Origin of the sequence: Serratia sp. AKBS12, assembly GCF_024793895.1 — a bacterium.
Taxonomy (GTDB): domain Bacteria; phylum Pseudomonadota; class Gammaproteobacteria; order Enterobacterales; family Enterobacteriaceae; genus Serratia_F.
Map to the genome: position 1 here is coordinate 1 of NZ_JANUSB010000006.1, position 57,671 is coordinate 57,671.

52 protein-coding genes, 1 rRNA gene, 1 pseudogene and 1 riboswitch (1 of these 55 running past the window's edge) are annotated in these 57,671 nt (G+C 56.7%); of the genes and pseudogenes, 27 read left to right on the top strand and 27 right to left on the bottom strand.

The window, feature by feature from the left end; genetic code table 11:
- The 3 genes from NYE85_RS04010 to btuB form a co-directional block, all read right to left on the bottom strand.
- Positions 1–169: ribosomal RNA gene (locus tag NYE85_RS04010) — 16S ribosomal RNA — on the bottom strand; the annotation flags it as partial.
- 387 nt (positions 170–556) lie between these two features.
- On the bottom strand, positions 557–1,420 hold the full coding sequence (murI, locus tag NYE85_RS04015; protein ID WP_259003096.1) for a glutamate racemase: 864 nt from the start codon (positions 1,418–1,420) through the stop codon (positions 557–559).
- Positions 1,365–3,230, bottom strand: a complete 1,866-nt coding sequence (btuB, locus tag NYE85_RS04020) for a TonB-dependent vitamin B12 receptor BtuB (RefSeq protein WP_259003097.1) — start codon at positions 3,228–3,230, stop codon at positions 1,365–1,367. Before btuB ends, murI begins: the two co-directional genes overlap by 56 nt.
- A gap of 68 nt (positions 3,231–3,298) precedes the next feature.
- Positions 3,299–3,514: riboswitch (cobalamin riboswitch) on the bottom strand.
- Positions 3,515–3,633: 119 nt separating this feature from the next.
- Between btuB and trmA the strand changes: the two genes are divergently transcribed.
- Positions 3,634–4,737 (top strand): tRNA (uridine(54)-C5)-methyltransferase TrmA, encoded by a 1,104-nt coding sequence (gene trmA / locus NYE85_RS04025; RefSeq protein ID WP_259003099.1) that lies wholly within the window; start codon positions 3,634–3,636, stop codon positions 4,735–4,737.
- 58 nt (positions 4,738–4,795) lie between these two features.
- On the opposite strand, the gene NYE85_RS04030 is transcribed toward trmA, so the two are convergent.
- On the bottom strand, positions 4,796–5,164 hold the full coding sequence (locus tag NYE85_RS04030) for a YijD family membrane protein (RefSeq protein WP_259003100.1): 369 nt from the start codon (positions 5,162–5,164) through the stop codon (positions 4,796–4,798).
- A gap of 14 nt (positions 5,165–5,178) precedes the next feature.
- The gene (gene fabR, locus NYE85_RS04035; protein WP_259003270.1) at positions 5,179–5,811 is read right to left on the bottom strand and encodes an HTH-type transcriptional repressor FabR; all 633 of its coding nucleotides are present in this window, start codon (positions 5,809–5,811) and stop codon (positions 5,179–5,181) included.
- A gap of 217 nt (positions 5,812–6,028) precedes the next feature.
- Between fabR and sthA the strand changes: the two genes are divergently transcribed.
- Positions 6,029–7,426: a Si-specific NAD(P)(+) transhydrogenase gene (sthA, locus tag NYE85_RS04040; protein WP_259003101.1), complete on the top strand. Its 1,398-nt coding sequence runs from the start codon at positions 6,029–6,031 to the stop codon at positions 7,424–7,426.
- Here sthA and oxyR read toward each other — a convergent pair.
- Positions 7,409–8,326, bottom strand: coding sequence for a DNA-binding transcriptional regulator OxyR (oxyR, locus tag NYE85_RS04045; protein WP_259003102.1), 918 nt, complete (start codon positions 8,324–8,326; stop codon positions 7,409–7,411). The genes sthA and oxyR overlap by 18 nt on opposite strands.
- A 151-nt stretch (positions 8,327–8,477) precedes the next feature.
- On the opposite strand from oxyR, the gene NYE85_RS04050 reads away from it, so the two are divergent.
- Positions 8,478–9,209 carry a glutathione peroxidase gene (locus NYE85_RS04050; RefSeq protein WP_259003104.1) on the top strand — a complete coding sequence of 244 codons (732 nt, stop codon included), beginning with the start codon at positions 8,478–8,480 and terminating at the stop codon, positions 9,207–9,209.
- Between the two features lie 85 nt (positions 9,210–9,294).
- Positions 9,295–10,743, top strand: a complete 1,449-nt coding sequence (locus tag NYE85_RS04055; RefSeq protein WP_259003105.1) for a dihydrolipoyl dehydrogenase — start codon at positions 9,295–9,297, stop codon at positions 10,741–10,743.
- A 198-nt stretch (positions 10,744–10,941) separates the two neighbouring features.
- On the opposite strand, the gene argH is transcribed toward NYE85_RS04055, so the two are convergent.
- The 4 genes from argH to argC all read right to left on the bottom strand — a co-directional run bounded on the left by argH (position 10,942) and on the right by argC (position 15,447).
- On the bottom strand, positions 10,942–12,315 hold the full coding sequence (gene argH / locus NYE85_RS04060) for an argininosuccinate lyase (protein ID WP_259003106.1): 1,374 nt from the start codon (positions 12,313–12,315) through the stop codon (positions 10,942–10,944).
- Between the two features lie 88 nt (positions 12,316–12,403).
- Entirely contained in the window at positions 12,404–13,621 is a 1,218-nt protein-coding gene (locus NYE85_RS04065; RefSeq protein ID WP_259003107.1) for an argininosuccinate synthase, read from the bottom strand.
- A 27-nt stretch (positions 13,622–13,648) separates the two neighbouring features.
- Positions 13,649–14,422, bottom strand: a complete 774-nt coding sequence (gene argB, locus NYE85_RS04070) for an acetylglutamate kinase (RefSeq protein ID WP_259003109.1) — start codon at positions 14,420–14,422, stop codon at positions 13,649–13,651.
- 20 nt (positions 14,423–14,442) lie between these two features.
- Positions 14,443–15,447, bottom strand: coding sequence for an N-acetyl-gamma-glutamyl-phosphate reductase (argC, locus tag NYE85_RS04075; protein WP_259003111.1), 1,005 nt, complete (start codon positions 15,445–15,447; stop codon positions 14,443–14,445).
- Between the two features lie 217 nt (positions 15,448–15,664).
- Here argC and argE point away from each other — a divergent pair, with 217 nt between their 5' ends.
- Both argE and ppc read left to right on the top strand, forming a co-directional pair.
- Positions 15,665–16,810, top strand: a complete 1,146-nt coding sequence (argE, locus tag NYE85_RS04080; RefSeq protein WP_259003113.1) for an acetylornithine deacetylase — start codon at positions 15,665–15,667, stop codon at positions 16,808–16,810.
- 258 nt (positions 16,811–17,068) lie between these two features.
- Positions 17,069–19,714: a phosphoenolpyruvate carboxylase gene (gene ppc, locus NYE85_RS04085; protein ID WP_259003115.1), complete on the top strand. Its 2,646-nt coding sequence runs from the start codon at positions 17,069–17,071 to the stop codon at positions 19,712–19,714.
- Between the two features lie 95 nt (positions 19,715–19,809).
- Here the strand turns inward: ppc and metF are convergent, their stop codons facing one another.
- The 3 genes from metF to metB all read right to left on the bottom strand — a co-directional run bounded on the left by metF (position 19,810) and on the right by metB (position 24,548).
- Entirely contained in the window at positions 19,810–20,706 is an 897-nt protein-coding gene (gene metF / locus NYE85_RS04090) for a methylenetetrahydrofolate reductase (RefSeq protein ID WP_259003117.1), read from the bottom strand.
- A gap of 243 nt (positions 20,707–20,949) precedes the next feature.
- Positions 20,950–23,385 (bottom strand): bifunctional aspartate kinase/homoserine dehydrogenase II, encoded by a 2,436-nt coding sequence (locus NYE85_RS04095; protein ID WP_259003119.1) that lies wholly within the window; start codon positions 23,383–23,385, stop codon positions 20,950–20,952.
- A 2-nt stretch (positions 23,386–23,387) separates the two neighbouring features.
- Positions 23,388–24,548 (bottom strand): cystathionine gamma-synthase, encoded by a 1,161-nt coding sequence (gene metB / locus NYE85_RS04100; protein ID WP_259003121.1) that lies wholly within the window; start codon positions 24,546–24,548, stop codon positions 23,388–23,390.
- A 314-nt stretch (positions 24,549–24,862) separates the two neighbouring features.
- On the opposite strand from metB, the gene metJ reads away from it, so the two are divergent.
- Complete coding sequence (gene metJ, locus NYE85_RS04105) at positions 24,863–25,180, top strand: met regulon transcriptional regulator MetJ (protein ID WP_004956495.1); 318 nt, start codon at positions 24,863–24,865, stop codon at positions 25,178–25,180.
- 75 nt (positions 25,181–25,255) lie between these two features.
- On the opposite strand, the gene rpmE is transcribed toward metJ, so the two are convergent.
- Entirely contained in the window at positions 25,256–25,471 is a 216-nt protein-coding gene (gene rpmE, locus NYE85_RS04110; RefSeq protein WP_259003123.1) for a 50S ribosomal protein L31, read from the bottom strand.
- Between the two features lie 200 nt (positions 25,472–25,671).
- Between rpmE and priA the strand changes: the two genes are divergently transcribed.
- From priA to rraA, 7 genes are all read left to right on the top strand, one after another.
- Entirely contained in the window at positions 25,672–27,867 is a 2,196-nt protein-coding gene (gene priA / locus NYE85_RS04115; RefSeq protein WP_259003125.1) for a primosomal protein N', read from the top strand.
- 258 nt (positions 27,868–28,125) lie between these two features.
- Entirely contained in the window at positions 28,126–29,154 is a 1,029-nt protein-coding gene (cytR, locus tag NYE85_RS04120; RefSeq protein WP_259003127.1) for a DNA-binding transcriptional regulator CytR, read from the top strand.
- Positions 29,155–29,219: 65 nt separating this feature from the next.
- Entirely contained in the window at positions 29,220–30,104 is an 885-nt protein-coding gene (ftsN, locus tag NYE85_RS04125) for a cell division protein FtsN (RefSeq protein WP_259003128.1), read from the top strand.
- Between the two features lie 102 nt (positions 30,105–30,206).
- A complete protein-coding gene (gene hslV / locus NYE85_RS04130) occupies positions 30,207–30,737 on the top strand; it encodes an ATP-dependent protease subunit HslV (protein ID WP_039991409.1) in 531 nt (176 codons plus the stop codon).
- A gap of 12 nt (positions 30,738–30,749) precedes the next feature.
- On the top strand, positions 30,750–32,081 hold the full coding sequence (gene hslU, locus NYE85_RS04135; RefSeq protein ID WP_004956505.1) for an HslU--HslV peptidase ATPase subunit: 1,332 nt from the start codon (positions 30,750–30,752) through the stop codon (positions 32,079–32,081).
- A gap of 94 nt (positions 32,082–32,175) precedes the next feature.
- Complete coding sequence (locus tag NYE85_RS04140; RefSeq protein ID WP_259003130.1) at positions 32,176–33,093, top strand: 1,4-dihydroxy-2-naphthoate polyprenyltransferase; 918 nt, start codon at positions 32,176–32,178, stop codon at positions 33,091–33,093.
- A 75-nt stretch (positions 33,094–33,168) separates the two neighbouring features.
- A complete protein-coding gene (gene rraA / locus NYE85_RS04145) occupies positions 33,169–33,654 on the top strand; it encodes a ribonuclease E activity regulator RraA (protein WP_004956507.1) in 486 nt (161 codons plus the stop codon).
- A gap of 58 nt (positions 33,655–33,712) precedes the next feature.
- Here the strand turns inward: rraA and zapB are convergent, their stop codons facing one another.
- Positions 33,713–33,952 (bottom strand): septal ring assembly protein ZapB, encoded by a 240-nt coding sequence (zapB, locus tag NYE85_RS04150; protein ID WP_259003131.1) that lies wholly within the window; start codon positions 33,950–33,952, stop codon positions 33,713–33,715.
- Positions 33,953–34,487: 535 nt separating this feature from the next.
- Here zapB and NYE85_RS04155 point away from each other — a divergent pair.
- The 3 genes from NYE85_RS04155 (at position 34,488) to glpX (ending at position 38,021) form a co-directional block, all read left to right on the top strand.
- Positions 34,488–35,333: an MIP/aquaporin family protein gene (locus NYE85_RS04155; RefSeq protein WP_259003132.1), complete on the top strand. Its 846-nt coding sequence runs from the start codon at positions 34,488–34,490 to the stop codon at positions 35,331–35,333.
- Between the two features lie 41 nt (positions 35,334–35,374).
- A complete protein-coding gene (glpK, locus tag NYE85_RS04160; protein WP_259003133.1) occupies positions 35,375–36,883 on the top strand; it encodes a glycerol kinase GlpK in 1,509 nt (502 codons plus the stop codon).
- Positions 36,884–37,010: 127 nt separating this feature from the next.
- Entirely contained in the window at positions 37,011–38,021 is a 1,011-nt protein-coding gene (gene glpX, locus NYE85_RS04165) for a class II fructose-bisphosphatase (protein WP_259003134.1), read from the top strand.
- 48 nt (positions 38,022–38,069) lie between these two features.
- Here glpX and emrD read toward each other — a convergent pair whose 3' ends face one another.
- Positions 38,070–39,254: a multidrug efflux MFS transporter EmrD gene (gene emrD / locus NYE85_RS04170; protein ID WP_259003136.1), complete on the bottom strand. Its 1,185-nt coding sequence runs from the start codon at positions 39,252–39,254 to the stop codon at positions 38,070–38,072.
- A gap of 295 nt (positions 39,255–39,549) precedes the next feature.
- Here emrD and NYE85_RS04175 point away from each other — a divergent pair.
- Both NYE85_RS04175 and fpr read left to right on the top strand, forming a co-directional pair.
- Positions 39,550–39,768, top strand: a pseudogene (locus NYE85_RS04175) (transcriptional regulator); the annotation flags it as partial.
- Between the two features lie 63 nt (positions 39,769–39,831).
- Positions 39,832–40,578, top strand: coding sequence for a ferredoxin--NADP(+) reductase (gene fpr / locus NYE85_RS04180; protein ID WP_259003139.1), 747 nt, complete (start codon positions 39,832–39,834; stop codon positions 40,576–40,578).
- A gap of 8 nt (positions 40,579–40,586) precedes the next feature.
- Here fpr and NYE85_RS04185 read toward each other — a convergent pair whose 3' ends face one another.
- The gene (locus NYE85_RS04185) at positions 40,587–41,012 is read right to left on the bottom strand and encodes a DUF805 domain-containing protein (protein WP_259003140.1); all 426 of its coding nucleotides are present in this window, start codon (positions 41,010–41,012) and stop codon (positions 40,587–40,589) included.
- Between the two features lie 200 nt (positions 41,013–41,212).
- On the opposite strand from NYE85_RS04185, the gene NYE85_RS04190 reads away from it, so the two are divergent.
- Positions 41,213–41,797, top strand: a complete 585-nt coding sequence (locus tag NYE85_RS04190; RefSeq protein WP_259003141.1) for a YiiQ family protein — start codon at positions 41,213–41,215, stop codon at positions 41,795–41,797.
- A gap of 127 nt (positions 41,798–41,924) precedes the next feature.
- Complete coding sequence (tpiA, locus tag NYE85_RS04195) at positions 41,925–42,692, top strand: triose-phosphate isomerase (protein ID WP_259003143.1); 768 nt, start codon at positions 41,925–41,927, stop codon at positions 42,690–42,692.
- A 61-nt stretch (positions 42,693–42,753) separates the two neighbouring features.
- Here the strand turns inward: tpiA and NYE85_RS04200 are convergent, their stop codons facing one another.
- From NYE85_RS04200 to cpxP, 4 genes are all read right to left on the bottom strand, one after another.
- Complete coding sequence (locus tag NYE85_RS04200) at positions 42,754–43,743, bottom strand: sulfate ABC transporter substrate-binding protein (RefSeq protein WP_259003145.1); 990 nt, start codon at positions 43,741–43,743, stop codon at positions 42,754–42,756.
- A gap of 181 nt (positions 43,744–43,924) precedes the next feature.
- Positions 43,925–44,887, bottom strand: a complete 963-nt coding sequence (pfkA, locus tag NYE85_RS04205) for a 6-phosphofructokinase (protein WP_004956523.1) — start codon at positions 44,885–44,887, stop codon at positions 43,925–43,927.
- Between the two features lie 233 nt (positions 44,888–45,120).
- A complete protein-coding gene (gene fieF, locus NYE85_RS04210) occupies positions 45,121–46,023 on the bottom strand; it encodes a CDF family cation-efflux transporter FieF (RefSeq protein WP_259003146.1) in 903 nt (300 codons plus the stop codon).
- A 115-nt stretch (positions 46,024–46,138) separates the two neighbouring features.
- Entirely contained in the window at positions 46,139–46,633 is a 495-nt protein-coding gene (cpxP, locus tag NYE85_RS04215) for a cell-envelope stress modulator CpxP (RefSeq protein ID WP_259003147.1), read from the bottom strand.
- A gap of 147 nt (positions 46,634–46,780) precedes the next feature.
- Here cpxP and cpxR point away from each other — a divergent pair, with 147 nt between their 5' ends.
- The 3 genes from cpxR to trmL all read left to right on the top strand — a co-directional run bounded on the left by cpxR (position 46,781) and on the right by trmL (position 49,413).
- Positions 46,781–47,479: an envelope stress response regulator transcription factor CpxR gene (gene cpxR, locus NYE85_RS04220; protein ID WP_004956627.1), complete on the top strand. Its 699-nt coding sequence runs from the start codon at positions 46,781–46,783 to the stop codon at positions 47,477–47,479.
- Positions 47,476–48,864, top strand: a complete 1,389-nt coding sequence (gene cpxA / locus NYE85_RS04225) for an envelope stress sensor histidine kinase CpxA (protein ID WP_259003149.1) — start codon at positions 47,476–47,478, stop codon at positions 48,862–48,864. Before cpxR ends, cpxA begins: the two co-directional genes overlap by 4 nt.
- A gap of 75 nt (positions 48,865–48,939) precedes the next feature.
- On the top strand, positions 48,940–49,413 hold the full coding sequence (trmL, locus tag NYE85_RS04230; protein ID WP_259003151.1) for a tRNA (uridine(34)/cytosine(34)/5-carboxymethylaminomethyluridine(34)-2'-O)-methyltransferase TrmL: 474 nt from the start codon (positions 48,940–48,942) through the stop codon (positions 49,411–49,413).
- Between the two features lie 51 nt (positions 49,414–49,464).
- Here the strand turns inward: trmL and cysE are convergent, their stop codons facing one another.
- From cysE to NYE85_RS04255, 5 genes are all read right to left on the bottom strand, one after another.
- A complete protein-coding gene (gene cysE / locus NYE85_RS04235; RefSeq protein ID WP_259003153.1) occupies positions 49,465–50,286 on the bottom strand; it encodes a serine O-acetyltransferase in 822 nt (273 codons plus the stop codon).
- A gap of 121 nt (positions 50,287–50,407) precedes the next feature.
- Positions 50,408–51,427, bottom strand: coding sequence for an NAD(P)H-dependent glycerol-3-phosphate dehydrogenase (gene gpsA / locus NYE85_RS04240; protein ID WP_259003155.1), 1,020 nt, complete (start codon positions 51,425–51,427; stop codon positions 50,408–50,410).
- Complete coding sequence (gene secB, locus NYE85_RS04245; protein ID WP_004956637.1) at positions 51,427–51,897, bottom strand: protein-export chaperone SecB; 471 nt, start codon at positions 51,895–51,897, stop codon at positions 51,427–51,429. The genes gpsA and secB overlap by 1 nt, the downstream gene beginning before the upstream one ends.
- Positions 51,898–52,076: 179 nt before the next feature.
- Complete coding sequence (gene grxC, locus NYE85_RS04250; RefSeq protein ID WP_004956639.1) at positions 52,077–52,325, bottom strand: glutaredoxin 3; 249 nt, start codon at positions 52,323–52,325, stop codon at positions 52,077–52,079.
- A gap of 27 nt (positions 52,326–52,352) precedes the next feature.
- Positions 52,353–52,787: a rhodanese-like domain-containing protein gene (locus NYE85_RS04255; protein ID WP_259003159.1), complete on the bottom strand. Its 435-nt coding sequence runs from the start codon at positions 52,785–52,787 to the stop codon at positions 52,353–52,355.
- Positions 52,788–53,070: 283 nt separating this feature from the next.
- Between NYE85_RS04255 and gpmM the strand changes: the two genes are divergently transcribed.
- From gpmM to NYE85_RS04270, 3 genes are read left to right on the top strand one after another with little or no spacing between them, the layout of a single operon-like run.
- On the top strand, positions 53,071–54,615 hold the full coding sequence (gene gpmM / locus NYE85_RS04260) for a 2,3-bisphosphoglycerate-independent phosphoglycerate mutase (RefSeq protein WP_259003161.1): 1,545 nt from the start codon (positions 53,071–53,073) through the stop codon (positions 54,613–54,615).
- 9 nt (positions 54,616–54,624) lie between these two features.
- The gene (gene envC / locus NYE85_RS04265) at positions 54,625–55,959 is read left to right on the top strand and encodes a murein hydrolase activator EnvC (RefSeq protein ID WP_259003163.1); all 1,335 of its coding nucleotides are present in this window, start codon (positions 54,625–54,627) and stop codon (positions 55,957–55,959) included.
- A 3-nt stretch (positions 55,960–55,962) separates the two neighbouring features.
- Positions 55,963–56,913, top strand: a complete 951-nt coding sequence (locus NYE85_RS04270) for a divergent polysaccharide deacetylase family protein (protein ID WP_259003165.1) — start codon at positions 55,963–55,965, stop codon at positions 56,911–56,913.
- A gap of 38 nt (positions 56,914–56,951) precedes the next feature.
- On the opposite strand, the gene tdh is transcribed toward NYE85_RS04270, so the two are convergent.
- On the bottom strand, positions 56,952–57,671 hold the 3' portion of the coding sequence (gene tdh / locus NYE85_RS04275) for an L-threonine 3-dehydrogenase (protein ID WP_259003167.1). The gene runs 306 nt beyond the window's last position; only the last 720 of its 1,026 coding nucleotides appear in the window; the start codon falls outside the window, past its right edge; its stop codon occupies positions 56,952–56,954.

Here is a 57,671-nt window from a genome sequence, read left to right on the forward strand (position 1 = left end):
GCCACCGTTTCCAGTGGTTATCCCCCTCCATCGGGCAGTTTCCCAGACATTACTCACCCGTCCGCCGCTCGTCACCCGGAGAGCAAGCTCTCCTGTGCTACCGCTCGACTTGCATGTGTTAGGCCTGCCGCCAGCGTTCAATCTGAGCCATGATCAAACTCTTCAATTAAAAGCTTGATTTGCTTCAACTCGTGAAGCGGTGCTCAAAGATTCACTAAATGAATTTTACTTCAGTAGTCACTCTTCAAGACTTGATATTTTTTTGCTGCCGAAGCAGCTGGATATCGTCTTGTGAGTGCCCACACAGATTGTCTGATAAATTGTTAAAGAGCATCGCCGGAGATAAAACTCATCGGCGCGGGCTGCGTATACTACGCTTTTCGCCCTGAGAGTCAAGCGTTTATTTCGCTTTCGTCTCACTGACTGGGTGGTGCGTCCTGCGCTTAAGCAGTCGTTGTTCCCGGTCAGTGGAGGCGCATTATAGGGAGTTCTCAGAAGGCCGCAACCCCTAATTTCAAAAAACTTTTCAACCGTCGAACATTTAATCAAATCGCCTTTATATCGCCAGTTTTTTCAACGAATTGAAGCCATAACTCTGTAAAACGGGCAATAAAGCGTCAGTATCGTCATTTAACGCCATACAATAGGCAACGTTCTCTTCTTGGGATGAATGCAAATTTTCCTGTGACGAGATCAGCCACGCAGCCCGACGGGCAATTGCCGCACCGGAATCCACCAGACGGGTGCCCTCCGGTAATACCTGCACCAGTTCGTCGGCCAACAACGGGAAATGGGTGCAACCCAATACTACCGTATCCGGCGGCTCTCGCATGCTGAGCCACGGTTGCAGGATCTTCTTCAATGCCGGCAACGGCACCTCTTCGCCATGCAGCTTTGCTTCTGCCAGTTCAACCAGCTCCGAAGAACCCAGCAGTTCGATTTTGCAGTCGGTGGCAAAACGGGCGATCAACTCATGGGTATAGGTACGCTGTACGGTACCGCGCGTCGCCAGCAGGCCAACGATGCCGTTGGCGGTCAACTTGGCGGCCGGCTTGATGGCCGGCACTACGCCCACAACCGGGAAACTGAAACGTGCGCGCAGGGCTGGCAGGGAAACGGTGCTGGCGGTATTGCAGGCAATAATGACAATAGCCAACGGGTAACGTTGCTGCACCGCGCCGACAATCTCCAACACCCGCTCAACGATAAACTCTTCGGACTTCTCGCCATAAGGAAACGCCACGTTATCGAAAGCGTATATATAGTGCAGGTCCGGCAGCAATTGCCGGACCTCTTGATACACCGAAAGCCCACCGACGCCGGAATCAAATACCAACACCGTCGGGCGCGGGGTCGCGGTGGAGTTAGAAGGTATAGCTTCCAGTGAGATAGTATTCTCTTCCTGGAGTAGCGTAGCCATATGCCGTCTCGTAATCTTTATCAAACAGGTTGGCAATTCTACCACGAACTGTCAGATGTGATGTGACTGGATACGAAACTGCGAGATCCCACAGGCTGACGCCGCCGAGTTTGACCGTCTCGCTCGGGTAGCTACTGTAATCTTTGTCAAAACGCTGCCCCAGGTATCGATAGGTCACTGCCCAGTCGAGGTCATAGACCTGCCAATCCAGTTCATACTTTACCTGCTGCTTGGCGCGGCGTAACAGAACCTCGTTGGTTTTGGCATTGCGCGGGTCAACGTAGTCGTAGCCAATCTGATGCGTCAGCAGGCCGGTTTCAAACGAAGCTGTTGCCTCAACGCCTTTGATGGTCGCTTTACCGATGTTGTAATAACGGTAACTCACCGGGTCACTGTCGATCAGGTTGTCAATGTCATTACGATAAGCGGACACGCGCCAGGTCACCGGTCCTGTCAGCCCTTCGAAGCCGCCCTCCCACTGCTTGCTTTCTTCTGGTTTCAAATCGCGATTGCCATAAAAGTCGCTATACAGCTGACCCATGTTTGGCGCTTTGAAGGCGGTGCCGTAAGAGCCCACCAGGCGATACCCTTCAACAAACTCCCAGGCCGCGCTGGTCTGCCAGGTGCCGTGCCAGCCAAATTCGGAGTTGTCGTCACCGCGTACAGCGGCTTCCAGCGTCACCGGGCCAACCAGTTGCTGCCCGGTCAGGTACAGACCCGTATTGCGCTGGCTTTTCTCTTCGGTCACCGAGGCGGTATTCGGCTTGATTTTCTGATCCTGCCAGTCGGCTCCGGCACTCACCGTGCCACGCCCAATCTGCAGCGTGTTGCCCCATTGCAGGTTGTACTGCTCCACATCATCCAGTCGCGCCGAACTGGCGTACTGGCCCAAACGCGGATCATAGTTGTAGTCTTTACTGTGGCTGTAGCTGCCGATCAATTGCGTCGCATAAATGCCCTGCTGGTAACGCACTCCACTGTCCCAGGTCTGGCTATAAAGCTTGCGTGTGTCCACCAGCGCCGCGCCCGGGGAATAATAGCTATCATAGGCCGTACGGTTGTCATAGCCGTAACCGCGCACGAAACCGCTGAACTGTTCGGTAAACTGGTGCTGTATGGCGCCATACAGCGACTTGCTCATGAAACCGTCGCGATCCTGCTGGCTTTGCATGCCGGTATTGCCATAAGCCACTACGTCATACCCTTTGGTATAGGTGTAGTTACCCGCCAGCGTTGCCACGGTGTCGTCACCCAATGGTTGCTGGGTCGATGCGTCATACGCCTGATAGCCGTTGGAACCCAGCCCGGCGGAAAGCGTCGTGCCGTTCTTTTCTCGCGTGGTGATAATGTTGACTACGCCGCCTATCGCGTCGGAGCCATACACCGCAGAGCGCGGCCCACGGATATATTCAATTTTCTGCACCAGCGAAACAGGGATTTGACTGAGATCGGAAGAGCCGCTGACGCCGGCCTGATTCAGGCGGATGCCGTCGATCAGTACCAGCACATGGCTGGAATTGGTGCCGCGAACAAACAGCGAGCTGTTTTGCCCCAAGCCACCGTTCTGGGCGATATCTACCCCCGGCAGACGACGCATCACGTCGGTCAGGCTTTTGGCCTGCCAGCGGTCGATATCATTACGGGTGACGACAGAGGTCGGCGCCAGAACCGAAGATACCGGCTGAGGGAAACGGTTGGCGGTAACGACCAGATTATCGCTGTGGTTGGCCGTGGTGTTGTCTTGCGCCCATCCAGAAAAGGCCGTAACGGAGGTAACCACCGACAGCAGCGTTTTTTTTATCATTGTCATTGGGAAAAGCATCCAAACATATCTGCGGATGCCGCAGGTTCATGGACTGGTGATTCGCGCAGTCATGAATAATGCGACGTAGTACCGGCAGGTCTTCGGGCTTGGGAGTTGTCGATTGCGCAATCCAATCGACACCGGGCGATGACTTCCCGTCCAGCAGTGGACAGTGTCTGCATTAATATATGCTATCGCCGTGACTTCCCCTTACCGCTGCGCGTCAGCTCCGGATTCTCACCGGATTCCCTTTTCACTCACTGCTTGAGGCCGGACAGCAATGCTACGATCAATGTAAATAGATGTCTAGACTTCCAATAATGTAACAAATAATAAGGCTGACAAAACTGGACTTCACTGCCCAATTCCCTACAATCCCCGCAGATCCAATTTGACTGACGAGAAGACCATGACGCCCGAGAAACTGCCTATTGAACGCTACGACGAACAGCTGACGGAGAAAATCCAACGGTTGACGTCCATGATGTCGCCGTTCGGGGCACCCGAGCCGGAAGTGTTCCGCTCGCCAGTGAGCCATTATCGTATGCGCGCCGAATTCCGCATCTGGCACGACGATGATGAGATGTACCACATCATGTTCGATCAGCAGACCAAGCAGCGGATCCGCGTTGACCGCTTTCCCGCCGCCAGCGAACTGATCAACCGCCTGATGACCGCGCTGATCGCCGCCGTCAAACCGCAGCCCGTTCTGCGCCGCAAGCTGTTCCAGATCGACTACCTGTCAACCCAAAGCGGTAAAATCATCGCGTCGCTGCTGTATCACCGCAAGCTGGACGATGAATGGCAACGGCACGCGGAGCAACTGCGCGATGATCTGCGTGCCCAGGGCTTCGATCTGCAACTGATTGGCCGCGCCTCTAAAATGAAAATCCCCCTGGATCACGATTATATCGATGAAGTGCTGCCGGTCGCAGGACGCGACATGATTTACCGCCAGGTGGAAAACAGTTTCACCCAGCCCAACGCGGCGATAAACGTTGCCATGCTGGAATGGGCGCTGGACGTCACACGGCATGCCAAGGGTGATTTGCTGGAACTGTACTGCGGCAACGGTAACTTTTCTCTGGCACTGGCGCGCAATTTCGATCGCGTGCTGGCAACGGAAATCGCCAAGCCATCGGTGGCGGCCGCACAATACAATATTGCCGCCAACCAGGTAGATAATGTGCAAATCATTCGTATGGCAGCGGAAGAGTTTACCCAGGCGATGAATGGCGTACGCAGCTTTAATCGTCTGCAGGGCATTGATTTGAGCAGCTATAACTGTGAGACGATTTTTGTCGATCCGCCGCGTAGTGGACTGGATGACGACACGGTGAAGATGGTACAGGCCTATCCACGCATCCTGTATATTTCCTGCAACCCGGAGACACTGAGCGCCAACCTGGGTACCTTGCAGGCAACGCATGACATTACCCGCCTGGCGCTGTTCGATCAGTTCCCCTACACCCACCATATGGAATGCGGCGTACTGTTGGAAAAACGCGTCTGACGCCGACTCCTGGCGGCGCCCAACAGCAATAAGGCCCGGGACAACCGGGCCGATAGCGTTATGGCTGCGATTGACCACCCAGCGTCTTGCGCGCCTTCAGTTTGATGCCAATCCACAGCACCAGCACCACGCAAAGAATCGACGGCAGGAAGTTCGAACCGATTTGCGGATATTCCGCACGTACGATGGCGCTGTACAGCAATAAACCCAGCACGAAGCACGCCGCGGCCAGCTTGGGCATGCCGTCCGGCATCACTCGGTTAAGGTAACGCTGATGCAGGCAATATACTGCCAGCACCAGTGCGATCAGCGGGAAGATCGTAAACGGGACCACCGAGCTGAACAACGCGGCGAAAGAACCGTTGATCGAAAGGCCGGCAATCAACGCCAGCAGTAAGGTGCCATTCTCACGGCCTGGTTTTTCCATTACTTTTTACCTTCTTATACGTGGGTGACAGATGATCTTTCTTGCTCGCGGCGATACCAGTAATAGGCTCCTTTGGAAATCATCCGCAATTGCAGTACCAGCCGCTCCTCCAACTGACGCCGCTGCTCGAGGTCGATATCCAACGCTTCAGCGCCGGCGCTGAACACGATGGTGACCATGGCTTCGGCCTGCGCTTCGGTGAAGCTGCGTGGCATATGGTTTTCCAGTTCGAGGTAATCCGCCAGTTCGGCGATAAAATGCTGGATTTCGCGCGCAACCGCCGCGCGGAAAGCCGCGGACGTACCGGAGCGCTCACGCAGCAACAGGCGAAAAGCATTGGGGTTATTGCCAATGAACTCCATAAACGTCGAGACCGAGGTGCGGATCACGCTGCCGCCTTTGGCAATGCGCTGGCGAGCCTGCCGCATCAGCTGGCGCAGCATCAGGCCGCTCTCGTCGACCATGGTCAACCCCAGTTCATCTACATCGCGGAAGTGACGATAAAACGAGGTTGGCGCAATACCCGCCTCGCGAGAAACCTCTCGCAGACTCAGACTGGCAAAACTGCGCTCGGCGCTCAGCTGGCTGAACGCCGCTTCGATCAAAGAGCGACGCGTCCGTTCTTTTTGTTGTGCTCTGACGCCCATATGCATATCCAGATAAATTCCATTCACTCAGTCTAACGCCGTAAGGGTGGCAATATAGCAAATTTTATTGCAACAGCATTTATACAAACGCGCCTGCTCACAATTCCAACCCGTACAGATTGTGCTTTGCCTCAAAAAGCCTAATGGTGATTGGGCGCACAGCGCTATGATGTTAAGATACCGTTGTAATTTTGTATAAGAATAGGTCTAACCTCATATGCAACAGCACTATCAATTTGATGCCATTGTTATCGGCTCGGGCCCTGGTGGTGAAGGCGCCGCCATGGGACTGGTTAAACAAGGCGCCCGAGTGGCGGTGATCGAACGATTCAATAATGTCGGCGGCGGCTGTACCCATTGGGGGACTATCCCGTCCAAAGCCCTCCGCCACGCCGTCAGCCGTATTATCGAATTCAACCAGAACCCGCTCTACAATAACTCCCGCACGCTCAGCGCCACCTTCCCTGACATTCTCCGCCACGCCGACAACGTTATTAACCAGCAAACCCGCATGCGCCAAGGCTTTTACGAGCGCAACCAGTGCAAACTGTTTGCCGGCGATGCGCGTTTCATTGACGCCAATACCGTCAGCGTTACCTATCAGGACGGCACCCAGGACACCATCCGCGCCGATCACATCGTGATCGCCTGCGGCTCGCGGCCATATCATCCGGCCAGCGTTGATTTTAACCATTCGCGCATTTATGACAGTGATTCCATTCTCGAATTGAGCCATGAACCACGCCACGTCATTATCTATGGCGCCGGGGTGATCGGCTGCGAATACGCCTCGATTTTCCGCGGCCTGAACGTCAAGGTCGATCTGATCAACACCCGCGACCGGTTGCTGGCATTCCTCGATCAGGAAATGTCGGATTCACTGTCTTATCACTTCTGGAACAATGGCGTGGTGATCCGTCACAACGAAGAGTTCGAGAAAATTGAAGGCACCGAAGACGGCGTCATCGTGCATCTGAAATCTGGCAAAAAGGTGAAAGCCGACTGCCTGCTGTATGCCAACGGCCGTACCGGCAACACCGACGCGCTGGGTCTGGAAAACGTCGGGTTGGAATCCGACAGCCGCGGCCTGCTGAAGGTGAACAGCATGTACCAGACGGCGCTGGCGCATATTTATGCCGTCGGTGATGTGATTGGCTACCCAAGCCTGGCATCGGCGGCCTACGATCAGGGGCGCATTGCCGCGCAGGCCATTGCCTCCGGGGAAGCCAACGCACATCTGATTGAAGACATCCCGACCGGGATCTACACCATTCCGGAAATCAGCTCCGTCGGCAAAACCGAACAGGAACTGACGTCGATGAAGGTGCCCTACGAAGTGGGCCGCGCCCAGTTCAAGCATCTGGCGCGGGCGCAGATCGCCGGCATGAGCGTCGGCAGTCTGAAGATCCTGTTCCACCGCGATACGCTGGAAATCCTCGGCATCCACTGCTTTGGCGAGCGTGCGGCGGAGATCATCCACATCGGCCAGGCGATCATGGAACAGAAGAATGGAGGTAATACCATCGAATATTTCGTTAATACTACCTTCAACTATCCGACCATGGCCGAAGCTTACCGAGTGGCTGCGCTAAACGGCTTAAACCGCCTGTTTTAACGCCGAGCCCATGTAATTCTGCATGTGCTCGCGGATCGCCTCGGCCAACTGCTCATAGCGGCTGCGCAAAGGAGAACCGGGGCGATACACCAGGGCAATGGTGCGCTTCGGTTCCGGTTTGTAGCAGTCGAGATAGCACACGCCGTCGCGCTCGCGCGCATTTGGTACCGCCAATGACGGCAACAGCGTAATTCCGCTGCCAGCCGCGACCATATTACGCAGCGTTTCAAGACTGGTGGCGCGGAAATGGGTGTCTTCATCCGCGCCGGCCTGGAAACAGAAGCCCATCGCCTGATCGCGCAGGCAGTGCCCGTCTTCCAGCATCAGCAGTTTTTCGCCCGCCAGATCGGGCATCGCCACGCGTTCACGCTGCGCCCATGGGTGATCCGAATACACCGCCAATTTCATCGGTTCATCAAACAGCGGCACTTCAATAAACGCTTCGGTTTCCTTCACCAGCGCCAGAATGGCACAGTCCAGCTTGCCGCTGTCGAGCTGCGCCAGCAACTGCTGGGTTTGCGCTTCGTGCAGGTACATTTCCAGCTTCGGGAACGTTTTATGTAACGTCGGGATAATCTGCGGCAGCAGATATGGCCCAACGGTTGGGATCAGGCCAATGTGCAGCGGCCCCGACATGGCTTCCCCCTGCTGGCTAGCCATTTCTTTCAGCACCTTGACTTCCCGCAGTACGGTACGCGCCTGCTCCACCAGCAGCAGACCCGCCTGGGTGAACAGCACCTTACGGCTGGTGCGTTCCAGCAGCATTACGCCCAGTTCGTCCTCCAGTTTACGGATCTGCCCGCTGAGCGTCGGTTGACTGACATGGCATGAGTCGGCAGCGCGCCGGAAGTGGCGGTGCTCGGCCAAGGCGACCAGGTATTCTAAATCACGAATATTCATTGTTTCCCTCCAGGCCACGATAGCTCGTAGCGATAGATAAGATAGCAATCAGCGATTAGATCTATCAAGCCCTAGCGTGAATAATGTCCACCAAGCAAACGACATGACGTCAACGGCAAAAAATTATTTTTCCTAATTAAGGGGTTATTCAATGTTTACCAGTCAAGAAGGCAAAAAAGTCCCTCAGGTTACTTTCCACACTCGCCAGGGCGACCAATGGATTGATGTAACCACTGATGACCTGTTCAAAAACAAAACCATGATTGTGTTCTCACTGCCGGGCGCGTTCACGCCAACCTGCTCTTCCAGTCATTTGCCACGTTATAACGAGCTGTCCAACGTGTTCAAACAGCACGGCGTCGACGGCATCCTGTGCGTATCCGTCAATGACACCTTCGTAATGAACGCCTGGAAAGCCGATCAACACGCTGAAAACATCACCTTTGTGCCAGACGGCAACGGCGAATTCACCAAAGGTATGAACATGCTGGTCGAAAAAGCCGATCTGGGCTTTGGCCCACGTTCATGGCGCTATTCGATGCTGGTGCGCAACGGCGTGGTTGAGAAAATGTTCGTTGAACCCAACAAGCCGGGCGACCCGTTTGAAGTCTCTGACGCCGACACCATGCTGAAATACCTGGCGCCGGAATTCAAAGTGCAGGAATCCGTTTCCGTGTTTACCAAGCCTGGCTGTCCGTTCTGCGCCAAGGCAAAACAGATGCTGCAAGAACGCGGTATTCAGTATGAAGAAATCGTGCTGGGCAAAGATGCCACCACCGTCAGCCTTCGCGCCGTCAGCGGCCGCGCTACCGTACCGCAGGTGTTCATCGGCGGGCGTCACATTGGCGGCAGCGACGATCTGGAATCATTCCTGTCAGCCTGATTTATAAGTAAAAGCAAATCCAACGTGAACGTTTGGCGGGCTCAGTGAAATGACCCGCCTTTTTTTATCCTAGCGGAGTGTTGACATGAAACAGCTGAATGTAGACGTCGCGGTGATCGGCGGCGGTACCGCCGGACTTGGCGCTTACCGCGCTGCCAAACTTTCCACCCCGAACGTGGTGATGATTGAAGGCGGTCCCTACGGTACCACCTGCGCGCGCGTGGGCTGCATGCCTTCCAAGCTGCTGATTGCCGCGGCAGAAGCGGTGCACCACATCGAACGCGCTCCTGGTTTCGGCGTGCATCCGGCGGGTAAAACCACGGTCAATGGCCGCGAAGTGATGGCGCGAGTCAAACGTGAACGCGACCGGTTCGTCGGTTTCGTGCTGGAAGGCGTCGACAGCATTCCGGCAGCCGATAAAATCAGCGGTTATGCCCGCTTTATTGACGACAATACCCTGCAGGTAGACGATCATACCCGCATTACTGCCCAGCGCATCGTCATCGCTACCGGTTCGCGCCCCAGTTGGCCGGCCGCCTGGGACTCTCTTGGCGATCGCCTGATCGTCAACGATCGGGTGTTCGATTGGGACGATCTACCGCAGGCGGTGGCGGTGTTCGGCCCCGGCGTCATCGGTCTGGAGCTGGGTCAGGCACTGCATCGTCTGGGAGTGGAAACCAAAGTGTTCGGCGTCGGTGGCGCGGTGGGTCCGTTGACCGACAGCGCGGTGCGCCACTACGCCAGCCAGACGCTGGGGGAGGAGTTTTACCTCGATCCAGACGTCAAAATAGACATGATGCAGCGTGAAGGCGATCGGGTCTTCATCCGCTATCAGGGGCAGGACGGCAGCCCGCAGGAAATTCTGGTGGATTATGTATTGGCCGCTACCGGTCGCCGGCCCAATGTGGATAAGCTGGGGCTGGAAAACACCCATCTGGAGCTGGACGCCAAAGGCGTGCCGCAGGCCGATCGCCTGACCATGCAGACCAGCGTGCCACATATCTTCATTGCCGGCGATGCCAGTAACCAGTTGCCGCTGCTGCATGAAGCCAGCGATCAGGCGCGCATTGCCGGGGAAAACGCCGGCAGCTACCCGGAAGTCAAACCGGGGCTGCGCCGCAGCACGATTTCAGTGGTGTTCTCCGATCCGCAAATCGCCATGGTCGGAGCCACCTTCCGCGAACTCAGCCAGAAATTCAGCGCCTGCGGCTGCTTTGAGGTCGGCGCCGTGTCGTTCGAAAACCAGGGGCGTTCACGCGTCATGCTGCGTAACAAGGGCATGCTGCATGTCTACGGCGAGCAGGGCAGCGGTCGCTTCCTGGGTGCCGAAATGATTGGCCCGGACGCCGAACACATCGCGCATCTGCTGGCCTGGGCGCATCAACAGCAGATGACCATCAATCAAATGCTGGATATGCCGTTCTACCATCCGGTGATTGAAGAAGGGCTGCGTACCGCGCTGCGCGACTTGCAGGCCAAGCTGAAACTGGGGGCCGCCGAATCCGAACGCTGCCAACGCTGTCCGGGCGAGTAATCCCACCGGCAAAGTCATCTCACTAACCGGGCGCTCGGCTGGTACTACGCCAGCTTCCAGTACCGGCGGCTGGCGATGAACGCCATGGAAGACGGCGTCAGCCTGGATCGCTATCTGCACACCGGTCTCGCTGGCTGAGACAAAAGCAAAAGGCGCAGCATCATGCCGCGCCTTTACGATGTTCACGGGGCTTTGGCGTTACCCCAGGCGCTGTTTTGCCGCGGCAATGGCGCTGGCGACCTGCTGCGGCGATACGCCGCCTTTGGCGGCACGCTTGTCGAGACACGATTGCAGCGACAGGATCGGATACACGTCGTCGCCAATCACGCTGCTGAACTTCTGCAAGTCCGCCAGCGGCAATGCTTCGAGCGCTTTGCCCTGCCCAATAGCCTCCACTACCGCCTCGCCGACGATATGGTGTGCTTCACGGAACGGCAGACCTTTGGCAACCAGATAATCCGCCAGTTCGGTGGCGTTGGCATAGCCCTGTTCCGCCGCTTCCTGACAACGTGGACGCTTCACCTGGATACCGTCCAGCACCAGTGCCGCCATCTGCAGGCAGTCCATCCAGGTGTCGAGCGCATCGAACAGCCCTTCTTTATCTTCCTGCATGTCCTTGTTATAGGCCAACGGCAGGCCTTTCAGCGTCATCATCATACCGGTCAATGCGCCCTGCACGCGGCCGCATTTGCCACGGATCAGTTCCAGCGCATCCGGATTTTTTTTCTGCGGCATCAGGGAAGAGCCGGAAGTCACCCGATCGGAAAGTTCGACAAACGCCGCTTCGCCACTATTGAAGAAGATCAGATCTTCGGCAAAACGCGACAGATGGACCATGCTGATCGACGCATTAGACAACAGTTCCAGCACGTGATCGCGGTCGGACACGCTGTCCAGGCTGTTACGGGTTGCCGATGCAAAACCCAGCCAGCCAGCCAACTGTTCACGATCGATCGGGTATGCGGTACCGGCTAGCGCGCCGCTGCCCAACGGGCTGACGTCCAGACGCTTCAGAGTATCCTGCAGGCGGCTTTCGTCGCGCGCCAGCATTTCGACATACGCCAGGCACCAGTGTGCGAAGGTCACCGGCTGTGCACGTTGCAGATGGGTATATCCCGGCATCACCGCGTCCTGATTGGCGTCAGCGGTTGCTACCAGTGCCTGCTGCAATTGCACAATGGCCTGGTGCAGATCGCCGATCTGCTGTTTACACCACAGTTTCAGGTCAGTCGCCACCTGGTCGTTACGGCTACGCCCGGTGTGCAGCTTCTTGCCCAGATCGCCGACTTTGTCGATCAACTGCTGCTCCACCCAGCTGTGAATATCTTCCGCATCGCTTTGCACAATGGCCAACGGATCGGCCTGTACCTGTTGCAGCAATGCGTTCAATGCCTGTTCCAGTTGCTGCTGTTCCTGCGCCGTAAGTACGTTGACGGTCACCAGCGCTTTTGACCAGGCCACGGAGCCAACGATATCCTGCTCTGCCAGACGATAGTCGAAACGCAGTGAGTCATTTAAGTGTTTGAACCGCTGATCCGCCGCCTGACTGAACCGTCCGCCCCAAAGTGCCATAATCTTGCTCCTGAATATTTTATGCTTGTCGCTCAGAACATCAGGGGGCGCAACGGCTTGCGCCCCTCAAAGTCACCGCCGAGAAAACTTACTTTTTCTTTTCGTTCAGCGCACGGATGCGTGAAGACAGCGAGAACAGACGGATAAAACCGCCGGCATGGCTGTGATCGTAAACTTCGTCTTCGCCGAAGGTGGCAAACTCTTCCGAATACAGGCTGTTGGTGGATTTCTTCTGAATCGCCGTAACCTGGCCTTTGTACAGCTGCAGTACGACTTCACCGTTAACCTCTTCCGCCAGCGCTTCGGCCGAGGCCTGGATGGAGCGACGCAGCGGCGCAAACCAGCGCCCGTCGTAAACCACATAGGACATTTCCAAGCCCAGCTGTTCACGCCATTTGAAGCTGTCACGATCCAGAACCAACTGCTCGATGCCACGCAGCGCCGCAACCATGATGGTGCCGCCCGGGGTTTCGTAGCAGCCGCGGGACTTGATGCCCACCAGCCGGTTTTCCACGATGTCGATACGACCCACGCCATGTTTGGCGCCCAGCACGTTCAGTTTTTCCAGGCATTGGTACGGCGTCAACGCTTCGCCATTCACCGCCACCACGCGGCCTTTTTCCACGCTGATGGTGACTTGTTCAGGCTGGTCCGGCGCGTCCTGTGGATCAACGGTCCATACCCAGCAATCTTTGTTCGGCGCGTTCCACGGGCTTTCCAGCACGCCGCCTTCGGTGGAAATGTGCCAGGCGTTTTCGTCACGGCTGTAAATCTTTTCCAGCGATGCGGTCGTCGGAATATTGCGCTCTTTCAGGTAATCCAACAGCGCTTCACGGGAACGCAGGTTCCATTCACGCCACGGCGCCACCACTTTCAGCTGCGGTGCCAGCGCGGTGTAGGTGGTTTCGAAACGCACCTGATCGTTGCCCTTGCCGGTCGCGCCATGGCACAGCGCATCGGCACCCACCTTCAGCGCCAGCTCAACCTGCGCCTTGGCAATGATCGGCCGCGCCATCGAGGTTCCCAGCAGATAGGTACCTTCATACAACGCGCCGGTCTGCAGCACAGGATAAACATAATCGCGAATAAACTCTTCACGCAGATCAACCACATGGCATTCAGAGGCACCAGATTGCAGCGCTTTTTGTTCAACGCCTTCCAGATCGCCGCGCTCCTGGCCGATATCCGCAACGAAAGCAACCACTTCACAGCCGCCGTAGTTTTCTTTCAGCCACGGAATAATGGCGGAAGTATCCAGGCCACCGGAGTACGCCAGAACGATTTTTTTGATGCCTTGGTTTTGCATGGTCTTGATTCCTTTTTAATTCTTGATTTAAGCGAGGATCCGGGTGCCGATAGACTCGCCGTTAAACAGGGCCGGAAGTTTTTCCGCGTTGCGCCAGCTGGCGATATCTACCGGGCGGCCAAGGGTACGAGCTGCATCCAGCGCCGCGTTCACCTTCACCACCATACCATCGGTAATAATGCCTTGAGCGATCAGCTGTTCCGCTTTTTGCGCCGTCATTTCTGCAATACGCTGACCTTTGCCATCGAGGATACCGCTGACGTCAGACAGCAGGATCAGATCGGCGCCCAGCGTCGCGGCCAGCGCCGTCGCAGCCTGATCGGCGTTTACATTCATCAGTTGCCCTTCGGCGGTGATGCCGATCGAGCTGATTACCGGCAGGTAACCGGCCGTCAGCAGGGTCTGCACCAGCACCGGCGAGCCCGGCTGCGCGTTGCCAACGTGGCCCAGTTCCGGATCGAGCTGGGTCACGGTAACGCTGCCGCCATCCGCCAGGCTCAGGCCGACCGCATTGATTTGATGCTTCACCGCCCACGCCAGCAAGGTTTTGTTGGCGGTGCCGGCCAGCGCGCCGGTAATAATGTCGATTTGATCGGCCGGGGTAACCCGCAGGCCGTTTTTCTTCACCACCGGCAGAGCAAGCTGTTTCATCAGCTCATCCACCACGCAGCCGCCGCCGTGAACGATCACCAGCGGGCGTTGATACTGGGCGCGATAGCTGTCCAGCGCGGTAAACAAACGTTCCAGCGCTTCTTCGCTGTCTAATAGCACGCCACCTAACTTGATAATTAACGGATTCATCGCTGTTTACTCACGCTGATTTAAAGGAGTGACTGGGTTTCCGGGAACCCAAAACGAATATTCAGGCACTGCACCGCCTGCGCGGCTGCGCCTTTCAACAGATTGTCTTCCGCCGCTACGGCGATCAGGTGCTCGCCCTGCACCGCAAAGCCGATATCGCAGAACGGCAGGCCAACTACCCCCTTCAACGCCGGCACGCCGTTGGCGTATAGCCGTACCAGCGGTTTGTCGTCATAGGCGGCCTGGTAAGCAGCTGCAACCTGCTGCGCGCTCACGCCGGCCTTCAGGCGGCAGGTGATGGTGGCCAAAATACCACGCGGGAAGTTACCCAAATGTGGCGTAAAGATGACCGGCGTCCCAAGGTGCGCGACGATTTCCGGCTGATGACGGTGGTTGAAGAGGCCATACGGCTGCAGGCTGACTTCACAGAAACTGGTATTCACACTGGCCTTGCGCCCGGCGCCGCTGACGCCACTGGTGGCGTTGATCACCGGCCACTGTTCGAGATTCAACAACTGCTGTTCGAGCAGCGGTTTCAACGCCAACTGGGCGGCGGTCGGGTAGCAGCCCGGCACTGCAATCAGCTGCGCCTGTTTGATATGTTCACTCTGCCATTCCGCCAGGCCGTATACCGCCTGTTCCAGCAAATCGGCATGTTGATGTTCAAAACCGTAATACTGTTGATAAAACTCGGCGCTCTGTACGCGGAAGGCGCCGGACAGATCGAACACCACGCAGCCAGCGGCCAGAAACGCCGGTGCAATGTCATGGCTGACTTCATGGGCGGTAGCCAGGAATACCACGTCGATGCCTTTGGCCGCTTGTGCAACGTCAACCAGCGGCTGCAACGGCAGATCGACGATACCTTTCAACTGGGGGTGCAGATCGGAAAGCAATTTTCCTGCATCTGCACTTTGCGCTGAAACCGCTAAAGCGGTTATGTTCATATGTGGGTGGCGATTCAGGTAAGCCGTGAGCTCTGCTCCAGCATAGCCGCTGGCACCAACAATCAGCGTATTCAACATGTGGCCTTTCACCTTCTAAACGTGCATTGTGGTCGCTTGCGACCCCGGTAGCAGGGCTCACTCGCGTTGTTACGCCGATCGCCCACGTGGGTGAGCGTTGATGTTTTTATAAACATCCGGGCTTCGGGTTCCCTTACGCTCCAGCTTACTGTATTTTTATTCAAAATAAATGCATGAATATTGATACTATCCTAACCAAAGGCTGTCAACAGTGAAGATGAAATTACCTCCATTTATTGAGCTGTACCGGGCGTTGATCGCCACTCCTTCGATCAGTGCCACCGATGGCGCTCTCGATCAGAGTAATGAAGCATTAATCAACTTGTTGGCCGGATGGTTTAGTGATTTGGGCTTCCGTGTCGACGTACAGCCGGTACCGGACACCCGTAACAAGTTCAACCTGCTGGCAAGCATCGGCGAAGGCAGCGGCGGTCTGCTGCTGGCCGGTCACACCGATACCGTGCCCTACGATCAGGGGCGCTGGACGCGCGACCCTTTCACCCTGACCGAACACGACAACAAGCTGTACGGCCTTGGCACCGCCGACATGAAAGGGTTCTTTGCTTTTATTCTCGATGCGGTACGCGACATTGACGCCAGCAAACTGACCAGGCCGCTGTATGTGCTCGCCACCGCCGATGAAGAAACGACCATGGCCGGTGCGCGCTATTTTGCCGCCTCCAGCCAGATCCGCCCTGATTTCGCCATCATCGGCGAACCGACCTCGCTGCAACCGGTGCGAGCGCACAAGGGTCATATTTCCAATGCGATTCGTATCACCGGACAATCCGGCCACTCCAGCGATCCGGCACGCGGCGTCAATGCCATCGATTTGATGCATGAATCCATTGGCCATTTAATGGAACTGCGTAACACCCTGCAGCAACGCTACAACAATCCGGCATTTGCCGTGCCGTATCCGACGATGAACTTTGGGCATATTCATGGCGGCGATGCGGCTAACCGTATCTGTGCCTGCTGCGAATTGCATATGGATATTCGCCCGCTGCCGGGCATGACGCTGGATAACATCAACGAACTGCTGCACAGCGCGCTGGCGCCGGTCAGCGAACGCTGGCCAGGCCGGCTGACCATTGACGAACTGCACCCGCCGATCCCCGGTTATGAGTGCCCAACCGATCATCATATGGTCGCGGTGATTGAAAAGCTGCTGGGTTCGCGCACCGAAGTGGTCAACTATTGCACCGAAGCGCCTTTCGTACAGCAAGTTTGCCCGACGCTGGTGCTGGGGCCGGGTTCAATCAATCAGGCCCACCAGCCAGATGAATACATTGATACAGCCTTTATCGAGCCGACGCGCAAGCTGTTGGGCCAGTTGGTCGATCATTTCTGTCATCAATAAACCAGAGAAAAAATAGGGGCAATTCCTTATCATGTCCCTACCTATAAAGGCGTAGAACGCTCGCGCGATAAGCCAGACTGATAACCCGCGTTGCGTAATTAAATTTCAGAAAAAGCGCCGATTTTGATGTTTTTTTGCTAAAAATAGTGTCAATTGACCATTGGACAGGCACGCGATTGCATGGAACAGGCGCCCTTAGCCTCACGCGTGAAATTTACTTACAAGATAAAAATCATATCGAAATGGGTCAGGGGTTATATGAACGAACAATATTCGGCAATGCGAAGTAATGTCAGTATGCTCGGCAAATTGCTCGGCGAAACCATTAAGGAAGCGCTGGGTGAGCATATTCTCGATCGCGTTGAAACTATCCGTAAGCTTTCCAAATCGTCACGGGCCGGCAGCGAGACACACCGTCAGGAATTGCTGAACACGCTGCAAAACCTGTCCAACGACGAGCTGTTGCCGGTGGCACGCGCCTTCAGCCAGTTCCTCAATCTGACCAACGTCGCCGAGCAGTACCACAGCATTTCGCCCAACGGCGAAGCCGCCAGCAACCCGGAAGTGCTGACGCAGCTATTCAGCCGGCTGAAAGACAAACAGCTCAGCAACAAAGCGCTGCAAGACGCGGTAGATCAGCTGTCGATCGAACTGGTGCTGACCGCGCACCCGACAGAAATCACCCGCCGCACATTGATCCACAAACTGGTGGAAGTGAACAGCTGCCTCAGCCAGCTTGACCACAACGATCTGGCCGATTACGAGCGCAACAAGATCATGCGTCGTTTGCGTCAGTTGGTTGCTCAATCGTGGCATACCGACGAAATTCGCCACAACCGCCCGACGCCGATCGACGAGGCCAAATGGGGCTTTGCGGTTGTGGAAAACAGCCTGTGGGAAGGCGTCCCCGCCTTCCTGCGCGAACTGAACGAGCAGTTGGAAAACACCATCGACTACCGCCTGCCGGTAGAAGCGGTGCCGGTGCGCTTCACCTCCTGGATGGGCGGTGACCGTGACGGTAACCCGAACGTCACCGCTGAAATCACCCGCCACGTGCTGCTGCTGAGCCGTTGGAAGGCCTGCGATCTGTTCACCCGCGATATTCAGGTACTGGTTTCCGAACTGTCGATGACCGAATGCACGCCGGAACTGCGCGAGCTGGCCGGCGGTGACGCGGTACAAGAACCGTATCGTGAAATCATGAAGCGCCTGCGCAGCCAGTTGATGAGCTCACAGGCGTATCTGGAAGGCCGCCTGAAAGGTGAACGCATGCTGCGCCCGCACGATCTGCTGGTGAACAACGAGCAGCTGTGGGAACCGCTGTACGCCTGTTATCAATCGCTGGTGGCGTGTGGCATGAGCATCATCGCCAACGGCCAGCTGCTTGATACCCTGCGCCGCGTGCGCTGCTTCGGCGTACCGCTGGTGCGTATCGACGTGCGTCAGGAAAGCACCCGCCATACCGAAGCCATCGCCGAACTGACGCGCTATCTGGGGCTGGGCGACTATGAAAGCTGGTCAGAAGCGGATAAACAGGCATTCCTGATCCGCGAGTTGAATTCCAAGCGTCCACTGGTGCCGCTGAAGTGGCAACCGAGCGCAGATACGCAGGAAGTGCTGGAAACCTGTCGGGTGATCGCCGAAGCGCCGGAGGGGTCGATCGCTGCCTACGTGATTTCGATGGCGCGCACGCCGTCCGACGTGCTGGCGGTGCATCTGTTGCTGAAGGAAGCCGGTTGCCCGTTCGCGCTGCCGGTCGCCCCACTGTTCGAAACCCTCGACGACCTGAACAATGCCGACGACGTGATGACCCAGTTGCTGAATATCGACTGGTATCGCGGCTTCATTCAGGGCAAGCAAATGGTAATGATCGGCTATTCCGACTCGGCCAAGGACGCCGGCGTCATGGCGGCATCGTGGGCGCAGTATCGCGCGCAGGATGCGCTGATCAAAACCTGCGAAAAAGCCGGGGTCGCGCTGACGCTGTTCCACGGGCGCGGCGGTTCTATCGGCCGTGGCGGTGCACCGGCGCATGCTGCGTTGCTATCTCAACCGCCGGGTAGCCTGAAAGGCGGCCTGCGCGTTACCGAGCAGGGCGAAATGATCCGCTTCAAATACGGCCTGCCGGAAGTCACCATCAGCAGCCTGGCGCTGTACACCGGCGCCATTCTCGAGGCCAACCTGCTGCCACCACCGGAGCCGAAGAAAGAGTGGCGTTCGCTGATGGACGAGCTGTCCGACACCTCATGCAAAATGTACCGCGGTTACGTGCGAGAAAATCCGGACTTCGTTCCCTACTTCCGCGCCGCCACGCCGGAACTGGAGCTGGGCAAACTGCCGCTGGGTTCACGCCCGGCCAAGCGTCGCCCGAACGGCGGCGTGGAAAGCCTGCGCGCCATCCCCTGGATCTTCGCCTGGACGCAGAACCGCCTGATGCTGCCCGCCTGGCTGGGTGCCGGTGCCGGTTTGCAGGAAGCGGTGAAAGCCGGCAAGCAGGATCAGCTGGAGGCGATGTGCCGCGACTGGCCGTTCTTCTCGACACGTATCGCCATGCTGGAAATGGTGTTCGCCAAAGCCGATTTGTGGCTGGCGGAATATTACGATCAGCGTCTGGTAGACAAGTCTCTGTGGCCGTTGGGCAAACAGCTGCGCGAGCAGTTGGCCAGCGATATCAAAGTGGTGCTGACCATCGCCAACGACGACCATCTGATGGCCGATTTGCCGTGGATCGCCGAATCCATCGCACTACGCAACGTCTATACCGATCCGCTGAACGTATTGCAGGCGGAACTTCTGCACCGCTCGCGTCAGCAGGAACAGACGGGTAAAGAAGATGGACGCGTCGAACAGGCGCTGATGGTGACGATTGCCGGCGTCGCCGCCGGGATGCGCAACACCGGCTAGAGCCAGGCAGGGCGCGCTACCGCGCCCACTGCCGCCGACCGTCAGGCATAAAAAAAGCGCTGTTTAGACAGCGCTTTTTCTTTGATTACCGCTAATCAGACAACGGCCGCCGGGCGTACTCCCAGGGTGTGGCAGATGGCGTAGCTCATCTCGGCGCGGTTCAACGTATAGAAGTGGAAATCCTTTACACCTTCGCGGCTGAGGATCTTCACCATATCCATCGCAATGTTGGCACCGACCATCTTGCGTGTTTCCGGATCATCATCCAGTCCCTCGAACATGCTGGTCATCCAGCTCGGCACCCGTACATTGGTCATGGTAGCAAAACGTTGCAACTGCTTGAAATTGGATACCGGCAAAATGCCCGGCACGATCTCCACATCGATACCGGCAGCCACGCAACGATCGCGGAAACGCAGGTAACTTTCCACGTCGAAGAAAAACTGCGTGATGGCGCGGTTGGCGCCAGCATCAATCTTACGCTTCAGGTTAATCAGATCAGCCTGTGCGCTTTTGGCTTCCGGGTGCACTTCCGGGTAGGCCGCTACCGAAATGTCAAAATCTCCGACGTCTTTCAGCAGCGATACCAGATCGGTGGCATACATTTCCGGTTTGCCGCTGCCCGGCGGCAAATCGCCACGCAGTGCCACAATGTGGCGAATACCGCTGTTCCAGTAATCGCTGGCGATGGCACGTAACTGCGCCGGTGAGGCATCGATACAGGTCAGGTGCGGCGCCGCATCCAGGCCGGTACGATCCTTAATCCCCTTGATGATACTGTGGGTGCGATCGCGCTCACCGGAGTTTGCGCCGTAGGTGACGGAAACAAATTTGGGTTTGAGGCTGCTCAAACGATCGATCGACTGCCAGAGGGTGTCTTCCATTTCGCTGGTACGCGGCGGGAAAAACTCGAACGATACGTTAATCTGGCCGTTTAATTCCGCCAGGCTTTGGTTCAGCGCTTCTCGCTGGTTTGCGTGGAAAAAACTCATACCCTGTCTGCCTCTCGTCGATCGCTGTTTTATTTCATTTTAATAAGCGTCTATACGTTTAGACGTCTAGATAGAAAATGCCGCAAGTTGACTAAAGAGTCAACAGGAAAGTTGGGGCAATAAGATGATTAATCCTCATCGGCTACGCGAGAGAATTTCACGATCGGGGATAGCGCTCTGGGCACCGCGGGTAGCGCCCAGAGGCAGACAAGACGGAGAGCGCGGCAAACCGCGCTCGAAAGATTACAACAGCTGTGCCAGGCGGTTGAGATCCGACTGGATCGCCCCGGCGGTGACATCACGCCCCGCACCCGGCCCACGGATCACCAACGGGTTATCGCGATACCAGCGGCTTTCGATGGCAAACACGTTGTCGCATGGCAGCAGCGACGCCAGCGGATGCTCTGGTCGCACCGCTTCCACCCCGACGCGCGCCTTGCCGTTGGCATCGAAGCGCGCCACGTGGCGCAACACCAGCCCCATTTCACTGGCGGCTTCAAAACGTTGCAACATCTGCTGATTCAGCGCGTCGCCATTCTCAAAGAACTGATCGACCGAGCCCAGTTCCGTGCCCGCCGGCACCAGCGATTCTACCCGCACCTGATTCGGCTCGATGTCATAACCGGCCTCACGCGCCAGAATCACCAGTTTGCGCATCACGTCCTGCCCGGAAAGATCAACGCGTGGATCGGGCTCGGTCAGGCCTTGTTGCCACGCCTGATCAACCAGTTCGGTAAACGGCACCGTGCCATCGAATTGCAGGAACAGCCACGACAGCGTGCCGGAGAAAATACCGCTCAACGCCAAGATGCTGTCGCCGCTATCACGCAGATCGCGCACCGTGTAGTTCACCGGCAAACCGGCGCCCACGGTGGCGTTATACAGCCAATGGCGGCCGGTTTTAGCGAACGCGTCGCGAATCTGGCGATGGGTATCGCTACAGGAGGCGCCAGCCAGTTTGTTGGCGCTAATCACGTGGAAGCCGTAACTGGCGAAATCCAGGTACTGATCCGCCAGGTTTTCGCTGGCGGTAACGTCAAGCACCACCAGATCGTCGAACGGGTGAGCACGCATCCACAGAAACAGCGACTCTTCGTCCATTTCCTGCGCTTCATCATCAAAAAACGCCAACGCGCGGCTGGCATCCAGGCCGTCGTAATTCAGCAGGCTGCGACGGCTGTCCACCACCCCGGCCAGGATAAATTCAAAACCGGTGCGAGCAGACAGGTTTTTTTGTTCGCGCGCGAACAGTTCCAACCAGCGCGAACCAATATTGCCTTTGCCAAACAGCACCAGACCAATGCGTTTTTCGGCACGGAACAGGCTCTGGTGCAACCCCTGGATCAGCAAGCCGGTCGGCCCCTGACGCAGCACCGCCACCAGACTGATGCCGTCTTCCGCCTGCCAGATAAACTCCACCGGCTGATCTTTTAACTGCTGGTAGAAACGGTGGCTGTGCAACGGGTTTTTGCACACGCCGGCGCCAACCAGCGCCACCAGCGCCAGCCCTTCCCGCAGTTGCAATGTTCCCGGCAACGCCGCTTGTTGCAAAACGCGCAATACGCTGCCGGCCACTTCTGCGGTATAGCACAGCTGAATCAGGCTGCGATCGGGATGTATGCCAATCGACAGCGGTTTGATCTGCGCGCGTTTCAGCACCAGATCGAGCTCTTTTTGCGCCAGTTTGAAATCGTGCTGTGGTGCGACCGTCAGCTCGATCAGACAGACATCGTCATGACTGGTGACGATTTTCGCGCCAGTGCCCGAGGCCAGCACCCGCTCGATGCGCGTAGAGCCCTGCTCCGGCTGATAACTGCAACGCAGTTGCAGATCGATATCGCTACCGGATACCGGTTGCAAGGTTCGAGTGTGCAATACCGGTGCCGCCAGACGTGCCAGTTCGCTGGCCTCGTCCAGTCGCAACAGCGGCAGCAGACAGGCGTCTTTGACTTTGCGCGGATCGGCGCTGTACACGCCGGCAACATCGCTCCAGATGGTAACTCGCTCAACGCCAGCCAAGGCACCGATCTGCGTAGCGGAATAGTCGCTGCCGTTGCGCCCCAACAGCACGGTTTCACCGGCGTCGTTACGCGAAATAAATCCGGTCACTACCAGGCGTCGGCCCGGATGCTGCGCCATCAACTGCTGCAATAGCGGGTAGGATCGCCCTTCATCTACCTGCGGCTGCGCCGCACGTTCAGCGCGCAGAAAATCACGCGCATCCAGCCAGGCCGCCTGCATATCCAGTTTCTTCAGCACCTCCGCCATCAGGCGTGCCGACCAGATCTCACCGTGCCCCACCACTTCGGCATAGGTCACGTCATCGACGTTGCCGTCCAGTAATACTGCCAGACGCTCCAGATCGTGAATGAACGCCGCAATCAGCGGCTCGGCGGTTTCCGGCGGCAACAGGCCGCTAATCAGCTCACTATGGTAGCGGCGCAGCGCCTGCTGTACCTGGTGGGCGGAAAGGCGATCGCTCTGGCTCAGCTTGAGCCAGTTAATCAGTTGGTTGGTGGTGCTGCCAGCCGCCGATACCACCATCAGATCGCCCGGCTGGCTGTATTCGGCCATAATTCCGGCCACCCGCAGATAACACTTCACATCCGCCAGGCTGCTGCCGCCAAATTTGTGCAGTTGACGCCCGCTGACCGGCTCTGCTACCGCAATTGCATTCATGCTTACCTCGTTGCCGCCGCCTGGAAAGCGCGTTCCAGATCGGCAATCAAATCTTCACTGTCTTCAATACCCACGGAAATACGCAGCAGGCTTTCGGAAATGCCAGCCGCCGCTCGCGCATCCGCCGCCATACCGGCGTGGGTCATGGTCGCCGCATGCGAGATCAGGCTTTCCACCCCGCCCAGCGATTCCGCCAAAGTGAACAACTCCAGGGCCGACAGGAAACGGCGCAGTACCGCTTCGTCCCCGTCCAGCTCAAAACTGAGCATCGCGCCAAAACCGCGTTGTTGCCGGCGCGCAATCTCATGGCCTGGGTTTTCCGGCAGGGAAGGATGATACAGCTTTTTGACCAAAGGTTGCTGCTGTAAATAACCGACAATCGCATCGGCGTTGTGTTGCGCCGCCTTGATACGTGGCGACAGGGTGCGCATACCGCGTAGCAGCAGATAGCTGTCAAACGCGCCGCCGGTGACGCCTATATTATTCGCCCACCATGCCAGCTCCACCGCCAGCTCGGCATCTTTGGCAATCACCGCGCCGGCAACCACGTCAGAGTGGCCATTAAGATATTTGGTGCAGGAATGGACCACCAGATCTGCCCCCAGCGCAATCGGCTGCTGCAGCGCCGGGCTAAGGAAGGTGTTATCCACCACCGTCAGCGCCCCGGCGGCATGCGCCGCCTGACAGATGGCGGCAATGTCCACCACCCGCAGCAGCGGATTGCTAGGGCTTTCGATCAGCACCAGCTTCGGTTTCTGTGCCAGCGCCTGTTGCAGCGCAGCCTCGTCGCTCTGATCGACAAACAGTACCCGATAGGCGCCACGCTTGCTCAGGCTGTCGAATAGCCGATAGCTGCCGCCGTAACAGTCGTGTGGCGCCACCAGCAGATCGCCGGGTTGCAGTAGCACCGTCGTCACCAGATGGATCGCCGACATGCCACTGCCGGTCATCACTGCCCCGGCACCGCCTTCCAGCTCGGCCAGCGCACGCTGTACCACATCACGCGTCGGGTTGCCGCGACGCGAATAGTCATGGGCTCGCGGCTGGTTGAAGCCGGTGAAGTTATAGGTGCTGGACAGATGAATCGGCGGCACAACGCAACCAAACTGCTGGTCATCGTTCAGGCCGCTGCGCACGGCGATGGTGGCGGGTTTACGCGTCATTAGGGGCTCGGCTCTCGAATACGGTGAATGAGGCCTAAAGATTAATCGCAAGAAGTGTGGACGTCAATACATCTGGACATCTAAACTTCTTTGCGTATAGATTGAGCCTGGGCATAATACCCGCTAAAATTATGACGGTTTGATATGACGTTAAGATGTTGTTGCGCTAAGCATAGTCTAAAGCTATCGATCGACGGCAATCAGTGACTTTGGTCGCGTAAAATTGACATTTATTTAGTGAGAACAGTGAAGATCGGGCATAATTAGCCGGTTTTTAGAATTTTGTAATTTTTCTGACAAATTTAAGGTGTCCCATGGCTGAGTGGAACGGCGAGTATGTCAGCCCTTACGCTGAACACGGTAAAAAAAGCGAGCAAGTAAAAAAAATTACGGTATCCATTCCGCTGAAGGTTCTTAAAATCCTCACCGATGAACGGACCCGTCGCCAGGTGAATAACTTGCGCCACGCCACTAACAGTGAATTACTGTGCGAAGCGTTCCTGCATGCCTTTACCGGCCAGCCGCTGCCGAACGATGAAGACCTGCGCAAAGAGCGCAACGATGAAATCCCGGAAGCCGCGAAAGTGCTGATGCGTGAACTGGGTGTGGATCCCGATACCTGGGAATATTGAATGCCGTCTGCGAACGCTGGCGACAAAAACAAAAAAGGCGCCTGCGGCGCCTTTTTTATCGGACGATAAGAAATCTTATTTCTTAGCGCCTGGTACGCTGAAACGCTTGTTGAAGCGGTCAACGCGGCCACCGGTAGCAACGTCACGCTGCTTGCCAGTGTAGAACGGGTGGCATTGACCACACACGTCCAGGTTCAGATCGTGACCCACTGTAGAGCGGATGGTGATCACATTACCGCAAGAGCAGTTTGCAGTAATAACGTCGTATTTTGGGTGGATACCTTGTTTCATGGGGAAACCTCAGTTAAGGCCGTGTCGCTATCCAGCCCTGTTTCGCCAGACACCACACGTGATTGATGATAATTTTTTGGTATCGAATTATACCAAAGGCGGCAAATTATACAGAATAATATCACCTGCGCAATCGGATCCGTACATTTGACCGGCTAGCGTGTAAACTAGCCGACAATCTTTACCTCCTGGATGACCTCATGCCCGTTGTTCACGTTGCCTTACCGGTTCCCCTCGCCCGCACCTTCGACTATCTGTTGCCGCATGGCGTGCAACCGGTCATTGGCGCACGCGTCGGCGTTCCCTGGGGACGGCAACGCTCGATCGGCATTGTGACCGGCTGCAGTGAAACCAGCGAGGTACCGCTGGAAAAACTGAAACCGATCGACAGCGTCATCGATCACACCTCGCTGTTTTCGCCCAGCCTGTGGCGTATTCTCAACTGGGCCAGCGAATACTACCACTACCCGCTTGGCGAAGTGCTGTCTCATGCGCTCCCCATCCTGCTGCGTCAGGGAAAACCCGCAGAGGCAGCCCCGCTATGGCAATGGTTCGCCACCGAGCAGGGGCGCGCTACCCCGCCGGCAAGCCTGAAACGCGCGCCCAAGCAGCAGCAGGCGCTGGCTGCCCTACTGCAGCGACCGGTTTACCGTCATCAGATCGGCGAACTGGAACTGAGCGATCCTGCTCTCCAGGCGCTGCGTGCCAAAGGGCTGGTCGACCTGCGTGCTCAGGCCATCGCCGCGCAGGACTGGCGACACGATTTCGCCGTGCTGGGCGAGCGACTGCGGCTGAATACCGAACAGGCCACCGCCGTCGGCGCCATACGCAGCGAAGATCAACAGTTTGCCGCCTGGCTGTTGGCGGGCGTCACCGGCTCCGGCAAAACCGAAGTCTATCTCAGCGTGCTGGAAAACATTCTGGCCAAGGGCCGGCAAGCGCTGGTACTGGTGCCGGAAATCGGCCTGACGCCGCAAACTATTGCCCGCTTTCGCGAACGCTTCAACGCGCCGGTCGAGGTTCTGCACTCCGGCCTCAATGACAGCGAACGTCTGGCGGTATGGCTGCGGGCGCGCAGCGGCGAAGCGGCAATTGTCATCGGCACGCGTTCAGCCCTGTTTACGCCGTTTGCCCGGCTGGGCGTGATCATCATCGACGAAGAGCACGACAGTTCATACAAGCAGCAGGAAGGCTGGCGCTACCACGCACGTGACCTGGCAGTGTTTCGCGCACACGCAGAAAATATTCCGATGGTGATGGGCTCCGCCACCCCAGCGCTGGAAACGCTGCATAATGTGCAGTTGGGGAAATACCGCCAGTTAAAATTAACCCAGCGCGCCGGCAACGCCAAACCGGCGGCGCAGCATCTGATCGACCTGAAAGGCCTGCCGTTGAAAGTCGGCCTGTCTCAGCCGTTGTTGAAAAGCATGCAGCATCATCTCAAAAACGGCAATCAGGTGATGCTGTTCCTCAACCGTCGCGGTTACGCGCCGGCGCTGCTATGCCACGAGTGCGGCTGGATAGCCGAATGCCAGCGCTGTGACCGTTATTACACGCTGCACCAGAATCATCGCCAGCTACGCTGCCATCACTGCGACAGCCAGCGCCCGGTGCCGCATCAGTGTCCGCAATGCGGTTCAACCCACCTGGTATCGGTCGGCGTCGGCACCGAGCAGTTGGAAAACGAACTGGCGCCACTGTTCCCGGACACGCCAATTACCCGCATCGATCGCGATACCACCAGTCGCAAGGGCTCGCTGGAACAGCATCTGGCAGATATTCACCGCGGCGGCGCGCGTATTCTGATCGGCACCCAGATGCTGGCCAAGGGGCACCACTTCCCGGACGTCACGCTGGTGGCGCTGCTGGACGTGGACGGCGCGCTGTTTTCCGCCGATTTTCGCTCCGCCGAACGCTTCGCCCAGTTGTATACCCAGGTATCGGGCCGCGCCGGCCGTGCCGGCAAACAGGGCGAAGTATTGCTGCAAACCCACCACCCGGAGCACCCGCTGCTGCAAATCCTGCTGCAACAGGGTTACGATGCCTTTGCCAAACAGGCGCTGGCGGAGCGTAACAGCGTGTTTCTACCACCGTATACCAGCCATATTCTGCTGCGTTCGGACGATCACGATAACCAGCAGGCGCCGCTGTTCCTCCAGCAATTACGCAATTTACTGGAGGCCAGCCCGCTGAAGGATGAATCGCTGTGGATCATGGGTCCGGTGCCGGCCTTGCAATCCAAACGTGGCGGCCGCTTCCGCTGGCAATTGCTGTTGCAGCACCCGTCACGACGCGTATTGCAACAGCTGATGAAAAGTTCGCTGCCGCTGATCGGGACGCTGCCGCAGGCACGCAAAGTAAAATGGACGCTGGATGTCGATCCCATCGACAGTTGAACCCAGAAAAGTCTGATTCAGTTCCTGTTAAGCAAACGTTTACCCTTGAATTTGCGAGCGAACGCGAAAAAACCTTCCTAAGTCACATTTTTTATGCAAATTAGGTAACAAAAGCAGAACGTAATCTGTTTAGAATGTCTGCTACGGTTTTTTGTCATTTGTGAGCATACCTGCCCGCCAACGCTGAACAGGCGACGTCAGCAATGTCGGGTATTGCAGTAGTCGCGTTGGCATGGGGCTGGCGCAAGGAGAAAGGCGTTGGAACACAAGAAAGAACTATCCATGGCAACCATGAAAGACGTTGCCGAAATGGCGGGCGTTTCAACGGCTACCGTGTCGCGTGCGTTGATGAACCCGGAAAAGGTGTCAACGCCAACGCGTCAGAAAGTGGAACAGGCCGTGCTGGCCGTGGGCTACTCCCCCCATGCTCTCTCGCGTAACATCAAGCGCAACGAATCCCGCACCATCCTGGTGATCGTACCGGACATCTGCGATCCGTTTTTCGCCGACGTGATCCAGGGGATCGAGCAAACCGCTGCGCAGCAGGGTTATCTGGTGCTGATCGGCGACTGTGCGCAGCAAAATCAGCAGGAACGCACCTTCGTCAACCTGATAATCACCAAACAGATTGACGGTATGCTGTTGTTGGGCTCCAATCTGCCGTTCGACGCCAGCAAGGAAGAGCAGCGCAACTTGCCGCCGATGGTGATGGCCAATGAATTTGCACCTGAACTGGAATTACCGACGGTGCACATCGACAACCTCACTGCCGCCTTCGAGGCAGTGCACTATCTACATCAGCTTGGCCATACGCAAATCGCCTGCATTGCCGGTCCAGAGCAGATGCCGCTCAGCCATTATCGTCTGCAAGGTTACATTCAGGCATTACGCCGTAATGGCATTACCGTCGAAAGCAGCTATATTACCCGGGGTGATTTCACCTACGAGGCTGGCGCACAAGCGCTGGCGGCCCTGATGGCGCTGCCAAAACCGCCAACAGCGGTATTCTGTCACAGCGATGTGATGGCAATCGGCGTGTTGTCGCAGGCGAAGAAGTTGGGCCTGCGGGTACCACAGGATCTGTCGATTGTCGGTTTCGACGATATCAAGCTGGTGCAGTATTGCGACCCGCCATTGACCACGGTGGCGCAACCGCGCTATCAGATTGGTCAACAGGCCATGTTACTGCTGCTGGAACAACTGCACGGACAGGCAGTCGCCAGCGGTTCCCGCTTATTGGACAGCGAACTGATCGTCAGAGGCAGCACTGCTGCTCCTAAACGCTAGTCAAATATTTTAGGGTTCAGTAACATGACGGACTTAATTCCTTATAAAGACACAGCGGAAGAATAGTGGCACAGAAAGACTATGTAAGCCGCGGGCGCTCTGGAGCGCGGCGCAAAACCCCCAGCCGTAAAAAAAGCAGTTCTCCGAAGGTATCTAAAACCGTGGTGGCGCTTGCTGTTGCCCTGCTGGTGATCTTTGTCGGTGGCCTTTATTTCATTACGCACAACAAACCGGACGACACGCCGCTGTTGCCTACGCACAGTAGCCGGCCGGGCAATGGCTTGCCGCCGAAGCCGGAAGAACGTTGGCGTTATATCAAAGAGCTGGAAAACCGCCAGATTGGCGTACAGACCCCGACCGAACCAACGGCCGGCGGTGAAGTGAACACCAAAACCCAACTGACGCCAGAACAGCGCCAACTGCTGGAGCAGATGAAGGCGGATATGCAGCAACGGCCGACCCAGTTGAACGAAGTGCCGTACAACGATGCGGTGGCGGCGCAAAACAACGCTCGCCAGCAGTTGCAGATGCAGCAACGGCAACAGCAACAGCAACAGCAGCAGCAACAGGTGAACCAGCCGCGTAACCCGTTTAACACCGGTTCGGCTCCGGTGCAGCAACAGCCCAAACCAGCCGTCACGCCGCCGGTGCAGACCAAACAGCCTGAGACGAAACCGCAGCCCAAACCGGAAGCGAAGCAGGAAACCGCCAAGCAGGAATCGAAACAGCGCTGGATGGTGCAGTGCGGCTCGTTCCGCGCCACCGATCAGGCGGAATCGGTCCGTGCCCGCCTGGCGTTTGAAGGCATTGAAAGCCGCATTACCAACGGCGGCGGATGGAATCGCGTGGTACTCGGGCCGTTCAGCAGCCGCGCAGCAGCAGATAAAACGCTTTCACGCCTGAAGGGCGTTGGCATGTCAAGTTGCATTCCCCTCTCCGTTGGGGGTTGAAAAGCGTTAATCCTCCCCCATCTATACTCTCAATATGCCTCGTAGTGCCGGTGCCGACCGGTGCTGCGAGGGCTTCTTTCCGTCTGCAACGAGGGTCTGCTCGTGACAACAATTGTAAGCGTACGCCGCAACGGCCAAGTCGTCATCGGTGGTGATGGCCAGGCAACATTGGGAAATACGGTGATGAAAGGCAACGTCAAGAAAGTACGTCGCCTGTACAACGATAAAGTGATCGCCGGTTTCGCCGGGGGCACCGCTGACGCCTTCACGCTGTTTGAGCTCTTCGAGCGTAAACTGGAAATGCACCAGGGCCATCTGGTAAAAGCCGCCGTGGAGCTGGCGAAAGACTGGCGTACCGACCGTATGCTGCGTCGTCTGGAAGCCTTGCTGGCCGTCGCCGACGAGAACGCCTCGCTGATCATCACCGGCAACGGTGACGTGGTTCAGCCTGAAAATGATTTGATCGCGATCGGTTCCGGTGGCCCATACGCCCAGTCAGCCGCTCGCGCGTTGTTGGAAAATACCGATCTGGGCGCCCGCGACATCGTCGAGAAATCCCTCGGCATCGCCGGTGACATCTGTATTTACACCAACCACTTCCTCACTATCGAAGAATTGCCTTCCAAAGCGTAAGGACTGAATACTATGTCTGAAATGACTCCGCGCGAGATCGTCAGCGAACTGGACGGTTACATCATTGGCCAGAGCAAGGCCAAACGAGCCGTCGCCATTGCCCTGCGCAACCGCTGGCGCCGCATGCAGCTCAACGAAGAGCTGCGCCATGAAGTAACGCCAAAAAACATTTTGATGATTGGCCCGACCGGCGTCGGTAAAACCGAAATCGCCCGCCGTCTGGCTAAACTGGCCAATGCGCCATTCATCAAGGTTGAAGCGACCAAGTTCACCGAAGTGGGCTATGTCGGTAAGGAAGTGGATTCGATTATCCGCGATCTGACCGATTCCGCGATCAAAATGGTGCGCCTGCAATCGATCGAAAGAAACCGTACCCGCGCCGAAGAAATGGCCGAAGAACGCATTCTCGACGTGCTGATCCCGCCGGCCAAGAATAACTGGGGCCAGCCGGAAGAACATCAGGAACCGTCCGCCGCGCGTCAGGCCTTCCGCAAAAAGCTGCGCGAAGGGCAACTGGACGACAAGGAAATCGAGATCGATCTGGCGGCTGCGCCGATGGGCGTCGAAATCATGGCACCTCCGGGCATGGAAGAGATGACCAATCAGTTGCAGTCGATGTTCCAAAACCTCGGCGGCCAAAAGCAGAAACCACGCAAGCTGAAAATCAAAGAAGCCTTCAAACTGCTGGTGGAAGAAGAAGCCGCCAAGCTGGTGAACCCGGAAGAGCTGAAAGAACAGGCGATCGAAGCGGTGGAACAGCACGGTATCGTGTTTATCGACGAGATCGACAAAATCTGTAAGCGCGGCGAGTCTTCAGGTCCGGACGTGTCTCGTGAAGGGGTACAGCGCGATCTGCTGCCACTGGTCGAAGGCAGCACCGTGTCGACCAAGCACGGCATGGTGAAAACCGACCACATTCTGTTTATCGCCTCTGGCGCATTCCAGGTGGCCAGCCCGTCGGACCTGATCCCGGAACTGCAGGGTCGTTTGCCAATCCGCGTTGAACTGCAGGCGTTGAGCACTGAAGATTTCGAGCGCATCCTCACCGAGCCGAATGCCTCGCTGACCGAGCAGTACAAGGCGCTGATGGCGACCGAAGGCGTGACCATCGACTTTACCGCCGACGGCATCCGCCGCATCGCAGAAGCGGCGTGGCAGGTCAACGAAAGCACCGAGAACATCGGCGCACGCCGTTTGCACACCGTGCTGGAACGCCTGATGGAAGATATTTCCTACGATGCCAGCGAAAGCAGCGGCCAAAGCATCACAATTGATGCGCAATATGTCGGTAATCATCTGGATGAGCTGGTAGCAGATGAAGACTTGAGTCGTTTTATCCTATAATCGCTCTATCATTGTCCTGTCAGTCAATAATATGGGAGGCATCGCCTCCCATTTTTTGGCCAGGACACCGCCACCTGACCTGCTGAAGCGAAAAATGAGCTCATCTATCACTACCACCCCGGCCAGAGCCTGGTTGGAAAGTTTACGACCACGTACCCTGCCGCTGGCTTTTGCCTCCATCGTTGTCGGTTCGGCGATCGCCGCCTGGCAAGACAGCCTGAAACCGGGCGTGGCGCTGCTTGCGCTGCTGACTGCCGGTCTGTTGCAAATCCTCTCCAATCTGGCCAATGACTACGGCGACGCGGTCAAGGGCAGCGATAACGAAGACCGCATCGGGCCGTTACGCGGCATGCAAAAAGGCGTGATTAGCCAGGCGCAGATGAAACGGGCGTTGGTGATTACCGTGGTGCTCATCGCCATTGCCGGCAGCTCGCTGATTGCGCTGGCCTGTGAAAAACCGAGTGACGTGGTCGGGTTCCTGGTGCTGGGTGCATTGGCGATTGTTGCGGCGATCACCTACACCGTGGGCAATAAACCCTATGGTTATCTGGGGCTGGGCGACATTTCAGTGCTGGTGTTCTTTGGCTGGCTCAGCGTGGCCGGCACCTATTACCTGCAAACCCACCATTTCGACAGCGTTATTATGCTGCCGGCCACCGCCTGCGGTTTATTGGCGGCAGCGGTGCTGAACATCAATAATCTGCGCGATATCGAAAGCGACCGTGCCAACGGCAAAAACACGCTGGCGGTACGTTTGGGGCCGACCAATGCCCGACGCTATCATGCGCTGCTGCTGGCCGGCGCGGTGCTGTGCTTCGCCCTGTTTACCCTCTACAACCTGAGCGGCCCATGGGGTTGGCTGTTCGTACTGGCGGTGCCGCTACTGTGGCGTCATGCCTTGCGTGTAGTGCGCGATCCGTCGCCGGCCGGTATGCGTCCAATGCTGGAACACATGGTCAAGGCCGCGCTGCTGGCCAATGTGCTGTTCGCCATCGGCGTGGTGCTCAGTTAAAAACCGATGATTTTGCCAACATGGCAAATAAAGGGATATACTGGTTATTCCAGCGGCAAACAGACGTAAAATCCTATGAAATACGATACTTCCGAACTTTGCGACATCTATCATGAAGAGGTTAACGTAGTTGAACCTCTATTCTCCAATTTTGGCGGGCGTACTTCATTTGGCGGGCAGATCACCACGGTGAAATGCTTCGAGGATAACGGCCTGCTTTTTGACCTGCTTGAAGAAAATGGCCGCGGCCGGGTTCTGTTGATCGACGGTGGTGGTTCGGTGCGCCGAGCGCTGATCAACGCTGAACTGGCACGTCTGGCAACCCAGAACGAATGGGAAGGCATTGTGGTTTACGGTGCGGTGCGTCAGGTGGACGATTTGGAAGAGCTGGATATCGGCATCCAGGCGATGGCGGCGATTCCGGCCGGCGCGCCGAGCGAAGGCGTCGGTGAAAGCGATATCCGCGTTAATTTCGGCGGCGTCACCTTCTTCTCCGGTGACCATCTATACGCCGACAATACCGGCATTATTCTTTCCGAAGATCCGCTCGATATCGAATAAGCAGCATCCCACCATGAAAAAGGGCGCCTTCGGCGCCCTTTTCGTTATTGCTGACTAATCAGACTTCTTCCATCTTGCCCAGCAGTGCGCGCAGGCGGTCTTGCCATACGTGCTGTTCTTCTTTCAGCTGCTGGTTCTCACGCACCAGCGCCTCATGATTGCCGCTGGCGTTCTGAACTTCCTGAGACAGGGTGTTATTCTTCTCTTTCAGCTCTTCAATTTCCATCTGCAACAGCGTGATGGTATCGATCGCCTGCTGAACTTTTGCTTCCAGTTTTTCAAATACTTCAAATGACATTCTTCAGTCCCCTCATGATAGCAAGGCGTACATCTATAAGTAGCGGCCGCAGCAAAGGCTTGCAGCTACTGCGAATATGCATCGCGCCAAGTGACACGCGCTTTTATGGAAAACGCGCCTGTCTCGATAAAACGCTCTTTCGATAAAAACGATTGTAAGTAGCCTGCCTCTCACTGTCTAGCAACATACCGGCTCATCACGCAGTCTGTTGCAAATTTCCTACCGCTACCATCAGCAAAAACTGAAAAAAATGCCGCGACGGGTTGGCAGTTTGTTAACAACCGACTAGGAAAAAGGAATAAACGCTGTGCTTTTTGACCTAGAAAGAACACTAAACGACGCGAATTCGCTCAATTTTATGACGAAGCACACACATTTTGATTTCGCTATTTCTCGTTTATGTTCGTTAACGATAAATTTACATCACGTCCTCCGGATAAAATTGGACGAGATAAAAAAACTGTACCCTAGGCCTACCTAGCGCCACGCGCAGAGCCTATAAACCTCTAACCGCTGTTTGCAGGACAACAACATTATGAGCCAAACCACCAGTCCGACCTTAAAAGGCCAGTGCATTGCGGAATTCCTCGGCACCGGTCTGTTGATCTTTTTTGGCGTAGGCTGCGTTGCCGCATTGAAGCTGGCCGGCGCCAGCTTCGGCCAATGGGAAATCAGCGTTATCTGGGGCTTCGGGGTCGCCATGGCGATTTATCTGACCGCTGCGATCTCCGGCGCACACCTGAACCCGGCAGTGACGCTCGCACTGTGGCTGTTCGCCTGCTTTGATAGACGTAAAGTACTCCCCTATATCATTGCGCAAGTGGCTGGAGCCTTCTGTGCCGCAGCGCTGGTCTACGGGTTGTACTACAATCTGTTCTTTGATTTTGAAGCGGCCCATCACATGGTGCGTGGTAGCAACGAAAGCCTGGATCTGGCCGGCATTTTCTCTACCTATCCGAATCCGCATATTTCCGTGATGCAGGCGTTCCTGGTGGAAACCGTCATTACCGCGATCCTGATGTGTCTGATCCTGGCACTGACCGACGATGGCAACGGCGTGCCGCGCGGCCCGCTGGCACCGTTATTGATCGGTATTCTGATTGCCGTTATCGGCGCGTCTATGGGACCATTGACCGGTTTCGCACTCAACCCGGCGCGTGACTTCGGCCCGAAAATGTTCGCTTACATCGCCGGTTGGGGTGAGGTGGCCTTCACTGGCGCACGTGATATCCCTTACTTCCTGGTGCCAATCTTTGGCCCAATCCTTGGCGCAGGCCTGGGTGCCTTTGGCTACCGCGCATTGATTGGTCGTCATCTGCCTTGTGACGTTTGCATCGAAGAAGACGAGCCCGCCGCCAAGACCCAGCAGCGCAAAGCATGATTGGCGCAGTTTTAAATGGTTAACAACAGCAGGAATAAACCATGACCACAGCTAAAAAATTTATTGTCGCTCTCGACCAGGGAACCACCAGCTCACGCGCCGTCGTGATGGATCACGACGCCAACATCGTGGCAGTCTCGCAGCGCGAATTTACCCAGGTATACCCTAAAGCGGGCTGGGTGGAACACGACCCGATGGAAATCTGGGCTTCACAAAGCTCAACGCTGGTTGAAGTATTGGCCAAAGCCGATATCAGTTCCGATCAGATTGCCGGCATCGGCATCACCAACCAACGTGAAACAACCATCGTCTGGGAAAAAGACACCGGCAAACCGATTTACAACGCCATTGTCTGGCAATGCCGCCGCACCGCAGAAATCTGCGAACAGCTCAAGCGCGACGGTCTGGAAGAGTACATTCGCCACAACACCGGTCTGGTGGTTGACCCCTATTTTTCCGGCACCAAGGTAAAATGGATCCTCGATCACGTCGAAGGTGCACGCGAACGCGCCAAGCGCGGCGAACTGCTGTTCGGCACCGTCGACACCTGGCTGGTATGGAAAATGACTCAGGGCCGGGTGCACGTTACCGATTATACCAATGCCTCGCGCACCATGATGTTCAACATTCATGAACTGGACTGGGACGATCGCATGCTGCAGGCGCTGGATATTCCACGCGCCATGCTACCGAAGGTGCGCCCGTCTTCGGAAATCTACGGCCAGACCAACATCGGTGGCAAAGGCGGCACGCGCATTCCAATCGCCGGCATTGCCGGTGACCAGCAGGCTGCGCTGTACGGCCAACTGTGCGTTCAACCGGGCATGGCCAAGAACACCTACGGCACCGGCTGCTTCCTGCTGATGAACACCGGTACCGAAGCGGTAAGCTCCAGCCACGGCCTGCTGACCACCATCGCCTGCGGCCCGCGTGGCGAAGTGAACTATGCGCTGGAAGGCGCGGTCTTCATCGGCGGTGCGTCCATCCAGTGGCTGCGCGACGAGCTGAAGCTGATCAGCGACGCCACCGACTCCGAATACTTCGCCAGCAAGGTGAAGGACAGCAATGGCGTATACGTGGTGCCAGCCTTCACCGGCCTCGGCGCACCTTATTGGGACCCGTACGCCCGCGGTGCCATTTTCGGCCTGACTCGTGGCGTAAACAGCAACCATATTATCCGTGCGACGCTGGAGTCCATTGCCTACCAAACCCGTGACGTACTGGACGCCATGCAGGCAGACTCCAACACCCGTCTGCAATCGCTGCGTGTCGACGGTGGCGCGGTAGCCAACAACTTCCTGATGCAGTTCCAGTCAGATATTCTCGGCACGCGGGTAGAACGCCCTGAAGTACGAGAAGTCACCGCGCTGGGGGCTGCCTACCTCGCTGGTCTGGCGGTCGGTTTCTGGAACGATCTGGACGAAGTGAAGAGCAAAGCGGTAATTGAACGCGAGTTCCGTCCAAGCATCGAAACCACCGAGCGCAACTACCGTTATAGCGGTTGGAAGAAAGCGGTGGCTCGTGCCCAGGCATGGGAAGAGCACGAATAAACGCCACGGCGTATCCCCCTGAGAAAACGCTGCCTGCGGGCGGCGTTTTTTTTTGCCTCGACCCGCGGGTACTCCGCTGTGGTAGACTTTGTCGTTATTTTCTTCCTTCTCACTGACAGGTTCTGCCATGAAACGTGAATTAGCCATCGAATTTTCCCGCGTGACCGAAGCAGCCGCTCTGGCCGGCTACAAGTGGCTGGGGCGCGGCGATAAAAATGCCGCCGACGGCGCCGCCGTTAACGCCATGCGCATTATGCTCAATAAGGTGGATATCGATGGGCGCATCGTGATCGGCGAAGGAGAAATCGATGAAGCCCCCATGTTGTATATCGGCGAACAGGTTGGGAGCGGCTACGGCGACGCGGTGGATATCGCCGTCGATCCCATCGAAGGCACCCGCATGACCGCCATGGGCCAGTCCAACGCGTTGGCGGTGCTGGCGGTGGGCGATCGCGGCACGTTTCTGCATGCGCCGGACATGTATATGGAAAAGCTGGTAGTGGGGCCTGCCGCACACGGTGCCATTGATCTCAATCTGCCGCTGGCGGAAAACCTGAAAAACGTCGCCGCGCGTCTGGCCAAGCCACTGGCACAGCTGACGGTGATCACACTGGCGAAACCACGACATGACGCGGTTATTGCGCAAATGCAGCAACTGGGCGTTAAAGTGTTTGCCATTCCCGACGGTGACGTGGCAGCGTCGATTCTCACCTGCATGCCGGAAAGCGAAGTGGATGTCATGTACGGCATTGGCGGCGCGCCGGAAGGGGTTATTTCGGCGGCGGTGATCCGCGCGCTGGATGGCGATATGCAGGCTCGCCTGCTGCCGCGCCATCAGGTGAAGGGCGACAGCGCGGAAAACCGGCGCATCGGTGAGGAAGAGCTGGCACGCTGCAAGGAAATGGGCATCGAAGCCGGCAAGGTGCTGCTGCTGGACGACATGGCGCGCAACGATAACGTGATTTTCGCCGCTACCGGCATCACCAAAGGCGATCTGTTGGAAGGCATCAGCCGCAAGGGCAATATGGCCAGCACGGAAACGCTGCTGATTCGGGGCAAATCCCGGACCATCCGCCGCATTCGCTCGACCCATTACCTCGATCGCAAAGACCCGGCGCTGCACCCATTCTTGCTGTAATCAGCGGTCTCCGGCGATCCTAGGCCAGGCGTGCCTGGCCTGCCAACATCAGGCGGTGTGCCCCTGGTGCTGCATCCGGTTGGACAGCGGCCACCAGCACAGCAAAATCAGCAGCGCCATGGCAAACATCAACAGACCCAGACTGAACTGCCCGGTCTGCGGCAGCATGGCGGACAGCCAGGTCGCCAGCCCGGAACCCATGTTTTGCATACCGCCCACCAACGCGCCTGCGGCACCGGCCAGGTAGGGAAACGGCTCCATCGCGCCCGTAGTTGCCAGCGGAAACAGCATGCCGGCACCAAAGAAGAACAGCGCCGCCGGTACGATTAATGTCCAGATGTTCATCACCCCGAACCAACCGGGGATCCACATCATCAGGCCTGCCAGCAGACAGCTGATCACCGAATGCCACATCAGGCTGTGGAAGGTCTTGCCGTCACGGCCGGCATACCAGGCGCCAAAGAAGGCCGCCGGGATAGGCAGAATAAACAGAATACTGACGGTCAGCCCGCTCAGCCCCAGCACCCCGCCCATCAATACGCCGCAGCTGGCCTCAAACACCGCGATGCCCGCCAGCGCGCCAATCAGCATCACCAGATAACAGCTGAAGGTACCATCACCCAGCAGTTGACGGAAGCTGGCCAACATACGGCGTTTTTCCGTTTGTTGCGGCCGCGTTTCCGGCAGCCAGCGGAACATGGCAAACGCCACGCCGAGGCACAGCACCAGTAGAAACGCGTAGCAGGCGCGCCAACCGAACATCATCGCCAGCGCACCACCGATCACCGGTGCCAACAACGGGCTGACCAGAATTCCCATATTCAGTAAGCTGTTGGCGTAGCGCAGCGCACTGCCGGCATACAGATCGCGCGGCATGGTGCGGGCCATTACCCCGGCAACGCCGGTGCCCATTCCCTGGATCGCGCTGGCGGCCACCAGCATCGTCAAACTACTGGCCATCAAGGCACCCGCCGCACCCACGATAAATATCATCATCCCCGCCAAAATCACCGGGCGGCGACCGATGCGGTCCGACAGCGGCCCATAAATCAGCTGGGAAAAACCGTAGGTCATCAGGTAAGCCGCCATGACCCGCTGTACCGCACCGTTACGCACCGACAGGTCATGAGCGATATCAGCAATGGTAGGAACATAAATGGTTTGAGCCATCTGGCCGACGGCTACCAGCAGGATCAACATCACCAACAGGTGAAAATTTTCTAATTTTCTCATTATCTTCGTTAACGTATCAACTCGCCAAAACCGCCAGTGCGGGTATCGTTATCCGACGCCGACGCACCCAGCCCTTTATCGCGGCATAAGCTAACAAATCTATTTTTTTTAGCGAGTTTCCACCAAATTTTGATCCCGCTCACACTGGCAGCAAAGCCGACCAGCGTCGTAAATTAAACTGTACGAACCGCTCAGACCGGTAGCCGTACCAAACTTGCAGTAGTTCGGCTTTAGCATTTAATCGATAATTGTTTTCATCATCTTGAAATAAAATAACGCCATAGGGATTGGACAGATGAAAACGCCAGCGCTGATTTTATTGCAGTTAAAGACCCTGGGGCCGTATTCGGTCAAGATGCTCGCGCTGCGCCTGGGTATCACTCCGATGGGCATACGCCAGCATCTGCAATCTCTGGAACAACGCGAGCTGGTTTGTTACGAGGAAGCACGCAGCAAAGTGGATCGTCCGGCGCGGTATTGCTCGCTGACCCGCTCAGGGCACGCACAATTTGCCATCGGCACGCCGAGCTGGCACAGACATTGCGCTTATTTGATTCAACCACGGGAGCTTTAAGATATGGCCGAATGGGTTAAAGGCAAGGTTACTCACCTGGAACAGTGGACCGACGGTCTATTCAGCCTTACCGTCGATGCACCGATTGACCCGTTCATCGCCGGGCAATTTGCCAAATTGGCGCTGGAAATTGACGGCGAACGGGTGCAACGCGCCTATTCCTACGTGAATGCGCCGAGCGATAGCAATCTCGAGTTCTACCTGGTCACCGTGCCAGAGGGGAAACTCAGCCCGCGGCTGAACCAGTTGTCGCCGGGCGCCGAGATCATGGTAACCAAACAGGCCGCCGGGTTCTTCGTGCTGGATGAAGTGCCTGATTGTGACACCCTGTGGATGCTGGCAACCGGCACCGCCATTGGCCCGTACCTGTCGATTTTACAGGAAGGCGCAGGGCTGGAGCGTTTTAGCAATCTGGTGTTGGTGCACGCCGCACGCTTTGCCCGCGATTTGAGTTATCTGCCGCTGATGCAACAGCTTCAACAACGCTACAACGGCAAATTACGCATTCAGACCATCGTCAGTCGTGAAGAGGTCGCCGGCTCGCTGACCGGACGCGTGCCGGCGCTGATAGCAGATGGACAGTTGGAGTCGGCGATCGGTTTGCCAATCGATGCCGAAACCAGCCATGTGATGCTATGCGGCAACCCGCAAATGGTGCGCGATACCCAGCAGACGCTCAAGGATCTGCATGGCATGCGCAAGCACCTGCGCCGCAAACCCGGGCACATGACCAGCGAACATTACTGGTAATCCACCACTTACCCTGCGCGGAACTTCACCGGCCTGGGCGGCGGGCCAAAACGGTTATCGTCGGGAGTGCCGGCAAATGCCCCCAGATCGATAACCATCATTACGATGATCAGCGTCGGAATAAAACGCCCGACGCCCCACTGCCAGAGCGGCGCCAGCATCTGCCAGTTACCTGCCGCCAGCATCCAGGCGAGGATCAGCAGCAACGCCCACCAACCGGCCTTGTTGCGATCATGCAGCCGCTTCACCAGCACCGCCGCCGTTGGCCACAGCAGCGCCACAATGAAAAAGGCAATACTCTGAATCGCCACCCACTGGTAATTGGCCAAGGTAAAGGCTACCGCCATCAGCACCAGCCACAGCGCCATCCAGATCCAAAAGTCACGCCGTCCAATGCGCCCCTTAAATGAAAAACACCATTGTTGTATTGTCATTAAATCCTGCATCGTTAACCTGCCCATATTCTGCGCCGCAGTGTAACATAGGCAACGCAGCGGCGAGGTTTTCGCCATGCAGAATGCGTAACACGACGCAGCCTTGCTGTCAGTTGGCGTTAATCCTGCGGGATCTTTGACAAGCTCCCTCGATTATCGCTTTAATCGGAGTCCGCTTTGCTATTGATGCCGCTACTATCATGCTGAGAAGAATCACCCTTATTGCCTGTCTGGCATATGGAATGGGCGCTGCCTGGGCCGATCCGCCAGCCGCTGCGGATACACCGCCAACGGCGCCGTACCTGTTGGCCGGCGCGCCGACGTTCGATCTGACGGTGGTAAAATTCCGCGAAAAATACAACCGCGATAATCCGACGTTGCCGATTGGCGAATTCCGTGCCATCGCCGCCAGCGAGGACGATACCCCCTTGCTGACTCGCGCCGCCAGCAAATTGAATGAAAACCTGTACGCTTCCACCGCACTGGAAAAAGGTACCGGTAAAATCAAAACCTTGCAGATCACCCATCTGCCGTTGCAGGGCAACGACGCAAAAACCGCCCGTGCCATTGCGGTTAACTATATGGCGGCGCTGATGCGCCAGTTCGAACCGGCGATGTCGGTCGAACAAAGCATCATCAAGGTTAATTCGCTGCTGGAGAAAGGCAAAGGCTCCCACTTCTACTCGCAGCAGGTGGGAGCCATCCGCTACGTGGTGGCGGACAACGGCGACCAGGGCCTGACCTTTGCGGTTGAACCGGTAAAATTAACGCTGGCGGAACCGTGATTGCCGGGCAATTAATGACGAAAAGCAAAGCCTTCTCATCTTTTCATCTCTATACTGTTGGGCAGGTTGACTGCCGGTACGGCAGTATTAATTTCGACTCTCGCGTTCCCTTGTTGGAGGAAAAAACATGCGTCATCCATTAGTTATGGGTAACTGGAAGCTTAACGGCAGCACTCACATGGTTAACGAGCTGATCGCCGGCTTGCGCAATGAACTGAGCAGCGTAGAAGGCTGCGGCGTGGCCATCGCCCCACCGGTAATGTACCTGGATCAAGCCAAACATCAGCTGGCCGGCAGCCGTATCGCGCTGGGTGCGCAAAACGTGGACATCAATCTGTCCGGCGCCTTCACCGGCGAAGTTTCCGCCAACATGCTGAAGGACGTTGGTGCGCAATACATCATCATCGGCCACTCCGAGCGTCGCACTTATCACAAGGAAACCGATGAAGCGATCGCAGAGAAATTTGCCGTACTGAAAGAAGCCGGCCTGATCCCGGTGCTGTGCATCGGTGAGACCGAAGCAGAAAACGAAGCGGGTAAAACCGAAGAAGTATGCGCACGTCAGATCGATGCCGTACTGAAAACCCTGGGCGCACCGGCAATGAAAGACACCGTTATCGCTTATGAGCCAGTATGGGCCATCGGTACCGGCAAATCGGCTACCCCTGCGCAGGCACAGGCGGTACACAAATTCATTCGTGACCACATTGCCAAGCACGACGCCGACGTTGCGGCAGGTGTGATCATCCAGTACGGCGGCTCGGTCAATGATAAAAATGCCGCAGAACTGTTTGCACAGCCGGACATCGACGGTGCACTGGTTGGCGGCGCGTCGCTGAAAGCCGACGCGTTCGCGGTGATCGTCAAGGCTGCGGCCGAAGCGAAAAAAGCCTGATAACGCACGACTCTGAATGACAAAACCCCGGCATGCCGGGGTTTTTTATTGTGCAACTGGCTTAACGCCTGCTGATTTCGTCGAATTTGCCGCCGCTGGCGAAATGTTCCTTTTGCGCTTTGCTCCAACCGCCGAACGTATCATCCACGGTGAACAGTTTCAGTTTCGGGAACTGCGCGGCGAATTTGGCTTCGACCGCCGGATCGCGTGGACGATAATAATTTTTCGCCGCGATGGTTTGGCCTTCCGGCGTGTACAGATATTTCAGGTAGGCGTTTGCAACGTCTCGCGTCCCGCGCTTATCGACCACCCGATCGACAACCGAAACCGTCGGTTCTGCCAGAATCGATTCGCTCGGGGTAATAATTTCGAATTTATCCTTACCCAACTCTTTTTCTGCCAGCAACGCTTCGTTTTCCCAGGCGATCAGTACGTCGCCAATGCCACGCTCGACAAAGGTGTTGGTTGAGCCACGAGCGCCAGAATCCAGCACTTCGACGTTTTTATACAGGTTTTTGACAAACTTCTGCGCCTTGGCCTGATCGTTATTGTTGTGGTGCAGCGCATAGCCCCACGCCGCCAGGTAGTTCCAGCGTGCACCACCGGACGTTTTCGGGTTAGGAGTGATGACGGAAACGCCTGATTTCACCAAATCCGGCCAGTCGTGAATCTGCTTCGGGTTGCCTTTACGTACCAGGAAAACGATGGTCGAGGTATAAGGCGCTGAGTTATCCGGCAGCCGCTTGATCCAGTTTTTATCGATACGACCACGCTCGGCAATCGCGTCAACGTCATAGGCCAGCGCCAGCGTCACCACATCGGCTTCGATACCGTTAATCACCGACGTCGCCTGCTTGCCGGAACCACCATGCGACTGGCGTACAGTGACGTTGTCGCCGCTCTGCTGCTGCCAATATTTGCTGAATGCCGCATTATATTCCTGATAAAACTCACGCGTCGGGTCATACGAAACGTTCAACAATTGAATGTCTTTCGCCACCGCACCGGTAGTCAGTAACAACAATGACAGCCCTACACCCCATTTACGCATCGCACGCTCTCCCAGAAAAATAGTCGCAACCTCAATCGGTTGATATAGCCCAGAGCCTGCCAGAAACTGGCCTGATGATTAAAGACTAAAAAATTTATGGCTAGACGATTCTGGAATATGACAGCGTGGAAGCATAAAAAAACCCCCGAAAACGGGGGCTTTGGGCGTTATAACCGAAAGATCAGTACAATTTCTTGGCGGTATCCAGCCAATCGCCACGGAACGGACGCTTCATGTTTTCAATGGCGTCAATGATGTCATGGTGCACCATTTTCTCGTTTTGGATGCCCACGCAACGACCGCCATAACCTTTCAGCAGCAGTTCGATGGAGTAAGCACCCATGCGTGAAGCCAGGATGCGGTCATATGCCACTGGGGAACCGCCGCGTTGAATGTGGCCCAGCACGGTGGCACGGGTTTCACGCTTGGTTTCCTGCTCAATATAAGCCGCCAGCTCATCGATGTCGCAGATATGCTCGGTAATGGCCACGATGGCGTGTTTTTTGCCTTTGGCGATACCGGCTTTGATTTCACATACCAAATCTTCGCGGTTGAATTCGATTTCCGGCAATACGATGAACTCGCACCCACCGGCGATGGCCGCCGCCAGCGTCAAATCCCCGCAGTAACGCCCCATCACTTCAACGATGGAGATACGCTGATGTGAAGAGGAAGTATCGCGCAGTCGGTCAATCGCTTCCACCACGGTTTCCAGTGCGGTGAAGTAACCGATAGTGTAATCGGTGCCGGCTACGTCGTTATCGATGGTCCCTGGCAGGCCGATGCACGGGAAACCTTCTTCGGTCAGGCGCTTGGCTCCCATATATGACCCGTCGCCGCCGATCACTACCAGCGCATCAATGCCGCGTTTTTTCAGGTTTTCGATAGCCTTGGCGCGTACGTTTTCATCCCTGAACTCCGGGAAGCGTGCCGACCCCAGGAAGGTGCCGCCACGATTGATCATATCGGACACGCTGTAACGGTCCAACTGCTCCATGCGATCTTCATACAAGCCAAGGTAGCCGTCGTAAATACCAAAAACGTCCAGACCTTCCGTAAGCGCGGCGCGCACAACGCCACGGATCGCAGCGTTCATACCTGGCGCGTCACCGCCACTCGTCAGTACACCGATTTTCTTGATCATGACTACCTCTGAACTTGTAGATGCAATTTCTTAAGAATTTTGTATTCGCCGATTGCGCCGTCCGCGTTTCCGGTTGCAGCAACCCCGCTTTACGGATTTTATTGCTGGATATTATAACAAAAACACCCAGCTGAATTGATTCAGGTCACACTAAATCAAGGTAAAAAAGCTCATCGCACGCCGAGTTAAACCCAGGTTGCCCAACGTCATATCAGCCATACCGTATAGGCTGATTATAGCTCCCATTGCCCCTGGCGACCCGGGGGAACTACAGAGCAAGGATCCTGGTGAATAATGATATCCGCCCCGGGAAAATGCTCCAGCAGCGTTTTTTCTACTCTTTCGGCCAATAAGTGCGCCTGCATCAGCGGCAGATTGTCTTCCATTTCCAAATGCAGTTGGATGAACTTGGTCGGGCCGGATTGGCGAGTGCGTAAATCATGGGCGCCTTTTATTCCCGGCAAGGACGATACCACCTCGATGATCGCCCGCCGCTCTTCATCCGGCAATGCGCGATCCAGCAATGATTGCACCGCTTCATAACCCATGCGCAACGCGCTGTAGAGGATGTAAACGCCAATGCCCAGCGCAAACAGCGCATCTGCCCGCTGAAAGCCGTACCAGCTTAGCCCAAGCGCTATAAGAATAGCACCATTCATCATGACATCTGACTGATAATGCAGCATATCTGCTCTTACCGCCTGACTGCGAGTTTTTCTTACTACCCACCGTTGATAGGTCACCAGCATCAGGGTGCTGAGCAACGCTACCAACGTGACGGCAATGCCGACGCCAGGCTCGCGCATGGTCTGCGGAGAATAGAGATGTTGAAAACCGGTAAGAAACAGGAACAACGCAGAGCCGGAGATAAACATGCTTTGCGCCAGCGCAGCCAATGATTCGGCCTTACCGTGGCCGAAGGTGTGTTCTTGGTCGGCCGGCTGTAAAGAATAGCGCACCACCAACAGATTGGTCAGCGAAGCGGCAATATCCACCAGTGAATCCACCAGCGCAGCCAACACGCTTACCGACCCGGTGATATACCAGGCAACAATTTTGATCAGCAGTAACGTAGCGGCCAATACGGTGGCGGCCAGGGCGGCGGACTTCACCAGGCGCGCATATTGCTGTTGCATAACCAGTCCCGTTTGATTTTTCTCGGTTCAGTATAACGGAATGTCAGGCAAAAAAAGCCCCGCCATCATGGCGGGGAAGACAGGGATGGTGTCTATGGCAAGGAAAAACAGGGTACTACTCAGTCGTACTCAACTTCTGGGCAGAAGTTTGTTGCAAACCAGAAATCTGTTGCTCCATCTGCTGCATACGCTGCTGATGCTTCTGGTCTAAAACGCTTTTTTGCTTAGGCGTCAGCAGGTTATACATCTGATTGCGCACTCGGGCCATTTCGACCTGTCGCTTAACCTGTTCCTGAGCCATTCTTTCCGCCTGCGCATGCACGGCGGCTTCATCAAATTTGTCTGCGGTTACCAGCTTATGCATGGCTTCCATTTCAGCTACATTGACACCAGGCAGATCGTTACGAGCCTGGCGCATCAAGTCGCGCATTTGTTGGCGCTGCTGTTCGGTCAGGCTAACCCCATCAAACATGTGGTGTTGGCCGGGAAGCGTGTTCATCGCAATATGCGTAGAAGACGGGAGCGTTTCCGATATAGTCTCGGCAGCAGTGGCGGCGGAAGAACCTATCGCCAGCATTGGTGCCATAACTAATGCGGTCACCTTACGCATTTTTACTCCTCGTTTTTTCCACTTTGCGAATCAACGAAGAGCAGTGTACTGCCGCACCTGCAAACATCCGTCAGGGCATGTAAAACTACGTAAAGTCATGGAATACCAACGGTTGATGACGTATTTTGCGTCAGGAGGTAAATCATAATGAACAAGATTCTGTTAGTGGACGACGACCGCGAGCTGACCTCGCTGTTGAAAGAATTGCTTGAAATGGAAGGCTTTACCATTGTCGTTGCTCATGACGGCGAACAGGCGTTGTCACTGCTGGACAGCTCCATCGATCTCCTGCTTCTCGATATCATGATGCCGAAGAAAAATGGTATCGACACCTTGAAAGAATTACGCCAACACCACCAAACGCCGGTGATCATGCTGACCGCGCGCGGCAGCGAGCTGGATCGCGTGCTCGGTCTGGAGCTCGGCGCCGACGACTACCTGCCGAAACCGTTCAACGATCGTGAGCTGGTGGCACGCATCCGCGCCATTTTGCGCCGTTCCAACTGGAGCGAGCAGCAACAAAACGTTGATACCAGCGCACCCACGCTGGATGTTGACGGCCTGCAGCTCAACCCGGGGCGGCAGGAAGCCAGTTTCGACGGCCAGGTGCTTGATCTGACCGGCACCGAATTTACGCTACTCTATCTGCTGGCCCAGCATCTTGGCCAGGTAGTGTCACGCGAATTGCTGAGCCAGGAAGTCTTGGGCAAGCGTCTGACGCCGTTCGATCGCGCCATCGACATGCATATTTCCAACCTGCGACGTAAACTGCCCGACCGTAAAGATGGCCACCCATGGTTCAAAACCCTGCGCGGCCGCGGCTATTTAATGGTATCTGCAACATGATCAACAGTTTGACGGCACGCATCTTCGCCATATTCTGGTTTACATTAGCGCTGGTGCTAATGCTGGTGTTGATGGTGCCCAAGCTCGACTCTCGCCAAATGACGTCGCTGCTGGACAGCGAACAGCGGCAGGGGTTGATGCTGGAACAGCATGTCGAGGCCGAATTGCAACAGGATCCGGCCAACGACCTGATGTGGTGGCGGCGCCTGTTCCGCGCCATCGACAAGTGGGCTCCGCCCGGCCAGCGTTTGCTGCTGGTGACCAGCGAAGGCCGCGTTATTGGCGCACAGCGCAATGAAATGCAAATCGTGCGTAACTTCATTGGCCAGTCTGACAACTCCGATCATCCCAAGAAGAAAAAATATGGCCGCGTTGAGCTGGTCGGCCCCTTCTCGGTACGCGACGGGGAGGACAACTATCAGCTGTACCTGATTCGGCCAGCCAACAGTCCGCAATCCGACTTTATCAACCTGATGTTCGACCGACCATTGCTGCTGCTGATTGTCACCATGCTGATCAGCGCACCGCTGCTGCTATGGCTTGCCTGGAGCCTGGCTAAACCGGCACGCAAATTGAAAAACGCCGCGGATGACGTGGCGCGCGGCAACCTGAAGCAGCATCCTGAACTGGAGGCCGGACCGCAGGAGTTCCTGGCTACCGGTGCCAGTTTCAACCAGATGGTCAGCGCGCTGGAGCGCATGATGACCGCCCAGCAACGGTTGATTTCCGATATTTCCCACGAGCTGCGCACGCCGTTGACGCGCCTGCAATTAGCCACCGCGCTGATGCGCCGCCGCCACGGTGAAGGCCATGAATTGGCACGTATCGAAACCGAAGCACAGCGCCTGGATTCGATGATTAACGACCTGCTGGTCTTGTCTCGCGGGCAGCAAAAAAGTGAACTGGTACGTGAGATGCTCAAGGCCAACGAACTGTGGGCCGATGTACTGGATAACGCCGGCTTTGAAGCCGAACAGATGGGCAAACAGCTTGAGGTCACGTCACCACCGGGGCCATGGACGCTATTTGGCAACGCAGGTGCCCTGGACAGCGCGCTGGAAAACATCGTGCGAAACGCCCTGCGTTACTCGCATACACGCATTGTGGTGGCATTCAGCGCCGATAATCAGGGTATTACCATCGTAGTTGACGATGACGGCCCAGGCGTCAGCCCGGAAGACCGCGAGCAGATCTTCCGGCCATTTTACCGTACCGATGAAGCACGCGATCGAGAATCCGGCGGCACCGGCCTGGGGCTGGCGATCGTCGAGGCGGCGGTCACGCAGCATCGCGGCTGGGTGAAAGCCGAAGACAGCCCGTTCGGCGGCCTGCGTTTGGTACTGTGGTTACCACTGCACCAACGCAAATCCTCGCGCGATCATTAACCGGCCGAGCGCCGCTCCGCGACAAACCCCGCCCGGATTTGCTATTCTGCGCCCCTCTCATGAGGGGCTTTTACCATGCTGAATATCGTTTTATTTGAACCCGAAATCCCACCCAATACCGGCAATATCATTCGCCTGTGCGCCAACACCGGCTTTCAGCTGCACGTGATTGAACCCATGGGCTTCCCGTGGGATGACAAACGCCTGCGCCGCGCCGGACTCGATTACCATGAATTTACCAGCGTCAAACGCCACGCCGATTATGCAGCGTTCATGGCCAGCGAACAGCCGCAGCGCCTGTTTGCCCTGACCACCAAAGGCACGCCGGCACACAGCGCGGTCAAATATCAGCAAGGGGATTATTTGCTATTTGGCCCGGAAACGCGCGGTCTGCCGGCAGAAATCCTCGATGCCTTGCCACCACAGCAAAAAATCCGCATTCCCATGCAGGCGCAAAGCCGTAGCATGAACTTATCCAATGCGGTCGCGGTGGTGGTGTACGAAGCCTGGCGTCAGTTGGATTATGCCGGTGCGCTGATCAAGCAGTAACAAAAAGGCCGCACTGATGGCGGCCTGAAAAGTCTGACGTCAGGTTGGCGCTCAAATGCCGTCGCCATATTCAAACCCATGATTGGAACCGTTAAAATACTGGTCCATATCCATCGACGGTTTGTCGCTCTCCGGTCGGCCGACGATGCGCGCTGGCACCCCTGCGGCAGTGGTGTGCGGCGGTACAGGTTGCAATACCACCGAACCGGCGCCGATTTTTGCCCCTTTGCCGACTTCGATATTGCCGAGGATTTTTGCACCCGCGCCAATCATCACCCCTTCACGGATTTTGGGATGACGATCGCCGCTGGTTTTGCCGGTACCACCCAGTGTGACAGACTGCAAAATGGAAACGTCGTTTTCCACCACCGCGGTTTCGCCGATGACGATACCGGTCGCATGATCGAGCATGATGCCGCAGCCGATATTCGCCGCCGGGTGAATATCCACACCAAAAGCGACAGATATCTGGTTTTGCAGGTAAATCGCCAGCGCTTCACGACCTTGCAGCCACAGCCAGTGGCCGATACGATAAGCCTGCAAGGCGTGGAAGCCTTTCAGGTACAGCAGCGGCGTAGAGTATTTGTCCACCGCCGGGTCACGCAACCGCACCGCAAGAATATCGCGCGCCGCAGAGGCAATCATCTGTGCATCGGCGCGATAGGCGTCTTCTACTACTTCGCGCACCGCAATTGCCGGCATGATCGGATTGGCCAGCTTGTTGGCCAATATGTAACTGAGCGCGCTGCCCAGGTTTTCGTGCTTAAGCAACGTCGCATGGAAAAAGCTAGCCAGCATCGGTTCACAATCAGCCAGCGCCCGCGCCTCTGATTTAATGCAGCTCCAGACCTGTTCTAACTCTTCTGACGACATTGTTTTCCTCTCTGCCTTACAAAAACAGGCAACCCCGCCGACGCCGGCAAGGCAGCCAATTATACGTAACAGGCGCGATAGTCGCGCCCTGTGGGCTCAGCGTACTGCGCCCATTGCCAGATCAGGCACTGTGTTTTTCGTCTTTCCGTGTACGCCCTAGCAGGCTCAGCGCTGCTTCGCGGGCATTTTTATTACAGTACAACACCTGGTAAATCTGTTCGGTGATGGGCATTTCCACCCCGTGACGCTGCGCCAGCGCCAGCACTTCTTTGGTATTGCGGTAGCCTTCGACCACCTGACCAATGCTCTGCTGCGCCTCTTCCACGCCCTTCCCCTGCCCCAGCATAATACCGAAGCGGCGATTGCGTGATTGATTATCCGTGCAGGTTAACACCAGATCGCCCAGCCCGGCCATGCCCATAAAGGTCGATGGATCGGCACCCAACGCGGAGCCCAGTCGGCTCATTTCTGCCAGGCCTCGGGTGATCAGCGCGGTGCGGGCGTTGGCGCCAAAACCAATGCCGTCAGACATACCGGCACCGATGGCAATCACGTTTTTAACCGCCCCGCCCAGTTGCACACCGATAAAATCCGGGTTGCTGTATACGCGGAAGCTTTTGCCGCAGTGCAGCAACTGCTGCAGATCGTCGGCAAATTGTTCGTCCGTCGCCGCCAGCGCAATGGCGGTCGGCAGGCCCGCCGCCAGCTCTTTGGCAAACGTCGGTCCGGACACCACCGCCAATGGAATGGTATCGCCAAGCGCTTCGCGTGCCACGTCCTGCAATAGCCGGCCGGTTTCCGCCTCCAGTCCCTTGGTAGCCCATACGATACGCGCATCGGTACGCAGCAGCGGCTTCAACTGGCGTAATACGTCGCCAAAGACGTGGCTGGGCACCACCACCAATACATCGCGGCTGGCCGCCAGTGCACGTGCCAAATCGGCTTCGAGCAGCAAAGTATCGGGGAATGGTACATCGGGAAGGAACGTCTGATTACAGCGCTCGCGTTGCAGTTTGGCTATCTGGTCGGGGTTGTGGCCCCATAGCACTACCGTGTGGCCGTTGCGCGCCAGCGTAATGGCTAAAGCGGTGCCGTACGAGCCGGCACCGATAACGGTCATTGAAGCATTGACGGTATTCATCAGGCATCCTGATGTGGTGCGGCACCTTCGCCTTCGGCCTGCTGTTGCAGATAGTTCATGAACAGCGCATCAAAGTTGACCGGTGCCAGGTTCAATTGCGGGAACGTACCACGGGAAACCAGAGCGGTGATGCACTCGCGCGCATACGGGAACAGAATGTTCGGGCAATATGCACCCAGGCAATGCGCCAGTTGCGTACCATCAATACCAGCCACGGAGAAGATACCCGCCTGCTGCACTTCGCACAGGAATGCGGTTTCTTCGCCCAGCGACGCGGTTACGGTTACGCGCAGTACCACTTCATACACCTCATCCGCCAACTGGCTGGATGCAGTATCAAGATCAAGTTTAACTTCCGGCTGCCATTCCTGCTGGAAAACCTGTGGTGCATTTGGCGCTTCAAAAGAGATGTCTTTGGTGTAGATACGCTGGATCTGGAAAGCCATCTCGGTGCTGTTTTGTTCTGACATGTGTGTAATACCCTTAGTTAAATGTCCTTATATACCCGTCATGCTTCACGCCGCCCGTTGATAGCACCGGCCACCCGGCCGCATAGCCTGACGGCGCCAGACTGGCGAGGCGCCGTTCAGATGCCGCTCTGAGGCAGCGTGAATAATGTGAGTATGAATACGCTATTACGGCCTGCCGTTTAGAGCAGCGGATCCAGGCCGCCACGTGCATCGAGTGCATATAAATCATCACAGCCGCCAATATGCTGACCGTCGATGAAAACTTGAGGCACGGTAGTGCGCCCACTGCGCGCAATCATCTCTTCACGCTTTACGTTGTCGCCGTCGATGGCGATCTCGTTGAAAGCCGCACCCTTGCTGTTCAGCAGCGCCTTGGCGCGATGGCAAAACGGGCAAGTCGCCTTGGTGTAGATGTCGATGTTAGCCATGGGAACCACCTCTACTACGTTAAAGAATTATTTACCGCGTGCCAAAGGCAGATTTTCACCACTCCAACCGGCAATACCGTCTTTCAGAGTCGTAACGTTGTCAAACCCGGCTTTGCTCAGGTTTTCTGCCGGCTCACGCGACGTCGTACCGTTAGCGCACACCACAATTACCGGCTGCGCCTTGTGTTTTTCCAGCTCGCCCAGGCTGCCGCTCTTGATTTCGCTCGCCGTCAGGTTGATGGCATTGGCAATGTGACCCTTGCGGAAATCTTCACGGCTGCGGGTATCGACAACCACCGCATCTTCTTTGTTAATCAGGCGGGTAGCCTCACCACGGGTGATCTCTTTAACCTTGGAAAAACGGCTTTTGAAGGTCATCACAATCACCGCGACCAGCAGGGCAACCCAGGCCAGGCTAAGTATGGGATGATTGCTAACGAATTGCATAATTTCTTGCAGCATGGGGTGTAACAACTCCCGTCAGTTAAGGGAAAATAAGTCAAGGCTCCAGAGTATACCTGCCGAATGCGGCAATTACAGCCAATTAGCGGCTGTGATTGCAGAAACTGCGGACTACGATAAAAAATTGTCATGTCAGCGCAAAAAAGTTGCCGACAGTTCAACGCAACTTTGATCTCTCTGGGCTCTTTTTAACCCGCCGCGCGCTAGAATTCCCCGCTTTGCAGCGTGAATAGCCATCCCCCCCTCGGGCAGATGGCTATTCATACTTTATGAGGTTAATACCATGTCGAGCAATAAAAAGCCTATGGTGCTGGTGATTCTGGACGGCTATGGCCACCGGGAAGAACAGCAGGACAACGCAATTCTCAACGCCTGCACGCCAGTAATGGATCGCCTGTGGCAGCAGCAGCCGCACACGTTGATTGCCGCATCAGGCCTGGACGTCGGCCTGCCGGACGGACAGATGGGCAACTCCGAAGTCGGTCACGTCAATCTGGGCGCCGGGCGCATCGTCTATCAGGATTTGACTCGCCTGGATAAAGACATTCAAGAAGGTGGCTTCTTTGCCAACCCGACGCTGACGACGGCGGTAGACAACGCCGTTCAGGCCGGTAAAGCGGTGCATATCATGGGCCTGCTGTCGCCGGGCGGTGTGCATAGCCATGAAGAGCACATCCTGGCGATGGTGAAACTGGCCGCACAACGCGGTGCCAAAGCGGTTTATCTGCACGCCTTTCTGGACGGTCGCGATACCCCACCGCGCAGCGCCGAATCCTCCCTGCAACGCTTCAGCGACGCGTTCGACGCGCTGGGGGCAGGGCGCATTGCGTCGATCGTCGGCCGTTACTTCGCCATGGACCGTGACAACCGCTGGGATCGCGTGCAATTGGCCTATGACCTGCTGACTCAGGCAAAGGGCGAGTTTCATGCCGACAGCGCCGTCGCCGGGCTGCAAGCCGCCTACGCTCGCGGTGAAAACGACGAGTTCGTCAAACCCACGGTGATTCGCGCAGCCGGTGAAGCCAGCGCGGAAATGCAGGATGGCGACGCGTTGATCTTCATGAACTTCCGCGCCGACCGCGCACGCCAGATCGCTCGCGCCTTCGTCAACGCCGATTTCAACGGTTTCCCTCGCGCTAAAACCGTGAAACTCGCGGATTTCGTGATGCTGACCGAATACGCCGCCGACATCCACACCGCCTGTGCCTATCCGCCGGCGTCGCTGGTGAATACCTTTGGCGAATGGCTGATGAAGCACGACAAAACCCAGTTGCGCATCTCCGAAACCGAAAAATACGCCCACGTCACGTTCTTCTATAACGGCGGCGTGGAACCACCGTTCACCGGTGAAGATCGGGTACTGATCGATTCGCCGCAGGTCGCCACCTACGATCTGCAACCGGAAATGAGTTCGGCCGAATTGACCGACAAACTGTTGAGTGCCATCGCCAGTGGTAAATACGACGCCATCATCTGCAACTATCCAAACGGCGACATGGTCGGCCACACCGGCATCTATGACGCCGCGATCGCGGCGGTTGAAACGCTGGACGCCTGTATGGCAAAAGTCGTCGAGGCGGTAAAAGCCGCTGACGGCCAACTGCTGATCACCGCCGATCATGGTAACGCCGAGCAAATGCGTGACCCGGCCACCGGTCAGGCGCACACCGCGCACACCAGCCTGCCAGTGCCGCTGATTTACGTCGGCAAACCGGCGACGGCGGTCAGTGGCGGCAAGCTTTCGGATATCGCGCCGACCATGCTGGCGCTGATGGGAATGGAAATCCCGCAAGAGATGACTGGTAAGCCGCTGTTCATCGTGGAATAATCCCTCTCCATGAGGGAAAAGGCGTATTTTGCACTATCAAGGGTAACCCGAAGCGCAAACGCAGGCAGCCAACCGCTGCCGCTTCGCAGTGCGCCAAGGAAGTTGACCACACTGTGCGCCAGCGTATTTTGCGCTGGCGTATTGCTGTTGCCGCTATCCGGCCATACCGCCAACGACAGCAAAACCGAGCTGAAAGACATTCAGCAAAGCATTGCTGAAAAAGAAAAAGCGGTTAAGCAACAGCAACAACAGCGCAACACGTTGCAGGATCAACTCAAGTCGCAAGAAAAAACCATCGCGCAGGCCAGTCGTTCGTTGCGTGAAACCCAGAGCTCGTTAAACGCTCTGGGCAAGGATATTTCCGGCTTGAATGCCTCGATCGCCAAATTGCAGAAACAACAGACCACGCAACAAGACATACTGGCCAAACAGCTGGATGCCGCCTTCCGCCAAGGGCAGCACAGTGCGGTACAGCTGATCCTCAGCGGTGAAGAAAGCCAGCGCAGCGAGCGCATTCTGGCTTATTTTGGCTATCTGAACGAAGCACGACAAAAAACCATCGAACAGCTGAAGCAAACGCGCATCGAGCTGGCCGCGCAAAAAACCACGCTGATCGCCAAGCAGCAACAGCAAAAGACCTTGTTAAGCGCTCAACAGACGCAGCAGCAAAAGCTGGAACAGGCGCGTAGCGCACGCAAGAAAACCCTGACCGCACTTGAAGCGTCGCTGGATAAAGATCGGCAACGACTGAGCGAACTACGCCAGAACGAAAGCCGTTTGCGTGACAAAATCGCCCGCGCCGAACGTGAAGCCCGCGCCCGTGCCGAACGCGAAGCGCGCGAAGCCGCCCGGGTGCGTGAGCAGGTACGCAAGAAAGAGCAACAGGCGAAGAAAACCGGCTCCAGCTACAAACCAAGCGAAAGCGAACGCTCGCTGATGGCCCGCACCGGCGGCCTTGGCCGGCCGAATGGTCAAGACTACTGGCCGGTTCGCGGTAGCACCCTGCACCGCTTTGGCGAAACGCAGCAGGGTGAGTTACGCTGGAAAGGCATGGTGATTTCTGCGCCTGAAGGCAGCGAAGTCAAAGCCATCGCCGATGGTCGCGTGCTGATGGCCGACTGGCTGCAAGGCTACGGCCTGGTGGTGGTGGTCGAGCACGGCAAGGGTGACATGAGCCTGTACGGCTACAACCAGAGTGCGCTGGTCAACGTCGGTGCCCAGGTGCGTGCCGGCCAGCCAATCGCCTTGGTGGGTACCAGCGGGGGCCAGGGATCGCCTGCGCTCTATTTCGAAATTCGCCGCCAGGGTCAGGCGGTTAACCCACTGCCGTGGTTGGGAAAATAAGATTTGCATTACATCAAAACGCGAAGCGCCATACTGATTGGCGCCCTGCTGCTGGCCAGTGCTGCACAGGCAGGTAAACTGTCGATTGTGATTGATGATGTGGGCTACCGCCCACATGAAGAAAACGCCGTGCTGCAGATGCCGCTGGCCATTTCGGTGGCGGTGCTGCCCAATGCGCCACACGCGCATTTAATGGCGACCCGCGCCCATAGCCAGGGCCGGGAAGTGCTGATTCATATGCCGATGGCGCCGCTTAGCAAGCAGCCATTGGAACGCGACACGCTGCAACCCTCGATGAGCAGCGACGAGGTGCAGCGCATCATTCGCAATGCGGTCAATAACGTGCCATATGCGGTTGGCATGAACAACCACATGGGCAGCGCCATGACCTCCAGCCTGCCGGCGATGCAAAAAGTGATGCAGGCGTTGGAAAGCTATAACCTCTATTTTCTCGACAGCATGACCATCGGCAACAGCCAGGCGACCCGCGCGGCCGCCGGTACCGGCGTGAAGGTTATCAAGCGTCGGGTATTTCTTGACGACACCGCGAGCGAGGCCGACATTCGCCATCAGTTCAACCGCGCGGTAGAGCTTGCGCGGCGCAACGGTTCGGCCATCGCCATCGGTCACCCACGCCCGGCGACCGTCAAGGTACTCCGGCAGATGTTGGCCAACCTGCCGTCCGATATCGTGCTGGTGCGGCCAAGCTCGCTGCTCAATGCGCCACAGTCAGGCGGTAGCGGTTATCTGCCGCCGGCCAAGCCACAGCATCCGCAGTCGAAGAACCCGTTCAAGGGCGGTATCAAACAGTGCAAGGTGAAGCTGCCGCAGGAAAAAGCCAACGCCGGCACCGCGTTGAACGTGATTGGCGAAAGCCTGGCGCAATCACCGGCTGTAACGTTCATCAAAAATCAGTGGCAGCGCTGGGTGGCAACGCCGGAGCGGAAATCATAGGGTCCGGCGTGCCGGACCCTGATGACAAATCGCCGGGATTAATCCCAGCTTAACACCACTTTCCCGGACTGGCCGGAGCGCATGGCGTCGAAGCCCTGCTGGAACTCGTCAATCGAGAAGCGGTGGGTGATGATTGGCGTCAGATCCAGTCCGGACTGGATCAGCGCCGCCATCTTGTACCAGGTTTCAAACATTTCACGACCGTAGATCCCTTTGATAAACAGCCCCTTGAATATCACCTGATTCCAGTCTATCGACATGTCGGACGGCGGTATGCCGAGCATGGCGATACGCCCGCCGTGGTTCATGGCATTGAGCAGCGTACGGAACGCCGGTGGCGCACCGGACATTTCCAGCCCTACGTCAAAACCTTCGGTCATACCCAGCTCGGCCATCACGTCGCTGAGATTTTCCTTGCTGACATTGACCGCGCGGGTGACGCCCATTTTGCGCGCCAGATCCAGCCGGTATTCATTGACGTCGGTAATCACCACATGACGTGCGCCCACATGCTTGCAAACCGCAGCCGCCATGATGCCGATCGGGCCAGCGCCGGACACCAGCACGTCTTCGCCGACCAGGTCAAACGACAGCGCGGTATGCACGGCGTTGCCGAACGGGTCGAAAATCGCCGCCAGTTCGTCAGGAATATTATCCGGGATTTTGAAGGCGTTGAAGGCCGGAATCACCAGATATTCGGCAAAGGAACCAGGACGGTTAACGCCGACGCCAATGGTGTTGCGGCACAGATGGGTGCG

Excerpts from the sequence above, each read along its gene's own strand:
- cpxR (WP_004956627.1), top strand. The coding sequence starts at position 46,781 with ATGAACAAGATTCTGTTAGTGGACGACGACCGCGAGCTGACCTCGCTG.
- pfkA (WP_004956523.1), bottom strand. The coding sequence starts at position 44,887 with ATGATCAAGAAAATCGGTGTACTGACGAGTGGCGGTGACGCGCCAGGT.
- NYE85_RS04140 (WP_259003130.1), top strand. The coding sequence starts at position 32,176 with ATGAGCTCATCTATCACTACCACCCCGGCCAGAGCCTGGTTGGAAAGT.
- fpr (WP_259003139.1), top strand. The coding sequence starts at position 39,832 with ATGGCCGAATGGGTTAAAGGCAAGGTTACTCACCTGGAACAGTGGACC.
- rraA (WP_004956507.1), top strand. The coding sequence starts at position 33,169 with ATGAAATACGATACTTCCGAACTTTGCGACATCTATCATGAAGAGGTT.
- argH (WP_259003106.1), bottom strand. The coding sequence starts at position 12,315 with ATGGCACTTTGGGGCGGACGGTTCAGTCAGGCGGCGGATCAGCGGTTC.
- tpiA (WP_259003143.1), top strand. The coding sequence starts at position 41,925 with ATGCGTCATCCATTAGTTATGGGTAACTGGAAGCTTAACGGCAGCACT.
- btuB (WP_259003097.1), bottom strand. The coding sequence starts at position 3,230 with ATGACAATGATAAAAAAAACGCTGCTGTCGGTGGTTACCTCCGTTACG.
- oxyR (WP_259003102.1), bottom strand. The coding sequence starts at position 8,326 with ATGAATATTCGTGATTTAGAATACCTGGTCGCCTTGGCCGAGCACCGC.
- trmL (WP_259003151.1), top strand. The coding sequence starts at position 48,940 with ATGCTGAATATCGTTTTATTTGAACCCGAAATCCCACCCAATACCGGC.
- zapB (WP_259003131.1), bottom strand. The coding sequence starts at position 33,952 with ATGTCATTTGAAGTATTTGAAAAACTGGAAGCAAAAGTTCAGCAGGCG.
- gpsA (WP_259003155.1), bottom strand. The coding sequence starts at position 51,427 with ATGAATACCGTCAATGCTTCAATGACCGTTATCGGTGCCGGCTCGTAC.
- cpxA (WP_259003149.1), top strand. The coding sequence starts at position 47,476 with ATGATCAACAGTTTGACGGCACGCATCTTCGCCATATTCTGGTTTACA.
- argB (WP_259003109.1), bottom strand. The coding sequence starts at position 14,422 with ATGAATCCGTTAATTATCAAGTTAGGTGGCGTGCTATTAGACAGCGAA.
- sthA (WP_259003101.1), top strand. The coding sequence starts at position 6,029 with ATGCAACAGCACTATCAATTTGATGCCATTGTTATCGGCTCGGGCCCT.
- NYE85_RS04055 (WP_259003105.1), top strand. The coding sequence starts at position 9,295 with ATGAAACAGCTGAATGTAGACGTCGCGGTGATCGGCGGCGGTACCGCC.
- envC (WP_259003163.1), top strand. The coding sequence starts at position 54,625 with ATGAGGGAAAAGGCGTATTTTGCACTATCAAGGGTAACCCGAAGCGCA.
- trmA (WP_259003099.1), top strand. The coding sequence starts at position 3,634 with ATGACGCCCGAGAAACTGCCTATTGAACGCTACGACGAACAGCTGACG.
- NYE85_RS04190 (WP_259003141.1), top strand. The coding sequence starts at position 41,213 with ATGCTGAGAAGAATCACCCTTATTGCCTGTCTGGCATATGGAATGGGC.
- NYE85_RS04030 (WP_259003100.1), bottom strand. The coding sequence starts at position 5,164 with ATGGAAAAACCAGGCCGTGAGAATGGCACCTTACTGCTGGCGTTGATT.
- metJ (WP_004956495.1), top strand. The coding sequence starts at position 24,863 with ATGGCTGAGTGGAACGGCGAGTATGTCAGCCCTTACGCTGAACACGGT.
- NYE85_RS04095 (WP_259003119.1), bottom strand. The coding sequence starts at position 23,385 with ATGAATGCAATTGCGGTAGCAGAGCCGGTCAGCGGGCGTCAACTGCAC.
- grxC (WP_004956639.1), bottom strand. The coding sequence starts at position 52,325 with ATGGCTAACATCGACATCTACACCAAGGCGACTTGCCCGTTTTGCCAT.
- fabR (WP_259003270.1), bottom strand. The coding sequence starts at position 5,811 with ATGGGCGTCAGAGCACAACAAAAAGAACGGACGCGTCGCTCTTTGATC.
- NYE85_RS04050 (WP_259003104.1), top strand. The coding sequence starts at position 8,478 with ATGTTTACCAGTCAAGAAGGCAAAAAAGTCCCTCAGGTTACTTTCCAC.
- argE (WP_259003113.1), top strand. The coding sequence starts at position 15,665 with ATGAAATTACCTCCATTTATTGAGCTGTACCGGGCGTTGATCGCCACT.
- rpmE (WP_259003123.1), bottom strand. The coding sequence starts at position 25,471 with ATGAAACAAGGTATCCACCCAAAATACGACGTTATTACTGCAAACTGC.
- argC (WP_259003111.1), bottom strand. The coding sequence starts at position 15,447 with ATGTTGAATACGCTGATTGTTGGTGCCAGCGGCTATGCTGGAGCAGAG.
- cysE (WP_259003153.1), bottom strand. The coding sequence starts at position 50,286 with ATGTCGTCAGAAGAGTTAGAACAGGTCTGGAGCTGCATTAAATCAGAG.
- cpxP (WP_259003147.1), bottom strand. The coding sequence starts at position 46,633 with ATGCGTAAGGTGACCGCATTAGTTATGGCACCAATGCTGGCGATAGGT.
- NYE85_RS04255 (WP_259003159.1), bottom strand. The coding sequence starts at position 52,787 with ATGCTGCAAGAAATTATGCAATTCGTTAGCAATCATCCCATACTTAGC.
- gpmM (WP_259003161.1), top strand. The coding sequence starts at position 53,071 with ATGTCGAGCAATAAAAAGCCTATGGTGCTGGTGATTCTGGACGGCTAT.
- murI (WP_259003096.1), bottom strand. The coding sequence starts at position 1,420 with ATGGCTACGCTACTCCAGGAAGAGAATACTATCTCACTGGAAGCTATA.
- metF (WP_259003117.1), bottom strand. The coding sequence starts at position 20,706 with ATGAGTTTTTTCCACGCAAACCAGCGAGAAGCGCTGAACCAAAGCCTG.
- emrD (WP_259003136.1), bottom strand. The coding sequence starts at position 39,254 with ATGAGAAAATTAGAAAATTTTCACCTGTTGGTGATGTTGATCCTGCTG.
- NYE85_RS04185 (WP_259003140.1), bottom strand. The coding sequence starts at position 41,012 with ATGACAATACAACAATGGTGTTTTTCATTTAAGGGGCGCATTGGACGG.
- glpK (WP_259003133.1), top strand. The coding sequence starts at position 35,375 with ATGACCACAGCTAAAAAATTTATTGTCGCTCTCGACCAGGGAACCACC.
- glpX (WP_259003134.1), top strand. The coding sequence starts at position 37,011 with ATGAAACGTGAATTAGCCATCGAATTTTCCCGCGTGACCGAAGCAGCC.
- metB (WP_259003121.1), bottom strand. The coding sequence starts at position 24,548 with ATGACGCGTAAACCCGCCACCATCGCCGTGCGCAGCGGCCTGAACGAT.
- hslU (WP_004956505.1), top strand. The coding sequence starts at position 30,750 with ATGTCTGAAATGACTCCGCGCGAGATCGTCAGCGAACTGGACGGTTAC.
- secB (WP_004956637.1), bottom strand. The coding sequence starts at position 51,897 with ATGTCAGAACAAAACAGCACCGAGATGGCTTTCCAGATCCAGCGTATC.
- ppc (WP_259003115.1), top strand. The coding sequence starts at position 17,069 with ATGAACGAACAATATTCGGCAATGCGAAGTAATGTCAGTATGCTCGGC.
- fieF (WP_259003146.1), bottom strand. The coding sequence starts at position 46,023 with ATGCAACAGCAATATGCGCGCCTGGTGAAGTCCGCCGCCCTGGCCGCC.
- NYE85_RS04065 (WP_259003107.1), bottom strand. The coding sequence starts at position 13,621 with ATGCAAAACCAAGGCATCAAAAAAATCGTTCTGGCGTACTCCGGTGGC.
- priA (WP_259003125.1), top strand. The coding sequence starts at position 25,672 with ATGCCCGTTGTTCACGTTGCCTTACCGGTTCCCCTCGCCCGCACCTTC.
- NYE85_RS04200 (WP_259003145.1), bottom strand. The coding sequence starts at position 43,743 with ATGCGTAAATGGGGTGTAGGGCTGTCATTGTTGTTACTGACTACCGGT.
- NYE85_RS04155 (WP_259003132.1), top strand. The coding sequence starts at position 34,488 with ATGAGCCAAACCACCAGTCCGACCTTAAAAGGCCAGTGCATTGCGGAA.